General features: G+C 40.6%; 48 protein-coding genes, 2 tRNA genes and 1 riboswitch. Of the genes, 25 read left to right on the plus strand and 25 right to left on the minus strand.

The window, feature by feature from the left end; genetic code table 11:
- From I6E11_RS02750 to I6E11_RS02775, 6 genes are all read left to right on the plus strand, one after another.
- Positions 1-1,222 (plus strand): hypothetical protein (locus tag I6E11_RS02750; protein WP_235336287.1); only part of this gene is annotated, 1,222 nt, incomplete at its 5' end.
- Complete coding sequence (locus I6E11_RS02755) at positions 1,223-1,834, plus strand: hypothetical protein (RefSeq protein WP_087208188.1); 612 nt, start codon at positions 1,223-1,225, stop codon at positions 1,832-1,834.
- A gap of 16 nt (positions 1,835-1,850) precedes the next feature.
- Entirely contained in the window at positions 1,851-2,690 is an 840-nt protein-coding gene (locus tag I6E11_RS02760) for an agmatine deiminase family protein (protein WP_087397108.1), read from the plus strand.
- Positions 2,691-3,085: 395 nt separating this feature from the next.
- Positions 3,086-4,459, plus strand: coding sequence for a TrpB-like pyridoxal phosphate-dependent enzyme (locus I6E11_RS02765; RefSeq protein ID WP_235336290.1), 1,374 nt, complete (start codon positions 3,086-3,088; stop codon positions 4,457-4,459).
- Positions 4,460-4,696: 237 nt separating this feature from the next.
- A tRNA-Glu gene (locus tag I6E11_RS02770) sits at positions 4,697-4,768 on the plus strand.
- A 41-nt stretch (positions 4,769-4,809) separates the two neighbouring features.
- Positions 4,810-4,881: transfer RNA gene (locus I6E11_RS02775), tRNA-Glu, on the plus strand.
- Positions 4,882-4,950: 69 nt separating this feature from the next.
- Here I6E11_RS02775 and I6E11_RS02780 read toward each other — a convergent pair.
- From I6E11_RS02780 to I6E11_RS02790, 3 genes are read right to left on the minus strand one after another with little or no spacing between them, the layout of a single operon-like run.
- Positions 4,951-5,661 carry a 4'-phosphopantetheinyl transferase family protein gene (locus tag I6E11_RS02780; RefSeq protein WP_235336292.1) on the minus strand — a complete coding sequence of 237 codons (711 nt, stop codon included), beginning with the start codon at positions 5,659-5,661 and terminating at the stop codon, positions 4,951-4,953.
- A gap of 17 nt (positions 5,662-5,678) precedes the next feature.
- Positions 5,679-7,031: a gliding motility-associated protein GldE gene (gldE, locus tag I6E11_RS02785; protein ID WP_235336293.1), complete on the minus strand. Its 1,353-nt coding sequence runs from the start codon at positions 7,029-7,031 to the stop codon at positions 5,679-5,681.
- Between the two features lie 30 nt (positions 7,032-7,061).
- On the minus strand, positions 7,062-7,511 hold the full coding sequence (locus I6E11_RS02790; protein WP_235336294.1) for a single-stranded DNA-binding protein: 450 nt from the start codon (positions 7,509-7,511) through the stop codon (positions 7,062-7,064).
- A 342-nt stretch (positions 7,512-7,853) separates the two neighbouring features.
- Here I6E11_RS02790 and I6E11_RS02795 point away from each other — a divergent pair, with 342 nt between their 5' ends.
- The 3 genes from I6E11_RS02795 (at position 7,854) to I6E11_RS02805 (ending at position 11,496) form a co-directional block, all read left to right on the plus strand.
- Positions 7,854-8,138 (plus strand): HU family DNA-binding protein, encoded by a 285-nt coding sequence (locus I6E11_RS02795; RefSeq protein ID WP_294456502.1) that lies wholly within the window; start codon positions 7,854-7,856, stop codon positions 8,136-8,138.
- Positions 8,139-8,386: 248 nt separating this feature from the next.
- Entirely contained in the window at positions 8,387-9,961 is a 1,575-nt protein-coding gene (locus I6E11_RS02800) for an Rne/Rng family ribonuclease (RefSeq protein ID WP_235336295.1), read from the plus strand.
- Between the two features lie 161 nt (positions 9,962-10,122).
- Positions 10,123-11,496 carry a C1 family peptidase gene (locus I6E11_RS02805; protein WP_235336296.1) on the plus strand — a complete coding sequence of 458 codons (1,374 nt, stop codon included), beginning with the start codon at positions 10,123-10,125 and terminating at the stop codon, positions 11,494-11,496.
- A gap of 95 nt (positions 11,497-11,591) precedes the next feature.
- Here I6E11_RS02805 and I6E11_RS02810 read toward each other — a convergent pair whose 3' ends face one another.
- The 10 genes from I6E11_RS02810 to I6E11_RS02855 all read right to left on the minus strand — a co-directional run bounded on the left by I6E11_RS02810 (position 11,592) and on the right by I6E11_RS02855 (position 20,572).
- Positions 11,592-12,848 (minus strand): peptidoglycan DD-metalloendopeptidase family protein, encoded by a 1,257-nt coding sequence (locus tag I6E11_RS02810; RefSeq protein WP_235336297.1) that lies wholly within the window; start codon positions 12,846-12,848, stop codon positions 11,592-11,594.
- Positions 12,841-13,374 (minus strand): nitroreductase family protein, encoded by a 534-nt coding sequence (locus tag I6E11_RS02815; RefSeq protein WP_204404955.1) that lies wholly within the window; start codon positions 13,372-13,374, stop codon positions 12,841-12,843. The genes I6E11_RS02810 and I6E11_RS02815 overlap by 8 nt, the downstream gene beginning before the upstream one ends.
- Before the next feature lie 18 nt (positions 13,375-13,392).
- Positions 13,393-15,027 (minus strand): RluA family pseudouridine synthase, encoded by a 1,635-nt coding sequence (locus I6E11_RS02820; RefSeq protein WP_235336298.1) that lies wholly within the window; start codon positions 15,025-15,027, stop codon positions 13,393-13,395.
- Between the two features lie 35 nt (positions 15,028-15,062).
- Entirely contained in the window at positions 15,063-16,307 is a 1,245-nt protein-coding gene (locus tag I6E11_RS02825) for an alpha/beta hydrolase family protein (RefSeq protein ID WP_235336299.1), read from the minus strand.
- Between the two features lie 45 nt (positions 16,308-16,352).
- On the minus strand, positions 16,353-17,177 hold the full coding sequence (gene ispE, locus I6E11_RS02830; RefSeq protein WP_235327545.1) for a 4-(cytidine 5'-diphospho)-2-C-methyl-D-erythritol kinase: 825 nt from the start codon (positions 17,175-17,177) through the stop codon (positions 16,353-16,355).
- Positions 17,178-17,223: 46 nt separating this feature from the next.
- A complete protein-coding gene (locus tag I6E11_RS02835) occupies positions 17,224-17,700 on the minus strand; it encodes a hypothetical protein (RefSeq protein WP_235336300.1) in 477 nt (158 codons plus the stop codon).
- Positions 17,687-17,887 carry a type II toxin-antitoxin system antitoxin gene (locus tag I6E11_RS02840; protein WP_235336301.1) on the minus strand — a complete coding sequence of 67 codons (201 nt, stop codon included), beginning with the start codon at positions 17,885-17,887 and terminating at the stop codon, positions 17,687-17,689. The genes I6E11_RS02835 and I6E11_RS02840 overlap by 14 nt, the downstream gene beginning before the upstream one ends.
- A 12-nt stretch (positions 17,888-17,899) precedes the next feature.
- The gene (locus I6E11_RS02845) at positions 17,900-18,406 is read right to left on the minus strand and encodes a hypothetical protein (protein WP_235336303.1); all 507 of its coding nucleotides are present in this window, start codon (positions 18,404-18,406) and stop codon (positions 17,900-17,902) included.
- A gap of 16 nt (positions 18,407-18,422) precedes the next feature.
- Positions 18,423-19,376, minus strand: coding sequence for an SPFH domain-containing protein (locus I6E11_RS02850; protein WP_235336304.1), 954 nt, complete (start codon positions 19,374-19,376; stop codon positions 18,423-18,425).
- A 263-nt stretch (positions 19,377-19,639) separates the two neighbouring features.
- Complete coding sequence (locus I6E11_RS02855) at positions 19,640-20,572, minus strand: sirohydrochlorin cobaltochelatase (protein ID WP_394800091.1); 933 nt, start codon at positions 20,570-20,572, stop codon at positions 19,640-19,642.
- 223 nt (positions 20,573-20,795) lie between these two features.
- Between I6E11_RS02855 and I6E11_RS02860 the strand changes: the two genes are divergently transcribed.
- From I6E11_RS02860 to I6E11_RS02870, 3 genes are read left to right on the plus strand one after another with little or no spacing between them, the layout of a single operon-like run.
- Positions 20,796-21,962 (plus strand): ABC transporter substrate-binding protein, encoded by a 1,167-nt coding sequence (locus tag I6E11_RS02860; RefSeq protein WP_235336305.1) that lies wholly within the window; start codon positions 20,796-20,798, stop codon positions 21,960-21,962.
- 15 nt (positions 21,963-21,977) lie between these two features.
- Entirely contained in the window at positions 21,978-23,015 is a 1,038-nt protein-coding gene (locus tag I6E11_RS02865) for an iron chelate uptake ABC transporter family permease subunit (RefSeq protein WP_235336306.1), read from the plus strand.
- Positions 23,015-24,031 (plus strand): ABC transporter ATP-binding protein, encoded by a 1,017-nt coding sequence (locus I6E11_RS02870; RefSeq protein ID WP_235336307.1) that lies wholly within the window; start codon positions 23,015-23,017, stop codon positions 24,029-24,031. Before I6E11_RS02865 ends, I6E11_RS02870 begins: the two co-directional genes overlap by 1 nt.
- Here I6E11_RS02870 and cbiD read toward each other — a convergent pair.
- From cbiD to I6E11_RS02900, 6 genes are all read right to left on the minus strand, one after another.
- Positions 24,008-25,834, minus strand: a complete 1,827-nt coding sequence (gene cbiD, locus I6E11_RS02875) for a cobalt-precorrin-5B (C(1))-methyltransferase CbiD (protein ID WP_235336308.1) — start codon at positions 25,832-25,834, stop codon at positions 24,008-24,010. The genes I6E11_RS02870 and cbiD overlap by 24 nt on opposite strands.
- Positions 25,831-27,651: a precorrin-4 C(11)-methyltransferase gene (gene cobM, locus I6E11_RS02880; protein WP_235336309.1), complete on the minus strand. Its 1,821-nt coding sequence runs from the start codon at positions 27,649-27,651 to the stop codon at positions 25,831-25,833. Before cobM ends, cbiD begins: the two co-directional genes overlap by 4 nt.
- Positions 27,648-28,835: a precorrin-6y C5,15-methyltransferase (decarboxylating) subunit CbiE gene (gene cbiE, locus I6E11_RS02885; protein WP_235336310.1), complete on the minus strand. Its 1,188-nt coding sequence runs from the start codon at positions 28,833-28,835 to the stop codon at positions 27,648-27,650. The genes cobM and cbiE overlap by 4 nt, the downstream gene beginning before the upstream one ends.
- Positions 28,828-30,234: a precorrin-3B C(17)-methyltransferase gene (gene cobJ, locus I6E11_RS02890; protein ID WP_235336311.1), complete on the minus strand. Its 1,407-nt coding sequence runs from the start codon at positions 30,232-30,234 to the stop codon at positions 28,828-28,830. Before cobJ ends, cbiE begins: the two co-directional genes overlap by 8 nt.
- Positions 30,235-30,284: 50 nt before the next feature.
- The gene (locus I6E11_RS02895) at positions 30,285-31,544 is read right to left on the minus strand and encodes a DUF4374 domain-containing protein (protein WP_235336312.1); all 1,260 of its coding nucleotides are present in this window, start codon (positions 31,542-31,544) and stop codon (positions 30,285-30,287) included.
- 72 nt (positions 31,545-31,616) lie between these two features.
- Entirely contained in the window at positions 31,617-33,980 is a 2,364-nt protein-coding gene (locus tag I6E11_RS02900) for a TonB-dependent receptor (RefSeq protein ID WP_235336313.1), read from the minus strand.
- Between the two features lie 140 nt (positions 33,981-34,120).
- Positions 34,121-34,314, minus strand: a riboswitch (cobalamin riboswitch).
- Positions 34,315-34,445: 131 nt separating this feature from the next.
- On the opposite strand from I6E11_RS02900, the gene I6E11_RS02905 reads away from it, so the two are divergent.
- The 5 genes from I6E11_RS02905 to cobC are packed head-to-tail and all read left to right on the plus strand — an operon-like array spanning position 34,446 to position 38,103.
- Positions 34,446-35,162 carry a precorrin-2 C(20)-methyltransferase gene (locus I6E11_RS02905; protein WP_235336314.1) on the plus strand — a complete coding sequence of 239 codons (717 nt, stop codon included), beginning with the start codon at positions 34,446-34,448 and terminating at the stop codon, positions 35,160-35,162.
- On the plus strand, positions 35,159-35,668 hold the full coding sequence (gene cobU / locus I6E11_RS02910) for a bifunctional adenosylcobinamide kinase/adenosylcobinamide-phosphate guanylyltransferase (RefSeq protein ID WP_235336315.1): 510 nt from the start codon (positions 35,159-35,161) through the stop codon (positions 35,666-35,668). Before I6E11_RS02905 ends, cobU begins: the two co-directional genes overlap by 4 nt.
- A 10-nt stretch (positions 35,669-35,678) precedes the next feature.
- Positions 35,679-36,719, plus strand: a complete 1,041-nt coding sequence (cobT, locus tag I6E11_RS02915; RefSeq protein WP_235336317.1) for a nicotinate-nucleotide--dimethylbenzimidazole phosphoribosyltransferase — start codon at positions 35,679-35,681, stop codon at positions 36,717-36,719.
- Between the two features lie 11 nt (positions 36,720-36,730).
- Positions 36,731-37,480 carry an adenosylcobinamide-GDP ribazoletransferase gene (locus tag I6E11_RS02920; RefSeq protein WP_235336318.1) on the plus strand — a complete coding sequence of 250 codons (750 nt, stop codon included), beginning with the start codon at positions 36,731-36,733 and terminating at the stop codon, positions 37,478-37,480.
- Between the two features lie 32 nt (positions 37,481-37,512).
- Positions 37,513-38,103, plus strand: a complete 591-nt coding sequence (gene cobC, locus I6E11_RS02925) for an alpha-ribazole phosphatase (RefSeq protein ID WP_235336319.1) — start codon at positions 37,513-37,515, stop codon at positions 38,101-38,103.
- On the opposite strand, the gene cbiB is transcribed toward cobC, so the two are convergent.
- The 5 genes from cbiB to I6E11_RS02950 are packed head-to-tail and all read right to left on the minus strand — an operon-like array spanning position 38,057 to position 43,447.
- Entirely contained in the window at positions 38,057-39,022 is a 966-nt protein-coding gene (gene cbiB / locus I6E11_RS02930; protein ID WP_235336320.1) for an adenosylcobinamide-phosphate synthase CbiB, read from the minus strand. The two genes, cobC and cbiB, sit on opposite strands and share 47 nt — an antisense overlap.
- Positions 39,004-40,023, minus strand: a complete 1,020-nt coding sequence (locus tag I6E11_RS02935; RefSeq protein WP_235336321.1) for an aminotransferase class I/II-fold pyridoxal phosphate-dependent enzyme — start codon at positions 40,021-40,023, stop codon at positions 39,004-39,006. The genes cbiB and I6E11_RS02935 overlap by 19 nt, the downstream gene beginning before the upstream one ends.
- Positions 40,016-41,515: a cobyric acid synthase gene (locus I6E11_RS02940; protein WP_235336322.1), complete on the minus strand. Its 1,500-nt coding sequence runs from the start codon at positions 41,513-41,515 to the stop codon at positions 40,016-40,018. Before I6E11_RS02940 ends, I6E11_RS02935 begins: the two co-directional genes overlap by 8 nt.
- Before the next feature lie 14 nt (positions 41,516-41,529).
- Positions 41,530-42,117, minus strand: a complete 588-nt coding sequence (locus I6E11_RS02945; protein WP_235336323.1) for a cob(I)yrinic acid a,c-diamide adenosyltransferase — start codon at positions 42,115-42,117, stop codon at positions 41,530-41,532.
- A gap of 13 nt (positions 42,118-42,130) precedes the next feature.
- On the minus strand, positions 42,131-43,447 hold the full coding sequence (locus I6E11_RS02950; protein WP_235336324.1) for a cobyrinic acid a,c-diamide synthase CobB: 1,317 nt from the start codon (positions 43,445-43,447) through the stop codon (positions 42,131-42,133).
- A gap of 335 nt (positions 43,448-43,782) precedes the next feature.
- Here I6E11_RS02950 and I6E11_RS02955 point away from each other — a divergent pair, with 335 nt between their 5' ends.
- The 8 genes from I6E11_RS02955 to I6E11_RS02990 all read left to right on the plus strand — a co-directional run bounded on the left by I6E11_RS02955 (position 43,783) and on the right by I6E11_RS02990 (position 56,932).
- Positions 43,783-45,324, plus strand: coding sequence for a DUF4836 family protein (locus tag I6E11_RS02955; RefSeq protein ID WP_235336325.1), 1,542 nt, complete (start codon positions 43,783-43,785; stop codon positions 45,322-45,324).
- Between the two features lie 131 nt (positions 45,325-45,455).
- Positions 45,456-45,770: an ATP-dependent Clp protease adaptor ClpS gene (locus I6E11_RS02960; RefSeq protein WP_235336326.1), complete on the plus strand. Its 315-nt coding sequence runs from the start codon at positions 45,456-45,458 to the stop codon at positions 45,768-45,770.
- Between the two features lie 19 nt (positions 45,771-45,789).
- Entirely contained in the window at positions 45,790-48,012 is a 2,223-nt protein-coding gene (locus I6E11_RS02965) for an AAA family ATPase (protein ID WP_235336327.1), read from the plus strand.
- Between the two features lie 6 nt (positions 48,013-48,018).
- Entirely contained in the window at positions 48,019-48,660 is a 642-nt protein-coding gene (gene aat / locus I6E11_RS02970) for a leucyl/phenylalanyl-tRNA--protein transferase (RefSeq protein WP_235336328.1), read from the plus strand.
- 267 nt (positions 48,661-48,927) lie between these two features.
- The gene (locus I6E11_RS02975) at positions 48,928-50,070 is read left to right on the plus strand and encodes a serine hydrolase domain-containing protein (RefSeq protein ID WP_235336329.1); all 1,143 of its coding nucleotides are present in this window, start codon (positions 48,928-48,930) and stop codon (positions 50,068-50,070) included.
- A 9-nt stretch (positions 50,071-50,079) separates the two neighbouring features.
- Complete coding sequence (locus I6E11_RS02980; RefSeq protein WP_235336330.1) at positions 50,080-53,328, plus strand: UvrD-helicase domain-containing protein; 3,249 nt, start codon at positions 50,080-50,082, stop codon at positions 53,326-53,328.
- A gap of 18 nt (positions 53,329-53,346) precedes the next feature.
- On the plus strand, positions 53,347-56,220 hold the full coding sequence (locus tag I6E11_RS02985; protein ID WP_235336331.1) for a PD-(D/E)XK nuclease family protein: 2,874 nt from the start codon (positions 53,347-53,349) through the stop codon (positions 56,218-56,220).
- A gap of 265 nt (positions 56,221-56,485) precedes the next feature.
- Entirely contained in the window at positions 56,486-56,932 is a 447-nt protein-coding gene (locus I6E11_RS02990; protein WP_154042851.1) for a hypothetical protein, read from the plus strand.
- Positions 56,933-56,999: 67 nt separating this feature from the next.
- Here I6E11_RS02990 and I6E11_RS02995 read toward each other — a convergent pair whose 3' ends face one another.
- Positions 57,000-57,524, minus strand: a complete 525-nt coding sequence (locus tag I6E11_RS02995) for a nitroreductase family protein (protein WP_154042852.1) — start codon at positions 57,522-57,524, stop codon at positions 57,000-57,002.
- Positions 57,525-57,671 lie beyond the last annotated feature (147 nt).

Below are 57,671 nucleotides of genomic sequence, written 5' to 3' on the forward strand. Positions count from 1 at the left end.
TTCAAGTTCTGATGAGTTCAGTCACTTGACTATAGAAAATAAATTATGTGATTTAGGTTTTGCTGTAACAAGAGGTATAAATTTATATACAGAAATTAAGAAGGATATAAGTGAACATGCAAAAGACGTTCAATATCGAAGTTATGAAGATAATATAAAGAGCTCGTTGTTTTCTTATATAGATTATTTGAGAGAAACGGAAACTCTTTTAACGGAAACCCTTTTAGAGCAGAAAGATATTGATTTAATGCAGCTTGTAGATTTATTGGTTGAAGAAATTTTACTTCGTTATAACGAATATCCGGATGTAAATTCTAACGAATATACTATAATCTTTAGAAGTATTCCATTAGATTATACCGCAATAATAAATCGTTTTAATATAAAGTCCTCAAAAGAAAAACAATCATGTCATAATTATTTATTGACAGCCCAAGAATCAATAAGCAAGGCTGTTATGAACAAGGACTATGTTCTATATCTAAATCGTTGGAAAGAATTATTGCCCAAGTTATCTGGGTATGACCTTTATTTTGCGGATGATTTGGTGTTTCCTGGTGATGAAGAATACGTGTATGCGTATAATGAAAAACAAAAAGATAACCCCACTAGACAGTTGGTTTTATGTGTTCCTCCTGAGCCATGGAGTGGAAATATCCTTAATTCCAAACTTGTAATCCTTTCTTTGAATCCTGGATATGTAGAGCACCTGAATAAGAATCTTGCAAATATGTTCAAACCTCAGATGGCTGAAGAAATCATGGAGGACAAAAGAAAGGTTTTGTCAATGGAAGGAACTAAATTTGACTATTACGAGCCAACAAGAATATTGGGTGACTATTATTGGAGAAAGAAAATACTTCCTTTAGGAACAGCCGTATATGGAGAACAGGAAAAGGAAAATATTTTTAATCATGTTTCCTTATGTCAGTATTTTGCTTACACTTCGCTGGTATCTCCAGCTATTAAGAATTTATTTCCATCTCAGAAATTTACAAAAATGGTGTTGCTCTATTTGGCTACCTCTGCAAAAGAAGTAAAGTTTCTTGTGATGAGGCACGAAGCCCAATGGAAAACATTAATGGGAGAAGGTCTATGGAATTATTTATATGATAACAATAGACTGCTGGTTAGTAAAAATTATGCTAATCAATCCCTTACGGAGAAGAACATCGGCATTGAAAATTATAGGATTATTGTTGAACACTTAAGGAATAATTAAATGAATCACTTAAAAAGATTACAAAATGCTCTTGAACGGTTTGCTCCAGCTAATACTGTTAGTGGACTGACAAAGCAATTTGAGGACATTGCCCAAATTGTATTTAATGGACGTTATGTCGTAAATGGAGAATACGAGATATATCCAATTGATATTGAGTTCTATTTTCATGATGAAGAGAATAAAAGTATAATTGAACCTCAAATGTACCATGTAGGAGATGTTCCCTATTTCCCGGTAGGAGCGATTTGTCCCAATAGGTCTGGTGTTGACATGACTTTTGAGCGTGAAGGAAAATATCGTGCATCATTTCTTATTCGAGGGTATACTTATAAATCCTTGGTTAATAATGATGAAAAGACTTTTACAAATAAGGCTTCTCAAAAATTGAAAGAAGGAGAAATAGATAAATTCAAGCCACAATATTTATGGGAAGATTTGTTTGGTAATGCCTCAATTTTCGAGAAAGGGTTGTCTATTGTCTGGATGGATAATGAAGATTTTAATAAAGTTCGTATTATGTCTTCCGCCAGAATAAATGTAAAAAAAATAAAAGGGGAAGCAACTGACCGTATGTGGCGTTTTACTAATCTTGACGCAGATCAGCAATGAAAATCTTAAAACAACTATGGACTATGTGTTTTTTTCGGAGAATCTGAAAAGATATTATCCGAAAGTGTACAATGAATTGACTGAAATATTGTCAAAGCATGATGTGCATTACGGCGTATTGAAAGGAACAGCCGATTATTGGTGTAGAGATTATATGCCAGTACAAGTAGATGGTAATTCTTTTGTTCAGTTTAAATATCATCCTGACTATCTGGAAGGACTTCGCGATTATGAAACATCAACAGAAACTTCCATTAAGCTGGCTAAAACGATATTACCAAGTTCTTCAATATGTGTTTCTCCCATTGTAGCAGACGGTGGTAACTTTACCTTTGGAAGCATAAAAAAAGGTAGAGGATACACCGCTGTTGTTATAATGACGGAGAAAATATTTATTGAGAACCCTGATATGGATAGAAAATATCTTGTTTCTCTAATGGAAAAGTTATTTCCAAATCATAAGTTCTTATTTTTGCCTTGGGATAGAAGTGACGTTTGTGGTCATACAGATGGAATTTTACATGCTGTTGGCAGTAATAAAGTACTGGTGAATCTGAAAGTTTACCCTGATGATATTGCCGCTAAGATGAGAAGTCGATTAGAATCATACTTTAAAGTCATCGATTTAGAGCTAAGTGATTATCATAATATGAGTTGGGCTTATATAAATATGATTCATACTCAAAATGTAATAATTGTCCCAGGTGTAGGACGTTCTACAGATGAAGAAGCTTTGAAACATATAAAAAAACTGTTTCCAGAGTATGATGGTAGAATTTATCAGGTGCAGATGCAATCTATAGTTAAAAGAGGGGGAGGAGCTTTAAATTGCCTTTCATGGTCTTTTACTATATAAGCAAACTGAAATAATGCGCTAAAATAAGTTTCTCATATCTCTATTTTTTTCTAAATTTGCAAAAGGAAAAGAGTTACTTGAAAAGTAATATAACGCAGACCACAGCAATTGGGACGGTTGCCAAATCGTTACCCCAAAACAAGGTAATTCTTCTAACTCATTTAATTTCAAATAGCTATATTCCTTATACAGATTTTACGAAAAAAATGGTAAAACAGCCAATAACATACAAAAAGTTGAGTTTAGCACTCAATTAGCACAAAACGCAATTATTAAACAGATTTTTCCTTACATTATTCTATCTATATTTAATTTTTAGTATCAAATAATCGAGTATTTCTTTGTTAAATAAACTTTTTTGTCTATTTTTGAGCAGAACTTTAAAATAAATAGCCATGAGCGAGAAACAGAAAAGATTTTTCCTAAAGGAAAACGAGATACCTACACACTGGTATAACATTCAGGCGGACATGAAGAACAAGCCAATGCCGCCACTCAATCCTGCTACAAAAGAACCGTTGAAGGCAGAAGATCTTTACCCTATCTTTGCAAAAGAACTGTGCCATCAGGAGCTGAACCAAACTGACGCATGGATAGAAATTCCGGAAGAAGTTAGAGAAATGTATAAATACTACAGAAGCACCCCACTTGTAAGAGCATACGGTCTGGAAAAAGCTTTGGGAACACCGGCACACATCTATTTCAAAAATGAGAGTGTAAGCCCTATCGGTTCTCACAAACTTAATTCAGCACTTGCACAAGCATATTACTGCAAACAGGAAGGCGTGACAAACATCACTACCGAAACCGGAGCCGGGCAATGGGGAGCCGCACTTTCATACGCGGCACGTGTATTCGGACTTGAAGCTGCGGTTTATCAGGTAAAAATCAGCTACGAACAGAAACCTTACAGACGAAGCATAATGCAGACTTTCGGCGCACAGGTCACTCCTTCGCCATCTATGTCAACACGCGCAGGAAAAGATATCCTTACAAAATATCCAAATCATCAGGGATCACTGGGAACAGCCATCTCAGAGGCTATAGAGCTGGCAAGAACAACTCCTAACTGTAAATACACTCTTGGGTCGGTATTAAGCCACGTAACACTGCATCAGACCGTCATCGGACTTGAAGCCGAAAAACAGATGGAAATGGCAGGAGAATATCCTGATATTATAATAGGATGCTTTGGCGGCGGATCAAACTTCGGAGGTATCAGCTTCCCATTTATGCGCCACACTATTCTGGAAGGCAAAAAGACAAGATATATAGCAGCAGAACCTGCATCCTGCCCTAAACTGACAAGAGGTAAGTTTGAATACGATTTCGGAGACGAAGCCGGATACACTCCTCTCCTGCCAATGTACACTCTGGGACATAACTTCGCACCTGCCAATATTCATGCAGGAGGTTTGAGATATCATGGTGCAGGTGTCATCGTGTCACAACTTCTGAAAGACGGATTAATGGAAGCTGTAGATGTGAAACAACTTGACACATTCGATGCCGGTATCATGTTTGCAAAAGCCGAAGGTATAATTCCTGCTCCGGAATCATGCCACGCAATAGCAGCAACAATCAATGAAGCAAAGAAATGTATCGAAACAGGCGAAGAGAAAGTAATTCTGTTCAATCTGTCAGGACATGGACTTATTGACATGAGTGCATACGACCAATACTTGTCCGGCAACCTTACAAACTACGAGCTTAGTGAAGAGGAAATAGAAAAAAATCTGGAAGAAGTAAAAAATCTTGGACAAAAATAAGGAATAAACACAAAACATATAATAATTAATACAACATCCTTAAAATAAGTATGTTAATTAATAAAGTCTGATGTTATCTTCAATTTCTATAAATGAAATAATATCAGACTTTATCTTTTTTTGAGCTGTTTTTACGCCGGAAAGTTTGCATATTTAAAAAATATTCGTACCTTTGCACCCGCAATCGGAAATCATCACCGAGGCAATAAGAAAACCGGATATTCCGGAACATAGGATGGCCCGTTCGTCTATCGGTTAGGACGCAAGATTTTCATTCTTGAAAGGGGGGTTCGATTCCCCCACGGGCTACAAAAAAAACAAAGCTACCGGATACTCCGGAGCATAAGGATGGCCCGTTCGTCTATCGGTTAGGACGCAAGATTTTCATTCTTGAAAGGGGGGTTCGATTCCCCCACGGGCTACGAAAAAAGAGTTGGACAATGAATATCATTAATAGTGATTCATTGTCCAACTCTTTTTTTATTAGTTTCTCAATCGATGCAGCTGTAAGTACAAACAAACTCCTCTGTCAGATAAAACTCGATATTCATCTCTGTTTTCAGAGAAGTTCTACACTCATACGCATTCATAGTTCCATTAAAAACTTTAGAGTGCGCATCTACAACAGTGCCATTACCGGAATGTTCAGAAAACGAGATAGAGTTTATACAAAGATGTTCCAGAAAATCCACCTCACTGGAATTTAGCATCTTAAACATTGTTTCCTTTGCCGACCAGAACAACAAATACATATTGATTCTGAATTCTTCTACGATATCATTATCCGCAATTTCTGAAACTTTACTTTCTATAAGAGACATTTCATCAGAAGAGACAAACCTGCCAACTACCTTTTTCACCCTATCGGAATGATATTCAATATCAATTCCAATTTCCTTTTCAGGGTGAATAATCACCGCTACAAAACCTTTTGTATGAGATATAGATATCCTGCACAACGAGTTCTCAAGATAAGGCTTGCCGGATTCATGATGAAGAACACGACATTCTTTCCCTAAAAGTTCACGAAGAAGCACCCTTACAGCCAGATATTCCAATTGGCGTGCAGGTGACTTAAAATTGAAAAAATCCTGTGTAAAAGACTTTTCTGTAAGCAAAGAACGGAGCTCATCTGCGGTTTCAGTTACACTCCATATTCCGCAAACAGCTCCGTTATATTCCCATTTCCTAAGTATAGGCATGTTGTAAAATCAAAAAATCAATTATTATTTTCTTCTGTATTATAGTCAGGTTCCACTGTAACCTTGACCTTGAGAATTCTTCTGGCATCCATTTCAAGAATCTTGAAAGTATACTTTCCAAACACTATTTCCTCATTCAGTGACGGGAATTCACCTTTAACTGCAAGAATAAAGCCCGCCAGTGTTTCAGCATCATCCGAAACCTCCTCAAATATTTCAGGGTCAGCCTTCATTATCTTGTAGAAATCGGAAAGAAGAGTTTTTGCTTCAAACACAAACACTCCTTCAGAAAGCTTAACATATGTCCTTTCTTCATCATCATACTCATCGTTAATCTCTCCCACTATTTCCTCTATAATATCTTCCATGGTAACTATACCTGATGTACCTCCAAACTCATCAACAACAATTGCCATGTGAACCTTATTTGTCTGAAAGTCCCTGAGCAAGTCATCTATCATTTTTGTTTCCGGCACAAAGAATGCAGGGCGAATAAGTTTTCTCCAGTCAAAGTCATCACCTTTCTCAAGATATGGCAGAAGATCTTTGATATAAAGTACCCCCTTTACGTTATCCCTTGTATCCTGATAAACCGGAATACGGGAATATCCGTTATCGACCACACATTTCAGGACTTCTGAAAATGTTGAGTCAATATCGAGATCAACCATATCAAGACGGGAAGTCATTACCTCTTTGGCTGTTTCTTCACCAAATCGGATTATACCCTCCAACATATTGCTCTCTTCGGAAATCTCGTTTTTGTCCGTCAGTTCAAGAGCTTGCGAAAGTTCATCCACAGAAAGAGACTGTGGCTTCTTATAAGCTATTTTATTGATGAAAACAGTTGAACGAACCAATAATGAAGACAATGGCCTGAACACAAAACTCAATACATTCAGTACAGGAGCCGCCTTACGGCTAAAAGCCAAAGCGTTCTGTGCCGAATATATTTTCGGCATTATTTCCCCAAAGAGAAGTAATAGAAATGTAAGAATTACAGTTATGACAAGAAACTCAAGCAATCTTGATCCACCAAAATCGACTACAGATGCAAAAAAGAAATTACACAGCATTATTATCATCACATTGACAAAATTGTTTGAGATGAGAATTGTAGCCAAAAGTCTTTCTGAATTAGCCAATAATGACTTTATACGCGTGTCGGCACTATGTTTTTCCTCTTCTATATCGCTTAAATCTGATGGCGTCAAAGAGAAGAACGCTATTTCAGATGCCGATACGAAGCCAGAAGCATAAAGTAATGATAATGCTAAAATCAAAGCAATAAAAGCTCCTGTATCGGGAGCTGTAACGGTCACTCCGTTAAATAAATCCGCCAAGCGGCATAAATACGAATCCGGGTCCAAAGAAATAAATTTTAGTTAGACATAAGTTATTTAGAAAGGCAAATCATCAGATGCCTCATCCTGTACGGGAGCTTGCTGTATCGGTTGAGCCGGTGTAGCTGCAGGCTGCTGCTGCGAAGCAAATTGCTGCCCACCCTGTTGCGCCGAACGAGGTGTAAGCATTTCCATATTATCACCGAAAATTTCGACTATGTATCTCTTCACTCCATTCTGGTCATCATACGAACGCGAACGGATTTTTCCTTCAATATATAGTTTGTCTCCTTTATGAACATACTTTTCTGCAGTTTCGGCCAAACCTCTCCACAAAACTATATTATGCCATTCTGTACGTTCCGGAACCTGAGTACCATTTGCCAAAGTATAAGCACGATCGGTTGTAGCTAAAGTAAAAGTAGCCACAGCCACACCACTATCCAGATATCTCACTTCGGGATCCTTCCCTACATTACCTATTAATTGAACTTTGTTTAAAGACATATTCGAAAGTTTTAATAATTCGCATCAAAAATATAGAAAAAAAATGAGAAACCAACCATTTTGCAATATTTTATTGTTACCCCATTGTATGTTAATCAATTTTTATAGAGATAATGATTTTTCAGACAATAAAATTTGTCTACCATTTCTAAGTAGTATAAATATAATGTGCAAACGTATATTAGAGAAACAATAATGCCACATACATGTCTGTACAGACCCCAAAAACAACGTTTTTCTCAATTTTATTGTAAAAATGTCGCAAATAAATTTCTTAAAGAACGAGAAAAGCTATATATTTGCAGACCAAAAATTTAGATAAAGTATAACACAATAATTTTTATTAGCGAAATGACTAAAGCAGATATTGTAAACGAAATTGCAAAAAAGACAGGTATCGACAAAAACACTGTACTGGTTACTTTGGAAGCGTTCATGGGTTCAGTAAAAGAATCGTTATCTAACGAAGAAAATGTCTACCTGAGAGGTTTCGGCAGTTTCGTAGTTAAGAAGAGAGCACAGAAAACTGCTCGTAATATATCAAAGAACACTACAATAATCATCCCGGAACATAACATACCGGTATTCAAACCAGCCAAGACTTTTACACTTTCAGTGAAGGAATAATTAATTTTTAGTATTAACCCTATAAAAATTTTAAAGCTATGCCAAGCGGAAAGAAAAGAAAAAGACATAAAATGTCTACTCACAAGCGTAAAAAAAGACTAAGAAAGAACAGACATAAAAGCAAAAAATAATTGTTAGTCTGTCCCGACTTCAATAAAGAACAAACTTGCAAAGAACTGTTTCAGTCTTTCGGGTTTGTTCTTTGTCTTAATTAAGAATTTAAACAATTTCCATTAAACCAAGAAAAAGTGACAAGCGAATTAGTTGTTGACGTACAGCCCAAAGAGATTTCTATAGCCCTGCTGGAAGACAAGAATCTGGTAGAGTTTCAGAAAGAAGAAAGAAACCTTTCTTTCTCTGTCGGGAATATGTATGTGGGCAAAGTAAAAAAACTTATGCCCGGACTTAATGCATGCTTCGTGGATGTAGGCTTCGAGAAAGACGCATTCCTTCACTATCTTGATTTGGGACCACAGTTTCATTCTTATCAAAAGTATCTAAAGCAAGTAATCAGTGACCGTAAGAAACTTTTTCCTATATCAAAGGCAAACTCTCTGCCGGATATTGACAAAGACGGTTCAATATCAAATGTCCTCCAGCAAGGTCAGGAAGTAATTGTTCAGATAGTAAAAGAACCTATCTCTACAAAAGGTCCCCGCCTTACATGCGAACTTTCATTTGCAGGAAGATATCTGGTACTCATTCCGTTCAACGACAAAGTTTCTGTTTCGCAGAAAATAAAATCGAGCGAAGAAAGGACACGATTGAAGCAACTGCTTCAGAGCATCAAGCCAAAGAACTTCGGAATCATAGTAAGAACAGTAGCCGAAGGAAAAAGAGTGGCAGAACTGGATGCAGAGCTGAAAGTGTTGCTCAAACATTGGGAAGAAACAATAACTAAGGTGCAGTCCGCTACAAAACTGCCCACACTGGTATACGAGGAAACAAGCCGCACTGTTGCAATGCTGCGCGACCTGTTCAATCCGTCATACGAAAATATTTATGTAAACGATGAAACCGTTTACAACGAAGTAAAAGACTATGTAGCCCTGATAGCTCCCGAACGCGGGAACATTGTAAAGCGCTACACCGGTCAGCTTCCCATTTTCGACAACTTTGCCATCACAAAGCAAATAAAATCATCATTCGGTAAGACTGTCTCATACAAAAGCGGGGCTTACCTCATTATTGAACATACCGAAGCGCTTCACGTGGTAGATGTGAACAGCGGAAACCGCTCAAAGTCAGCCAACGGACAGGAAGCCAATGCCCTCGACGTAAATTTAGGTGCTGCCGACGAACTGGCACGCCAGCTCAGACTCAGGGATATGGGTGGTATAATAGTTGTCGATTTTATTGATATGAACCTTGCCGAGAACCGTCAGAAACTATACGAACGCATGTGTCAGAACATGCAGAAGGACAGGGCAAAGCATAACATCCTGCCGTTGAGCAAATTCGGCCTTATGCAGATTACACGCCAAAGAGTTCGTCCTGCCATGGATGTAACTACCGACGAAGAATGTCCTGTATGTTTCGGTAAAGGTAAAATCAAACCTTCGATACTTTTCACAGATTCTCTGGAAAGCAAACTGGACTATTTGGTCAACAAATTAAAAGTGAAAAAATTCACGTTGCATATACATCCGTACGTTGCTGCTTACGTAAACCAAGGTATGGTTTCACTAAAGCGTAAATGGCAAATGAAATACGGATTTGGTATCAAAGTCATTCCTAATCAGAACCTTGCAATGCTGGAATATAAATTCTATGATTCAAAAGGTGAAGAAATAGACATGAAGGAAGAGTTTGAAATCAAATAAATAAGCAAAAAGAAAGAAATAAAAGCTGCATGGCAGTCCTAAAACGAATAAAGGACTCCATGCAGCTTCTTTTTTTAAATGGCATTATGATATAGATATTTGCATCATCCAACTAAAAATGCCATCTTTGCAGCAGAAATAAAAACAATAACCACAGACACATGAAAAAAACATTATTTACAGCTGCACTAGGAGCAATGGCTATCAGCGCCGGCGCACAACAAATCACAGAATCAGACCTGAAGGATATACAATCATCATTCGTAATGGACGCATCAACTAAAGCACTTCAGAACATAATCACAAACGAATCTAACCTAAGAAAGCTCTCGCTCAACAGAGACATTCAGGGTGAAACTGACCATTACTTCAAATACAAAGTAGATGTGAAAGGTATCACAGACCAGCTACAGTCAGGAAGATGCTGGATGTTTACTTCTATGAACGTTCTCCGCCCTTCAATAATGAAGCAGTTCAACATTAAGGAATTCGATTTCTCACACAATTACAGCTATTTCTGGGATATGTTCGAAAAGAGTAACCTTTTCCTTGAAAATGCAATCGCTACAGCTTATCATGATATGTTGGAACGCGACGTTGAATTCTATTTCAGAACTCCTGTTGGCGACGGTGGTGTATGGAACTTGTTCTATAATATCGCTGAAAAATACGGTGTAGTTCCTCAGACTGTTATGCCGGAAACTGCACACTCAAACAATACTACTCAGATGCGTTCTGTACTTAACGAACGTCTGCGTACAGGTGGATATGAACTCCGTAATTTAGTGAATGGTAAAAAGAGCAAGAAAGAGATAGCAGAAGCAAAGAAAACTATATTGAAAGATGTTTACAGAATTCTTTCACTCTGTCTCGGAAACCCTCCTAGCCAGTTCGAATGGAGATATGAAACAGCCAATGGTGAAATAAAGACTCTGAAAACTACTCCTAAAGAATTCTATAATATGATTAAACCGGAAAACTACAATCCGGAATCATACGTCATGATAATGAACGACCCTACTCGCGAATACTATAAGGTCTACGAGATAGCAAACTATCGTAACACTTACGAAGGTGTGAACTGGGTATATCTTAACTTGCCTAACGATGTCATTAAAAAAGCCGCTATTGCTTCTATCAAGGGTAACGAAGCTATGTACGCATCTGTAGACGTAGCGATGTACAATTCTGCAGACGGTGTATGCCACCCTGAAATGTTCGATTATTCTTCTCTTTTCGGAATAAAACTTGATATGGACAAGAAAGCAAGAATCCTTACAAGAGAAAGTGGTTCTGCTCACGCCATGTCTTTAAGAGCTGTTGACACTGACGAAAACGACAAACCACTAAAATGGCAGTTTGAAAACAGCTGGGGTTCGTCTGCAGGTCATAACGGATTTATGACTTTCACAGATGAATGGTTCGATGAATATCTGTTCCGTATAGTGATAAACAAGAAATATCTTGACGAAAAATCCATTAAAGCTGCAAAACAGAAACCTATAGCACTTCCTGCTTGGGATTATATGTTCTAAGTTATAGTTGACAAGGTATCAGTTACGAGTTGACAAGGTTTGGCTTCGCCGACCTTTGGTTCTGTCCGAATGGAAGCCTTGTCAACTCGTAACTATCACATACCCTGAAGTCTGTTCATAAGCGAGTCACGAAGAACTGTATAAGCAGCCATGTTCTGCTGGCTTACAGGTTTCTTAGGCTGAGACTTGATAGTAAGTGGATTAATAGGCTTCCCATTTTCGAATACACGGAAGTCAAGATGCGGTCCGGTAGAAAGTCCAGTGGAACCTACATAACCTATCACTTCTTTCTGCTTTACAGAAGAACCGACTTTCAAACCTTTGGCGAAACGTGACAGATGCATATATGTAGTGACATATACACTGTTATGCTTGATTTTCACATAGTTTCCTCCCCCATTCGCCTGATAGCCTTTGGCAATGACCTTTCCACTACCTATAGCATAAACCGGAGTTCCAGTAGGAGCAGCATAGTCCACTCCATGATGCGCACGGTAGCGTTTCAGCACCGGATGATAACGGCTGTTAGTAAAGCGTGACGAGATACGGTAGAAATCAAGCGGAGCCTTCAGAAAAGCTCCCTCAAGGCTGTTTCCCTTTTCATTATAGTACAGTTCCTCTCCATCCTGAGTAAACGGAATAGCATAATACGTACTGTCCGAAGCGCGGAACGATGCTGCAAGTACATGAAAGTTCTGCAACGCATTTCCGTCAACATATTCCTGCTCGTATATCACACGGAATTCATCTTCCTTCTGAAGTCCGAAAAAGTCTATTGTCCATCCGAATATATGTGAAAGTACAATCGCAAGCTGCGGCGAAGTATTACAGTCTTGCATAGCCACCCATAATGAAGACTCTATCTTTCCCTTTGCCTCCTTGGTTCTCCATTCCACAGGATTCATTCCGCGCGTAACTTTATATTCACCTCTCAAATCGAAAACCACATACGATTTCGGATCTTCCTCATAGACAAAAAACTTTGGAGCGGCAAGACTGTCCTTCGAAGTAAACATGGCATATGCCCTTCCACTTCGTATCTTCCTAACATCAAAAACTCCTTCTGTCTTAAGATTGAGGTCATGAATATTCTGTGCACTCAGTCCATGATCTGATAATATGAACGACAGGTTCTGGTTGGGTTTCACTATGCCGTACTTCACATTATATTTATCTACAGGGATACCATATTTATAAGTGATTTCTTCAACCTCGGCAGAATCTGTCACTTCTACTTCATCAAGCGACTGCTCTTCACCCTCTATCGAACGATAGTTGTTTACTGTCAAGACTGCTACAAGCACTACTGCTACAGCCACCAGAGCCAATATTATTTTTTTCTGTTTATTCATATTTGTTCCAACTACTCATTGTATCAATGTCTTTTCTTATCTTATTTCTCGTTTCTCCGTCTGGATAGCCCAGTGTTATCAGAAGCGGAACTCTTCTGCTTCCAATGCCAAGCAGTTTCTTCACCTTCTTCTCATCGAACCATCCGAGGATACATGTTCCCAACCCAAGTTCTGCGGCCTGAAGACAAAAATTCTCCACTGCAATGCCCACATCAAGAAGAGAATACTCCTTATCCTTGATTACACTGCCTATGCGTGCCGTAAAGTTCATCTTTTCTAACACAACAGCCACAATTACCGGACACTGGACAGCAAACTTGTTCATTCCCATACCTGCAGCAGCAGACGCCATCTCAGGAAGTAATTGCGAATCGTCAACTACAACAAACTTCCAGGGCTGACTGTTGCATGCCGACGGAGCCAGCCTTGCAGCTTCTATGCATTTAACAATCATGTCTCTATCTACAGGGGTGTTCTTATACTTTCTGTCACTCTGGCGTTTCTTTACTAAATCTAAAAAATCCATATATTATCATTTTAATTATTACAACGTAAATGGACATGGAGAAACTATCTCTATATCCTTATCCGATATCGGGTGTCTAAATACCAGTCTTGATGCATGAAGACACAGTCGTGAGGCAGACTCAGGATTGCCATAAAGTTCGTCTCCAGATATAGGACAGTTCAATCCCGATACATGAGCCGAATGTACACGCAACTGGTGTGTACGCCCGGTGTGAGGCTTAAAAATGACTTTTGCCCGTCCATTCTTCACACATTCCACCTTATATTCTGTTATTGCCGGCTTGCCATTCTCAAAATCAACCATTTGCCGCGGCCTGTCAAGAGGATTCAGGCATATAGGCAAATCTATGATTCCACATTCCTGCAACGGAACGCCATCCAAAATGGCTATATATTCCTTAGAGATACTTCTTGTCTCGAAAAGAGACTGCAATCTGGCATGAACATCCTTATCTTTAGCTGCAAGAAGTATTCCAGATGTAGCCATATCAAGACGATGGACAACCAAAGGCCCTGTAGCATCGGGATACATCAGTCTTAATCTCTGCTGTATAGAATCCAAATCATTCTTTCCTGGAACAGAAAGCATACCAGACGGTTTCTCTACCGCCACTATCCATTCATCCTCATACAGAATATTAAGCGGAGTATCTTTAAACAAATCTTCTGCCAACGGATTAGGTTCCACATCAAGCCCTACGAGCATGTGTTTCAGAATAGGTTCACATTTACCTTTGCAAGAAGGATAGAAATAGCCGTCGTGACGAATCTCATCTTTGGGCGACATTCCACACCAGAATTCTCCCATAGCCAAAGGCTGCAAACCATGCAGATAGGCATACTGCAGGAGTTTAGGCAAAGCGCACTCCCCTGCTCCTGCCGGCGGCAATCCCTGAGGGGTATCTTTGAATATCTCGCATAAATCTTTGCGTTCACCCTTTGCGTTAAGCATATTAAATTGCCTGAACAGCCACAATTGCAATGCAGCCGAACGAGTCTTTCTCTCTTGCTTCAACAGCAATATCTCTGTTTCAAAACCTTTCACCCGCTGCCCTACTTCATTCAGTCTTTCCTTCCACGAGTTTTCCAGTCTCTTGTATTCAGCCTTTTGGAACTGACTCTCACGAATCATGGCATCCAGTTCTTCAGGCGAAAGATTGCCATCAGCACGTTTTTCGTCTCTCTCCTTTTTGCTCTTCTTCAGTTCCTCCTTGGCCAATGCCAAAGAAGAAGATGACTGGAGCTTTGTTTCTTCCAGCTCTTTCTTTGCCAAAATATAAGAATCACTCTTCGATATATCGCAGATACGCCTGTTCAAGGCTGATATTTCCGCTTCCTCTTTTCTGAAATAGCCGTCAGGATTCAGCAGGTCATATACTGGTGGAACGAAGAAATCGTGCATATTGCTGCCGGCGAGATTTCCCGAGAAGGCAGCCAGATAACCGATACTTCCGTCCGCAGTCCTTACTATCAGTACGCCAAACATCTTGCCTTTACCGATTTCATCCTGCCATTCTTGGCGAGTAGATAAATAAGACCGAACCTCACCCGCTGCAATTCGTGTCAGCGGATGAGGTGTATAATGAAAAGGGAATGTAAATTTCTCCGGTAGAGAAACTCCCTCTATATTCTGTTTGAAAAAATGAATCACTTCTATCTATCCTCCAAATTCAAACAAATGGTGAATTATAAATTATTAATCCAATTGGCAATATCCTTCAAAACTTCTTCGGAGCAGGTTTCTTCTATATTATAGTAATCTACCGCAGTCTCAGGCTTACAATGCTGAAACAGGTGATTAAGTCCCGGATATTCCTTTATAAGGTTCTTTGCATTCTTATCATTCAAAAGCCGTCTGATATTACCCAAATTACTTTCCGAAATAACCTGGGCATCATAGCTGCCGTTTATTGCCATTACCGGTATGGTTATCTGCTTCAAATCACTCTCAGGATTGTAATCAACAAAGAACTGCAACCATGGTTTCTGTTGCTGCATGGACATTTCCTTTCTTACAGTATTCACACTGACATTAGCCGGAATCCCCTTCAACTTCAACAAAGCATTCTGCTGTTCTGCCAACAGAGTATCGCCATTAATTCCCGGACCAGCCATACTTACTATAAAATCCGGTTTCTTATCTGCTGCAAGCATAAAAGCTATCATTCCGCCTTCACTATGACCAAGAACTCCAACTTTTCCGAATTTTCCACTTTTCCTAAGCCATTGCAAACCGCAATCCGCATCCTCGGCAAAATCCTCGGAAGTAGCATTCTTTACATCACCACCGACCGACTTTCCTGTTCCCCTGTCATCGTACCGCAAAGAAGCTATACCGCATTTGGCAAGATAATCAGCTATCACGAGAAACGGCTTATGCCCAAAGACCTCTTCATCGCGGTTCTGCGAGCCACTGCCGGTAACCATTATTACCACAGGCACTTTCTTATTCGGATTGTAGCCTACTGGATATGTCAGCGTTCCTGACAGTTTTGCATTAGCGTTCAAATTACTGAAAGTAACCTCTTCTGTACCATAGATATACGTCAAAGTCGGTTCCTGAGGTCTGTTAGGTTTATTTACTTCTCCCGGTCTAAGTTCAAGCGGGAAAGACATACCGAACTGATTGAATTTTCCTTTAATTGCTCCATCAATAAGCTTTCCGTTATAAGTCATGTTTATAGCAGCCACGCTTAACGAGACGGAATCCTCTGTCAAAGTCTGAAGATTAACAGGAATGCCGACAGTGCTTTGCGCCGGAACATCCATCTTACACGATGGCTTGCCGTCTTCTTCATGCTGAAAATGAAAAACGATTTCCAGTTTCTGATTTGCCGCCATCAGCAAACCTTTCCATGTCCCATTTATCACCTGAGCGTATGACACAGATACAGCAGACATAAGCAACGCAAATAGAATAGTCTTTTTCATTATAGAAATTCAATTTTACAGGTTTACCATAATCAAGATTAAAGCTTAGAACATTTCTCTCTGACGACAGAAACATCCGGCAAATTTCTCGTCCACATTTTCTATAGGCTGACGGAAAAGTCCATAGACAGAAGAGCCGGAACCGGACATTGAAGCATACACAGCACCGAGGTCGTACATCTTGTCCTTAATGGCAGCAATCTCAGGATACAGCGCAAAGACACTATCCTCAAAATCGTTTACCATCACGTCTTTCCACTTCTCCACGGGCATCTTGATTATTTCTTTAAGGGACAATTCAGGTCTGTGAGGCTTGATTTTCGAAAAAGCGTCACGCGTTGACACGAAAATATCCGGCTTCACCAATACTATATAGTAATCAGCCAACGAAAGTTTGACAGGCTCGAATATATTACCTATTCCGGTTGCAAATACAGGCTCATTGCGCACAAAGAAAGCACAGTCAGCACCAAGTTTTGCCGCATATTCTTCCATTTTCTCCAGACTCAGTCCCAAAGCGAATTTCTGATTGAGCATCTTAATCATAAAGGCACAATCGGAAGAACCGCCTCCAAGGCCTGCCCCACTCGGTATATGCTTGAAAAGATGAATATCGACAGGAGCAAGATTGAAATCCTGTTTCAGGAGTTTATAAGCCTTGACCACAAGATTGTCATCCGGATTGCAATCAAGAGCATTACCCTTCATACTGATTTTATAATCAACACCCTCCTCTTCCAATGGTTTTACTTCAAGGGCATCCTGAAGATTGATAGGGAAAAACACTGTTTCAAGGTTATGATATCCGTCCGGGCGTTTTTCGACTATATTCAAGCCCAGATTTATTTTGGCATTTGGAAATGTTATCATTGTCGTAGAATTTATAATTTCTTCAAATATAGCACTTATGTTTTAATTATTTGTTCCTGATAGCAAAAATATAATAGACCATTATTGAAAGCAACATTGCCGTTACAGATATTCCTATAGCAGGATTTGCCCAAGGATAATTGATGGACAATGCGTTGAAGACAAGCATCAGACAGATAAGAATATTTACAATTCTCATCAACCGAAGTGCCATTATGTATTGCTTTACAATATTCTGCCGGGATATTCTCACCGGGAAACGTATATATTCCACCGGAGTGTAAGGACATGTAAATACCAGTAGACAGACAAGAAGATTTACCAGGAAACCTGCCAGCATATCATTGTTCTCAAAGCCATCTTTCACCACAAAATATATACATCCAGCTATTACCATCAGTGCCGAAATCACCTCAAACACCCTGTCAATCAAAGAAGGATGATATTTGATATTTATATCCTGATCTTGAGCAGAATATGGCCCAAGGTTTATATTAAAGAAATGTATTCTAATCTTTTTCATCGTCTGTCACCATTTCTTTTCGTGTTTTCTTCAGTCGGCCACTTTTTCGTAAAGCCTCGTTGATTATCCACTGAAGCTGACCGTTGGTACTGCGGAATTCATCTGCAGCCCATTGCTCAATGGCTTCCATAGTTTCAGAATCAACACGAAGCACAAAACTCTTTATAGAACTTTCCTTCTTGGCCATTGTAAAAATATATTACTGTTTGCTTTTAAAATATGAATAATAATCATTAAATGCAAGTGCTGTAAAAGATAATCCTAAAAGACAAGCTTCAACTATCCAATCTTTAATTATATCAACTAAAGATGAGAAGAATCTTACCGTTCCGTAATCTATCCAGTCAAAAACAAGACGCAGCAACAATATCAGCACTAAATGAGCTATAAATACCAATAATGCAAAAAGCACCCTGCTTCTTAAATATAATCTACTCAGAAGATTATTCAAGACAACAACCTTTTGAACATCAACAGGTTTTTTATAACGATAAGCATTGTACACTGTAAACGATAAAACAAGGACTATTGCACACAGCAAAATGGAGAAAAAGAGTGTTTGTTCCGCAAGCTCTATATCATCCATACTATACTTTACCAAACCAAATACAACCAATAGCACTGTCGCCACTGCATTCAAAACCATAGGAATGAAAGACGACACTTTGGTCGAGCACTTATACCTGACAATCTTCTTTAGTCCCATAGCTTTCACATATTAATCAATGATGTAATGTTCCTGTATTAACAACCGGTTGTGCAGCTTCATCCGCACAAAGAACGACCAGCAGATTGCTTACCATTGCTGCTTTACGTTCCTCATCAAGTTCTACAACTTCTTCTTCAGAAAGTTTATCAAGTGCCATCTTAACCATCGAGACCGCACCTTCAACAATCTTTTCTCTTGCACTTATGATTGCAGTTGACTGCTGGCGACGCAACATCACAGCCGCAATTTCAGGAGCATATGCCAGATAGTTTATCCTTGCCTCAACGATTTCAATACCAGCCATAGCCAAACGTTCATTCAGTTTCTGTTCCAACTGGTCGTTTATCTCCTCACCTCCGGAACGCAAAGTCAATTCGTCTGTTTCAGATTCATTATTATCATAAGCATACTGCCCTGCCACCTGACGCAAAGCAGCATCACTCTGTATACGGACAAAGTTCTCGAAAGCATTCATACGGCTACCTACTGTACTTCCCACCGTCACTTCCTTACTATTGGCTGTTGATGTGTCAGCCATAGTCTGCGAATCTATTTCAAACATAGCTTTGTAAGTATCCTTTACCTTCCACACTAACACAAGGCCTATCAACACCGGATTACCTATCTTGTCGTTTACCTTTATAGGCTCTACATCAAGATTTCTTGCACGCAAAGAAAGTTTCTTCTTATCCATAAAAGGATTAACCCAAAAGAAACCTGTTTCCTTGAATGTCCCTTTATATTTTCCAAAGAAAACCATCACTCTTGCCTCATTAGGTTCAAGTTGCATATATCCGCCAAATAGTATCAGCCATTTCAGAATACATAACCCACCAATCACATACCCAAGAACATGACCTGTAAAAAAACATGCCACCGTAACTCCGGTAAGTACAACCAGATGTAAAAACAAGGCTAAAAAGCCATTCATCTTGAAACCTTTGAAAACTAATTCTTTTGTGTCCATAACTATAAGATTAAGTGATATTATTTTGATATCACAAATATATGGATTTAATTTTACTTTCAAAAGAAATTAGAGATTATTTTCTATATTACAACCATGCAATTGTTTCCTTAATTTTAATACCATAAAAGCCAATAAAAAAAACGCGGGCAAATTCGACTTAAAACTTGCTCGCGTTCTATACTAAATTTGCCCGCGTTTTTATGACGTTTAAAACTAAAAAAATGTACATTCCTATAAGGAGAATTTATACCTAAGCACAATCAATCCTTAGAATTGGCATACCCCTTCTTCTTATCCACAATATCAATCTGTTTGTGTTTGATTATAAAATTGATATGGTCAATATAAATCTGCTGTATAGCCGGATTTTCACCCAACCCTTCCATGTGTACAGACACCTTATATCCTTTTTTCTCAAGAACCTCTTTCATATCTCCGGCAATATCATTCTTGGCATGATCGCCAGCTACAAACATGAAAGGAATAAGTTGTACTTGTTTGATTTTCTTTTTTGTCTGTGCCTTACTGATTGCATTATCGAAAGTAGGATAACCCTCAACCGTTCCTACAGCAAAGTCAGCATACCCTTCGGCCTGCAACATATAATCCAGCATGGCATACTGGGCAGTAGCCGGTGTATACGTGCCGTGTCCTACCAATATTGTAAAAGTTTTTTCCTGGCCTTTCTCTGCCAGACAGTCTATTACCTGTTTGTAATCCTCAGGAGTATAAAGCAAAGGCATACCAAGACGAATTTCCTTGAACAGCGGTTTCATCTGGGCTATATCCTTACGAAGAGACTCCATTTCTATTCCGTCAATGATATTTGTCGACTGAACCACAACGTGTGTATATCCTTCTGCCTTAAGCTGTGCCAATACCTCAACTGGATTAAGTTTCCGGACACCACGCTTATTCAATATTCTCATTATAATGCGTGAAGTATAAGCTTCGCGAATTTCCATCTGTGGGAACTGTTCCTTGGCTTTCTGATTGATTGCATCAATCGTAAGAGCACGTGTATCTTCATGTGTAGTACCAAAGTGTACCATAAGCAATGCTATCTTGTCGCCACTCTCCAAGTTCTGCATTATATCGTTATGTACAAAATTTCCTTCAGAATGTGCAAAAACAGGCATACACAAACCGCCCAAAGCGATAAAACAATAAACTAAAAATGATTTTACTTTCATATTTTCTACAAGTTATTGAATGATTATAATATTGATTTAAGTCACAAAGATAGTATTTGCATCCGTTTTCATATAAACAGATAATACTATAGTTTGTTATAGTATGACAAAAAGTAATTATATAGAGCCCGATTTTAATTATATTCTTTAACTTTGCAGTATAGTTGTTCAACAGAGGCTTTATTTTGTATAGCCTGAAAACAGTAATAGAAAAAGATAAAGCATGAAACATACCATTTGGATAATATGCCTGATAATACCATTATTATTATTTAGTTGTAAAATAAGAAACAATCCAAAAACAACCGAAAATAGCACTACTGACAGCACTTTTACCCACCAAAACAAGAATGTACAAATCATCCCGAAATATGCCAAGGGATTTAATGTCACATACACGGACAAAGGTTATTGTCTCCTCGATATCAGAGACCCTCAAAAAGAAGAAGGCGTAGAAACTTTTCATTACGCATTAAAGCCTAAAGGTGTAAAAGTTTCGGATATTCCTAAAGGTTATACAGTAATAGAAACACCCGTAAAGAGCACTATCTGTATGACTTCTCTACAGCTTTCCAATTTTATCAAACTTGCAGAACTTGATGCCGTAGTAGGCATTACAAGTACACGCCATCTGTTCAACCAGGATATGCAGAAAAGACTGGATGAAGGAAAAACTCACAAGATTGGTATTGAAGGCAATTTTGACAATGAGATTATTATGGGTATAAACCCTGATATTATATTAATTTCTCCATTCAAGCGCGGCGGATATGATGCACTGACAGAGGTTGGTATACCGCTGATTCCACATTTGGGATATAAGGAAATGACTCCGCTAGGACAGGCCGAATGGATCAAATTCATCGGATTGCTGATAGGTGAAGAAGAGAAGGCTAATAAAGTTTTCTCGGAAATAGAGAACCGTTATCTAGAACTGACAAAACTCACATCACAGGTGAAAAAACGACCTGTAGTATTCAGCGGCGAACTCAGAGGAGGCAACTGGTATGCTGTAGGCGGAAAGAGTTTTCTGGCACAGCTTTTCAAGGATGCCGGTGCCGATTACTTCCTTAAAGATGATGTACGCTCAGGAGGAGTGTCTCTCGATTTTGAAACAATTTACAGCCAGGCTGCGTATGCCGACTACTGGAGGATAGTGAACAGCTACAAAGGTGATTTTTCATATAACACCCTGCAAGCCGAAGACATCAGATATGCCGACTTTCAGGCATTCAAGAAAAAACAGGTGATATATTGCAATATGAGTGAAAAACCCTTCTACGAAAGTATGCCTGTTGAACCGGAAACAGTTCTAGCCGACCTGATAGCTGTTTTCCATCCACAGTTACTGCCAAATCACACTCCACGCTATTATGAACTTTTAAAATAACAACTATAATAAAGAATGAAACGTCCGGTTGCACTATACATGTTATTCATTATAATTCTGATTTTCATATTCTTCCTGTTGAATATCGTTTTAGGCTCTGTACAGATTCCTTTTAAGGATGTATGGTATATCCTGTGGGGAGACTATAATGGAAATGAGATATGGCAGAATATAATATGGAAGTCCAGAGTCCCTCAGGCATTGACAGCTTTGGTGGCAGGAGCCGGACTGTCCGTCAGCGGACTTCAGATGCAGACTGTGTTCCGCAACCCGTTGGCAGGACCTTCAGTATTAGGTATCAGTTCCGGAGCCAGTATGGGTGTGGCATTCGTAGTATTGCTGTCAGGTACTTTAGGAGGAGTGGCACTGAGCAAGGTAGGTATTATGGGCGAAATAGCACTGACCATATCGGCTATCATCGGTTCACTGTCCATCATGGCACTCATCATATTCGTATCGCAGAAAGTAAAAGGAAACGTGACATTGCTGATTATAGGTGTCATGATAGGCTATGTGGCAAATGCCGTAATCGGGGTTCTGAAATATTTCAGTGTAGAAGAAGATATTCGTGCTTACGTCATTTGGGGATTAGGCAGTTTTGCCAGAGTTTCTGGCAATCAGATGACCCTGTTTGTTTCCATAATGCTTGTGCTGCTACCTGTTTCTTTCCTGTTGGTAAAGACTTTAAACCTATTGTTACTTGGCGACGCATATGCACGCAATCTCGGACTTAATATACGAAGAGCAAGACTACAGGTAATAACCTGCTCTGGGGTATTGGTTGCAATTGTCACAGCATATTGCGGACCAATCATATTCCTTGGACTGGCAGTTCCACATCTGTGCCGTACAATGTTCCGCACATCAGACCACCGTATCCTGATGCCGGCATCCTTGCTTATGGGAGGAGCTATGGCTTTGGTATGTAACCTTATCGCACGAATGCCAGGCTTCGAAGGTGCACTTCCTGTAAATTCAGTTACAGCCCTTGTAGGAGCACCGGTAGTCATTTCTGTATTGTTCAACAAACGACGTAACGACATTAACGAGTAATGGGAAATAATCATATACATATCAATCATCTCACTATCGGATACAAGGAAAGAGGAAACAAAAATACTGTTGCCTCCGACATAAATGCCACCATAAGAAGCGGAGAGCTGACATGTCTGCTTGGTGCAAACGGTATCGGAAAATCCACACTACTACGTACTCTATCCGGATTTCAGGCTCCGCTGGGAGGAGAAATCATTATCAGGGAAAGACCTCTTTCAGATTATACAGACAAAGAGCTTGCGGGTATTATAGGTGTGGTACTGACAGAGAAATGTGAGCTGAGAAACATGACTGTAGAAGAGCTCGTAGGCATGGGACGAAGCCCTTACACAGGGTTTTGGGGCCGATTGAGCAAACACGACAAAGAGGTGATTGACAATTCCATAAAGTTTGTCAATATAGAACATCTGAGATACCAGATGGTACATCAGCTTAGTGACGGTGAAAGACAGAAAGCCATGATTGCAAAGGCCCTTGCACAGGAAACAGACATTATCTTCCTGGATGAGCCTACTGCATTTCTTGACTTTCCTAGCAAGGTAGAGATTATGCAATTACTGCACCGACTGTCACATTCTGGCAACCGTACCATTTTCCTTTCAACACACGATTTGGAACTGGCACTGCAAATTGCTGATAAAGTTTGGCTTATGAACCGTGAAACAGGTGTCAGTACAGGAACACCAGAAGACTTGTCGCTAAACGGAAGCCTAAGCCATTTTTTCCTTAGAAAAGGTATTAGATTTGATATGGAAAGTGGCTTGTTCCGTATATCAAAACAGGCAACTGTATCAACACGACTAACTGGTGAAGGTAACAGATATACTATGGCACAGAAAGCTCTTGCCAGACACGGCATAGATGCATCAAGAGAAAACAGTTCAGACTGGTATATCGAAGTGACTGATGAATATTTCAATGTGCACCATGCCAATGGAGAAACAGAACAGACATCAAGTATAGAAGATTTGCTACAGTCTGTACAAAACCTACTTGCTGCCTTGTCTCGTTAGGCGACAGGCAATGTTTCCATCCTCATCAATAAGCATCAGTGTAAGTTCCGTATAGGTAAGTAATGCAGAACAATGTTTCATACATTCATCCAAGAGTGCCGGGAAAAAGAGAGAAGCATCCGAATCCGACAGATTGGTCCATAGTTCTCTTGCCAATGTCATATCGGAAATCACATTAAAGGCTTCCTGGGAACAGCCACATTTCTTAGCCAACTCAATAAGGAATTGTTTGTTCATAACAACCTGCTTGCTGTATGTATTCAAGTGACCTTCTGCAAGTTTCACGGCCTTACCAAGCATTATTCCCATAATCACCTTGCTTATTTTCAAGTCCTCGGCTATCTTGAGTGTGTCACCGATATAATTGCCATAATGGACAAAAGCCTGTGGCGGTAAATCAGAGTATTCACGTTTGACATATTTCTCACTCTTGGCTCCGGAGTTTATAACAAGGCGCTCCGCTCCTATTGCCTGACAAACTTCTATTTCACGACGGATAGCATCAACAAACGCTTCCGACGAGAAAGGTCGTACAATTCCTGAAGTACCTATAATGGATATGCCTCCAACTATTCCTAGTTTAGGATTGAATGTCTTGAGGGCAAGTTCCTCTCCTCCGGGTACAGATATAATAACGTCAAGTCCACCACCATACAACTCCGACAACTCTCGGATTATCATCTGTCGTGGAGTGTTATTTATGGCAGGTTCGCCCACAGGAAGTCCCAAACCGGGAAGAGTTACTACTCCTACCCCTTTTCCCTGAAGGAAATGTATTCCCGGTTTTTCTGAGTAAGAAACTTTTACTTCTATAACCCTGTTGTTTGTTACATCAGGGTCATCTCCTGCATCTTTTACTACAGTAGCAGTAACTGATGAAACATCATTCTGACAGACAGATTCAACCGGCAAGAACAATTCCTCTCCGTCTGGAATATGAAAACTCACTTCGGAAAGTGATTCACCGGTAAGCAACTTTACCAGTGCTGCCTTGGATGCTGCTGTTGCACATGCTCCTGTTGTGTAACCGCTACGCAAAGGGAAGAAATCCGGCAACAGACGTTCCACCGCCTTACGAAGTCCGTGTACACCGGTAACAGTAATAAAACTGTCAGGCAACGAAGGACGACATACGGCATAAACCTGAATTTTCATACTACAGGCAGCTTCCAACTTCTCTACAAAGCCCCCGCTTTCTCCGCTTTCTTTGGTCAATACAGCCTGCGGTTTTATCTTCTCCATAAGCTGCTCTTCAGGTTCACCTTCGTGATAATAGACCAATCGGCTTGCATCAAATCCCTGTCTGACGGCTAATGACAATGATTCCTCCCTGTCAAGGATACGAAACCAGCACTCAGGTTTCAAGTTTTCATCAGACCAGAAATCACGCAATTTACCGATAGTCTGCACTCCCGTAAGAGCAAGAAGACGAGAGATACCGTCCTTCTTCATACGAAGGACAGCATCATTATAATCTTTACACCAAATTACATCGTCAGTTCGTGGAGGATATTTACGTTCGAAACGAACGACACTCAGATTAAGTTTTCTACTTACTTGCTCTACAGTTTTATGCAGTTGAACAGCAAATGGATGGGCAGCATCTATCAATAACCGTATTCCGTTGGAACGACAGAAATCTTCCATCTTCTGTTCGTCCATTCCACCGGTCACACGCTCACCGTTGCGGCAATTCACCTGCTGCAACTCTCCGCGAGTAGAATAAAAATAAAACTTGCCGGCCTCATCAAGCACTTTCACGGCAAGTCTGCCTTCTGTTGTCCCACCCAATACCAGTATCATGGTCTGAACAAATGTTTAAAGTCCGAAGCATACAAACGGGAAAGTCCCTTACGGTTGTCTATAGCATCACCTACGACAAGCAGAGTTGTCAGTGTAAGGTTATTCTCACGTACTATACGTGCCAAATCTTTCAGCACTCCTCTGTAAATCTTTTCTTCCTTCCATGTAAGTTTATAGCAAGCTGCTACAGGTGTTTCAGGCGGATATGCCTGCAAGAGTTCTCTCTGTACATCTTCTACTATAGATGCACTGAGGTATATACACATGGTACTCTGCGACTGTGCAAGTTTGTGCAACTGTTCTTTTTCCGGCATAGGTGTTCTACCTTCGCCGCGTGTAAGTATGATACTTTGAACTTTTTCAGGTATGGTGAACTGCGAACGCAAAGCAGCTGCGGCAGCCTGGAATGAAGATATACCCGGAGTAATATGATAACTCATACCATATTCATCGAAAAATGCCATCTGTTCCTGTATGGCACCGTATATACATGGGTCACCTGTGTGAAGACGTACCACAAACAGACCTTTATCATAGAATTCCTTCATCAAGGCAAACTGTTCCTGAAGATCCATATTAGCCGAGCTTCGTACTACCGCACCTTCCTTGGCATAATATGTCAGTTCGCGAGGTACAAGACTTCCGGCATACAACACCAAATCAGCCTTTTCAAGCATGTGCTTTCCTCTCACGGAAATCAGTTCAGGGTCACCAGGACCGGCACCGACTATCTCTATATGTCCACCTCGGACAGCATTGGCATCAAGAGTCACAGCAAAAGTAAAGTTGGAATCAGGTGTAAGCTCTCCTTTCTGCTTTTCAATCAGCCACTTTCCGTGTTCACTGCTCTTGAAAGCAGCACTCTCGGCCACTCCATAAACTCCTGTCACATCGTGTACTTTCTGTGACGGATTTGGAACTTCAATACCGCTCAGTTCTTCCTGAGAGTATATGCGGACATTTGCATATTTCCATTTTTCATGCAATGCAGCAATCAAGGGTTCGTCCTTTTTCAATTCTATTGTACTGATAGTTGCAAGTGACAAAGGAGAAAGATGCTGTGATTTCAGGTAATCTTCAATATATTCAGGTATTCCGTCAGGCACACACTGTTTCCTGCAGCCAACACCTAAATGCAAAACCTGAGGGCGATAGTACAATGCCTGCACCGGGCATTCATATTCGTACGGAGTGACAGCTATCAGAAGTTCTGTTTCATCGAAAGGAATATCATTATAATGGTAATAAACACTTACATAAGGAGGCAATGTACGCTCCATCCATGCTGTACCATTGTCCTTAATATCAAACAAGAGTGCTACTTTACCCTGGTTTACAAAACATGCAATTGCCTTGTTTAGCTCATCATGCGAGAAATCTGTCTGCCATCCGAACTTTGAAGCCAACAAGTCCAAAGCCCAGACACCATTACAGTCGCTCTGAGTAGTAATAACAGCCTGCGCACCGAGAATGGACGAAATCTGTTTAGCCCATTCATTTGCTCCTCCTACATGACCGGATAGCACGGGAATGGCAAACTGACCTGTGCTGTCAACACATACCACAGCAGGGTCGTCATACTTATTGGAAACGCAAGGCGCTATGCAACGGACACATATTCCCATCGCACCAATAAACAAGAACCTGTCGTATTCAGTAAACGAAGTCGCCACGAAATCACTGTATGACTGTACCTTAGTGCATCCGTCCAGCTCTTTCTGTGAAAAAATGGTACAATTACCAAACTCCTTCTGCAACAACTGCGCCATGGGCAATGCTTGAGAAGATATCAATATAATAGCTGTCTTTTCTTTCATTCTGCTTTCAATATTTCGATTGGATTATGGGTATCGACAACAAGTCTTATACGTTCTGTCACCCTACGTCCGATATTAGAAACTCCTTCATAAAACTGCTGCAAGCTGTCATCGCTCACAGAATTAAAAACGATAATTCCGCCGGGAAGCAATACCTCGTCTATACGCTGAAGCAACTCCTGCAATCTGCCTCCGTGACCGCCGATAAATACCGCATCAGGACGAGGCAGATCCGATAAATCCTGCTCCATAAAATCACCTCCGATGAAACGTATTCCGGGAACTCCCCACAGGATACTGTTCCGCCTCAACAGTTCTTCACCTTCAGGACGGCGTTCGAATGCTATCACCTCAATGTCTGGATAAGCGCTTTTAGCCTCTATTGACACTGAACCGGTACAACTGCCTACGTCCCACAATACGGTGCGGTTCTGCAAATCAAGCATGCTTAATGTCTGCAGACGTACAGGCCTCTTGGTAATCATATTTACACGACCGTTAAGAAGATAGAATTCCGATTCATCAATTCCGAGCGGACGACGACGCAACTCTATACGCACAAGAATCATACAGTTAGGTGATGTGAATTCTGCTTTTGATGCTCCCTCTACAGTAAATCCCCTTACTCTTTCTGAAGTGGAATTACCCAGCGCCTCTCCTACATATATGCGGTAATTGTCATATCCGTATTCGTGCATACGTGCAGCAATTGTCGCAGGAGTCTTGACCTTATCTGTCAATACGCCAAGCATCTTCTCTCCACGTATCAGTGCGGCATCAAAAGCCTTCCAAGGGCGACCGGTAAGCGATACCATCCTCATATCATGGTAAGGCAACAGCAAGCGGTGAGCCAACATTTGCAATGAATTGAATGTAGGATAAACGCAAATGCAGCTGTCAGGCAATAAACGCTGCACAGTATTGGAAAAACCGAAGAACAACGGATCGCCTGAGGCAAATACCACAATCTCACTGTATTCGGCATACTTCTCGAAAACCTTATCCAAAGGAACGGTTATATCTATCCACAAAGCACCTTTGGGAAGAAATTTTTCCACCAGCTGATGATGACGCAAACCACCGGAAAACACTTTTCCCCTGGAAATGACATCCATCACCTTTGGAGGAAAGTATATCTCGTCACTGTCGCTTATTCCTATAATATGAAATGACTGTTTACACATCACGTCCCGGTTTTAACAATTCTGCATCATCAAAAGTCATTATGGCATTTACCAGTGTGGCTGCAAGATTGCTTCCGCCTTTACGACCTTCTACAATCAATTTAGGAACATCACTGAAAGTCTTGACCATATACTTGCTTTCGCACACATGTACAAAGCCTACAGGAGCAGCTATAATACCACCCGGACAGGCCTTATGTTTTCGCATCAGAGAACATAGTTCCATTAAGGCTGTAGGAGCATTTCCAAACACAAACAATGCATCAGGATGTTCTTCTACCGCCAGACGTATTCCAGCCTGAGTGCGAGTAATATTTTTTTCGGATGCCATCTGTGCCACTCTTTCATCATTCAGATAACATTTCACCTCAAGACCAAGTCGTTCAAGAGCGCGTTTTCTGATACCTGACGCAGCCATTGTAACATCAGTTACTATTGTACGGATTTTTCCTGAGACAATAAGAGAATGTAATGTCTCCACTGCTTTTTCATCAGAGTAAAGCAGATTCTCCATCTCAAAATCAGCTGTTGTGTGAATGGCATGCAGCAAAGCCCATTTGTGTCCGAGAGGAAGATTCTGGTTTCTTAATTCCTTAGAGATCGTAGAGAAACTGTTCATCATTATTTCCTGGCCTATTCCTGCCGCATCCTGTTTCTCTTTCTGATAATATCCACGCGGAGTTATCATTCTGCCTGACCACTCATACGATTGTGAGTTACCGATAAGGATTACAGTAAACATATCCACATCTTCAGGGTCAAAGTCTGCCAAAGTAGTGATTTTAACAATCTCTTCATCACGTCCAACCTGACGGACATATCCCACAGGAGTCTTTGCATCGCGTTCCTGCATGAAAATCTCTTTCAGACGATGCAACTGCCAGTATCTGCCTTCGCTCTTGGGATTGTAAACAGCAGTTACAAAATCGGCCATAGCAGCCGCATGTATACGTTTTTCAATCTTCTCCCACGGTGTCAGAAGGTCAGATAAGGAAATGACACAGAAATCATGTCCTACAGGAGCACCAAGTTTGGCTGCAGCTTTCTGAAAAGCACTTATTCCAGGTAAAACCTCAATATCCACATCACTATTACGTTCGCGTTTCATCTCATAGATAAGCGGTGCCATTCCGTAAATGCCGGAATCGCCAGAACTGATAACACACACGCACTTGCCCTGTTCTGCCAGTTCAAAAGCCTGACGGGCTCGGTCGCGCTCACGTTTCATTCCCGTATCTACACACTCAGCCCCTTCTTTCAGATATTGACGTACGAATTGGAAATAATAATTATATCCGACTACCACATCCGAACACATTAAAGCCCGGACTACCGCCGGAGTGATATCTTCTGCGGAGCCCGGGCCTATGCCTGCTACTATTATTTTATTTTTATCCATTTTTACTTCGGTACTATAATCATCTAATAGTTGCAAAGTTAATGAATTTATCAGTTTTCCACTACTCTTAATACATCAAAATAATAACCTTGAGCAATATCAGCACCTTTTTCTGTAGTTCCTGTAGCTATATCATAGATATAGATGCAAGTGCTTGTCTCTGTATTGACACCGATATATGCCTTTCCGCCTACTACAACAGAACGCTGAGAGAAACGGCCACTGCTGTAACCTACTTCCTCGCCGTTATATGTTAGTGGAGTTCTTTCACCTGTCTTCAGGTCAACTATAGAATATTTCATATAGTATGCAGCACCTTGACTGTAAAGAGATGCATTTTCTGAATATATCAGAGCCTTGCCGTTACCAAGATATTGAAGTGTACAAATCTTTCCTTCATTATTAAGGATATTATAAGAAGCATCAAAATCAGACTCACCATTGTTTATACGCAACAACTGTCCTTGTTCCAAATCATCATCTACTTCAGTAAATGCTGCCAAATAAAGATTACCTTCCTCATCGTATGTCACACATTCCTGCATAAGCTGACCGTATGAGCTACCTGCCATTTCACCTGCAAGGCTATTAACAATAGGATTATCTTCTACTTTCATGTCTGATGGATTGATTACTGCGGTAAGGAAGTTTGATGTAGGTACACCTTTTCTTCCTGATTTATCCTTTCCATAATAGAAATAGTAGAGTTTCCCTACTTTGTCATTGTATGTAAGGATACCTGTTGTAGTAAACACAACCGCACCTTCTGGAAGAGGAAGATCCAATGTTCCTTCCGCAAGGATAGTCATATCTTCTGCGTTAAGTTTTGTCCAAATGATTTTATCTGCATCCCCATTGGCAGCCATGATAAGCAAAGTCTTATCATCCAGCCATGCATGAGTATATTTTCTTTCTGTATATGTATTCTTTACAAAAGGCTGTTCTTGAACAATTTCTATCTTATTGTTTACAATCCGGAATTTTGTAAATTGCGTTTTACCACTTGGAACCTGATAATAATACTTTCCTTTCGATATCAGTTCTATTGTATAAGGATTAAGTTCTACTCCTGAACCTTGTATATCTATCAAAGGCTGATTGGAAGTAAGAGAGTCCACGCTCTTAACAATAGTGTTCTCTCCTTTACTCATACCTCCATGTTCGCCTACAGACATAAATATATCAAAATGAACTTTTCCGGTAAGATTAGAACTTCCATCGCCTCCATCACCACCATTAGGTGTATCATTACTACATGCTACAAAAGAAAAAAGAACAGTAGCTAACATTCCCGTTTTTAGGAATCTCATAAATGAAAATGTTTTCGTTTTCATAAGAATAACTTTTAAATGAATGAATTATAATATCGTATTGTTTTATTATTAGTTTAAAAACATCCTGAACTTCAGGAAAAACGATCTTCCCGGTTTCTGAAGTTTGTAATGGTCATATACCAACTTGTCAAAAATATTGTCACAACTTACAGAAATATTGTATTTCCCATTCTCCAGAGAATATGTTATATCAGCATTTATAACATGCTGTGCCGGAATACGAGCCTTACTCTCTATTGCTCCGTATGCCTCCCAGGTAAGAAAATACCAATGTACCCACTGATAGGAAGTACCAAGGCGAAGAGTGCTATTTTTAAGCAATACATCGTAGAACGTATAATTCGCTTCTGCAGCACCAAAAAGCCAAGGACGATTCGGTACACGGTTGAGATAAGTAGCCGAAAGCTTTCCGTCATCCTTATATTTGCGCTGATCGCGTGCATCCTGCCAGCTTACGTTTGCCATACACTGCAGATTTCTTTTCCAGCTATAGCGCACTTCTCCTTCTACACCCTTTATATGTACTGCAGGCACATTTTCATACTGCATCATACCTTCCTTTTCCGCAACCACAGCCTGGATATAATCATCAACAAAACGTATGAAACCATTTACTTCATAATACAATGAATGTCCTGCGGCAGGATGCCATGTTCCGAAAGCACCAACATTTACATTATCACTCCTTTCAGGGTCCAAAGCCGTATTGGCATATATGGTGGAACCGTTACCCAACAATTCACGAGCTAAAGGGAGACGGACACTATGTTCGAAAGAAGCCTTCAATGCCACGGGTTCCAGAAATTTTACACGTGTTCCCACACCGTAACCCCAATAATTGTTTGTATTGCTTCCCATGACCTCATCAGAACCTGTCTGCCAGTATAAATCCGTCTGCCGGATATTGAGATGATTGATATAATCCTTGACGAAAAAGGTGTTTTCAATCTTATTCTGTAAAAACTGCTGGTTATATGAAAGCCCAATAATATGTTTACAAACTATATCATTTGACGGTACAAAACTATCATCTACATCATCATATCTGTCATTCCCTGTTCTGTTTACCAGATAGTTAAGATTGACAGAATGATGTTGGTTTATACGATAATCCCAATTGGAACGGAACATCGTAGTAGGGCGCTTGTAATGACGCAAAGACTTTTCACGACCGGTTATCTCGTTTCGTGAACTCTCTATATAGTCCCCATTCCAGTCGTAAACTCTGTATGCAGTATCAACAGTCAATGAATGATCCCACGTATGCGAAAGAATACTCTGCATCTGCAGGCCCTTAAGGATAAAATCTTTTTTGCGGTACTGTGCAGAAATATTATATGCATCACCTTGACGTTCAGCCATACCGTAAACTTTAGTCTGTATAGAACCTGTCTGCAGTTCCTTGTTAATCTTTGAATATGACGCGGTAACAAAAAAATCATCCGCCCAAGACTTTCCCTTAACACCAACTTCAACCTGTGCCAATAATGAAAAGTAATCATCATGGAAACGTTTGCGGTCAGACGGAACATACTTTCTTACACTTTCATCCCATACCTCTACCCCCTTCATCATATAGTCGTTTTTAGAGTAATTGACTCCCACCGTAGGGCGTACTATAAGTCCGCTTTTTGGGAATACTATTTGTGCATTCATATCAACCTTATGAGTATGAAAAGAACCTATACCATATGACACATCAAGATAGTTCTTTTTCTCCTTCTTTGTGACTATATTTATCGCGCCACCAAGAGCATCTGAACCTAGATATGAGGGCACAACACCTTTATACATTTCTATATGGTCTATGATATTTACCGGAATATTGGCAAGAGACACTTCGGAACCTTTTGTCTCGAGAGGGACACCATCAATAAAATAACGCACTGAGTTACCCGACATCCCATTTATAGACAAATCGAAATCGGAACCAACACCGCCTTCCTGACGCACCTTTATACCCGATGCACGATTAACAAGTTCATTCAGATTGTTTAAAGAATTTACTATAGGTTTTACATCCAGCGCATTTACGGCAAACGAACTTTCACGGAGTTTCTGTGATTTGCTCTTGGCATATATCTCTACATCCTTCAAGCCTACTGCATCTTCCTGCAAAACAAAATTTACAACTTTATTCCCGTCGAGTTCAATATTCTTTTTCTGACTTTTGAAACCTACGAAAGAAGCTGATACAGTATATTTACCTTCGGAAAGAGAAAGCGTATAATTACCATTGTTATCAGAATAAGTGCCACAGGAAGTACCCTCAACGGCAAGCGTTGCCTGCGCCACAGGACTGCCGTCGGAAGATGTGACTTTTCCGGAAAGTGTCACAACGACCTGTGCCATTCCTTCCGTTAAACTGAGAATGATAAATAAGACAAATAAGATAAACGTAAGACGTTTCATAAATACCTCTAATTCTTCGTATAACTTACTCTATGCTCACGAAAAACATATATACAAAGAGAAAGAGGATTCTATAAATCCCGAACGGATAAAGAAAATTCAACTCGATGTTTTCATACTTTATTTCCCGAAAGCATAAAAAACTATGTAAGATACTGGCAGGTCTTCTGACTCGTTTCCTTTCAGGAGCCTTCCCATCCGTTCAATAGACAGTGGCATATAAATTCCTAAAAAATATATGAAACTTACAGCAGCGGGTCTGTTCAGGATTTTCACCTGATTCCCTTTTCATCATGCTTTTTTCAAGCAATGAACCAATACCGTCGCAAAGGTAAAAAATATTTTCTTACATGCTATACAACTGTCAGTTTTTCTCGGTAAATTTAAAACACTTGTCTCAATGTTTATTCTTTATAACAGAAAAAGATATTATCTTAGCATCCACAAAAATATTATATCATCAATATGGAACAACCTCAAAAAGAAATTCAGTTTGTGTCTTTAGGCCCTGGTGATCCTGAGCTTATCACTGTGAAAGGACTGAAAGCATTACAGGATGCATCATATATATATTGTCCGGCTACACTAAGTTCTAACGGCATCAGGTCATCACACGCATCGAACACACTGCAGGCATTAGGGATAGGAAATGACAAAATCAGAACATTTACATTACCTATGAACAAAAACAGAGAAGCTGCACTAAAAGCGTATAACGATTTGGCAGACGAAATCGAAGTATGCTATAAGAGCAATCAGCATATATCCGTAGCAGCCGAAGGAGATGCAGGTTTCTATGCTTCTATACAATATTTATACGAACTGTTGAAAAACAAAGGTTTACAGGTAAAAAGAATAGCTGGTGTGCCTGCATTCATTGCAGCAGGACCAGTGGCAGGCATTCACCTCGTAAAACAGGAAGAAAGGTTATTGGTAGTGCCAGGAACAATCACAGCCGAGGAACTGACCGAGAAGATACATTCCGGATATGTAGTGGTAATTATGAAACTCCCTCTTTGCGGAGAGGCTATAATAGAAGTCATGGACAAAAATCCCGATGCTGAATTCCATTACTTTGAAAACATAAGCAGAGATAATGAATTTTATACAACAGACATTGACATCATAAAGGAGAGAAAGCTACCATATTTCTCTCTCATGATTATTTCCCCAAAACAATGAAAAGAATTATTTTAGTTACAGGAGGACAGCGTTCTGGCAAAAGTTCCTATGCAGAAGGTTTAGCACACCAACTTACTGACCAACCAGTATATCTTGCTACTGCCAAAATATGGGATGAAGAATTCCGCCAGCGTGTTTTGCGTCATCAGCAGAACCGTGGTCCAGAATGGACTAACCTGGAAGAAGAGACTGAGTTGAGCAAATATGACTTAAAAGATAGAGTTATTGTAATAGACTGCGTTACACTTTGGTGTACAAACTTTTTCTTTAAATACCAGGATGTACAAAAAACGTTGGATTCTATAAAAACCGAGTTCGACAAATTCACTGCACAAGACGCAACATTCATTTTCGTGACAAATGAGATTGGTTTAGGCGGTGTTTCTGAAAATGAATTACAACGTAAGTTTACAGACATTCAAGGATTCATTAATCAATATATCGCAGCCAAAGCTGATGAAGTTATACTTATGGTAAGCGGTATTCCAGTAAAAATCAAACAATAAACATCAGAATATGAAAAACTTTAATATCAAATCAATACAAGACTCACAGTTTGAACAGGCTGTTATCGACAAAATAGACAATCTCACTAAGCCAAAAGGTTCGTTAGGAAGACTTGAAGAACTGGCAAAACAGATTTGTATGATACAGCATACACTCTCACCTAAACTAAGTAATCCATACAATATTCTATATGCAAGCGACCACGGTATAGTAGAAGAAGGAGTCAGCGTATCTCCAAAAGAAATTACCTGGCAGCAGTTATATAATTTTCTGGATGGTGGTGCAGGTATAAACTTTCTGTGCAGACAACATGGATTTGAGCTGATGCTGGTAGATGCAGGAGTAGACTATGACTTGCCTTATGAACGTGGAATAATCAACATGAAAGTAAGAAAAAGTACACGTAATTACCTCCACGAGGCAGCAATGACCAAAGAAGAGATGGAGTTGTGCATTGAACGAGGAGCGGAATGTGTAGAAATGGCATACAATAAAGGATGCAATATAGTAAGCTTCGGTGAAATGGGTATTGCAAACACCTCAGCTTCATCGCTTTGGATGTCATGTTTCGCAAACATTCCATTAAGACAATGTATAGGTGCAGGAGCAGGGTTGCAGGCAGAAGGCATTGAGCACAAATATCAGGTTCTGAAACAGGCTCAAGACAATTTCAAGGGAGAACATACAGCCGAAGAAATAATTTGCCAGTTTGGAGGATACGAAATGGTAATGGCTATAGGGGGAATGCTTAAAGCAGCCGAACTGCGTATGATAATCCTTGTAGACGGATTTATAATGAGCAGCTGTATACTTGCAGCATCACAACTTTATCCTGAGGTATTGCAATATGCTATTTTTGGTCATCAGGGAGATGAAGCCGGTCACCGTCTTTTGTTGGAACATCTCAATGCATCACCATTACTTCATCTTAACCTCAGATTAGGCGAAGGTAGCGGTGCCGTTTGTGCCTACCCTATTGTAGATTCTGCCGTGAGAATGCTGAACGAAATGGATACTTTCAAAAAAGCATCTATAACCAAATATTTTTAAAGACTATCGTAATGAATCAGATTCTTGCAGCTTTTATATTCTTTACACGTCTGCCTTTCTGGAGAATCAAAAGCGTACCGGACGAATGTTTTAAGCATGTAGTCAGCTATTGGAGTTATAGCGGATGGCTCACAGGTGGTATAATGGCAATTAGTTTCTGGGCTGTCAGTCAGATACTGCCAGTCTCAATTGCCATCATCACAGCCTTAACTATCCGTCTTCTTATCACCGGAGCATTGCATGAAGACGGATTGGCCGATTTCTTCGACGGTTTCGGAGGAGGAAGAGACAGAGAGAGTACTCTCAGAATAATGAAAGACTCGCATATCGGCACATATGGCGTACTGGGATTAATAATATATTATCTTTTGGGATACAACCTTCTGAGTTCCATTAACCCTATACACACACCATACATACTGCTATGCTGTGATTCTTTCTGCAAGTTCGTATGCAGTCACATTTTGTGGCTTTTACCATATGCCAGAAAAGAAGAAGAAAGTAAAGCCAAGGTTATATATTCCAGACAAAACTACAAAGAAGAAACGGCATCTGCCATCGGAGGATTATTACCACTTATAGTCCTGCCGCACAAATTCTTTGCCACACTGATAGTTCCGATACTTGTCTTTGTTTATTTACAACAACTTTTGAGGAAACGACTCGGAGGATACACGGGCGACTGTTGTGGTGCCATATTTCTGATATGCGAACTCGCCATGTGGTTTTCTATTGCTGTAGCATCCATAGTAATCATGTAATAAAATTTCAATACAAAAAAGTATCTTGCAAAATGAATACACGAACAAAAAAAAGAATAGTATGGGTGAGACACACAAGTACAGATGTACAGCCGGGTACATGCTACGGACAAACCGACGTTCCGTTAAAGGCTTCATTTGAAGAGGAAGCATTGGAGTGTGTAAAACATCTGAACAGATATTCGTTCGAGAAAGCCTATACCAGCCCTTTGTCCCGCTGTATGAAACTTGCAAGGTTCTGTGGATTCGAAAAGGCTGTTATTGATGAGCGGCTTATGGAGATGAATTTTGGCGATTGGGAAATGCAACGGTATGATGAAATAAAAGACCCATATCTGCAAGAGTGGTTCAGCGACTACATTCATCTGCCTGCTCCCAATGGCGAGTCGTTCGAAATGCAATATGCAAGAGTTTCCTCTTTTATAGAGGATATTCTACAGAAAGAGGAAAACGAGGTAGTAGTATTCTCCCACGGTGGAAGTATTATATGTGCACAGATTTATGCAGGCCTTGCAACATTCGAGAATGGTTTCAGCAAACAACCGTCCTATGGAGGTATAGTAGAACTTGAGTTTTCTATACAAAGTTCACTAACGGAAGATGACCGCATGAAATATAAATAGCCACCACCATAATAACAAGCATAATAAACTCAGATAATTTATTTATACGGATAGCAACATCGGCATCCCTACGTTCCAGTGTGCGGTCGTTACTACCAATAAAAGGCTTATACACAAGTTCACCAAAATAATTATGAGGTCCTCCGAAACGGCAATTCAATATACCTGCAAGCGCAGCTTCAGGATAACCGGAGTTTGGACTGGCATGTTCCCTGCCGTAGCGGAGAACGAAACGTAATAAGGACATTCGTCCAGACGCAATCACCATCAGAAGTGCTGTTATACGTGCAGGTATAAAATTGGCAGCATCGTCTATTTTTGCAGCACAACATCCAAACAGTCTATAACGTTCGTTTTTATAACCGATCATAGAATCGAGTGTATTTACCATCTTATACGTCAACATACCAGGCACACCCAAAATCATAAACCAGAACAATGGAGCTATCACCCCGTCACTCAGATTTTCAGCCAGCGTCTCCAAAGCAGCAGCCCTAACCTCCTGACCACTCAATTCTTTGGTGTCTCTGCCTACAATACGCGACACCTGATTTCTGCCTTTTTCGAGCGATACTTCCATAGCATCAAAAACCATACGCACTTCATCTATCAGAGTTTTGCCTGCAAGACAGTAGAACACAGCTATTGTTGTCAGAATATATCCCAACCATACGTTGTATTCTGATACATACTTCAGCAAGAGATACGATAAAGTAAAAATACCGGCTATCAACAACAAAGCAGTAAATGCTCCTTTGATGCGACGATATCCCCCATAATTCAGTCTATGTTCAAAAAAACTGATAATCCTGCCAAAGCCAACCACAGGATGCGGCAGCCAGAGAGGATCTCCAAATAATTTGTCCAACACTACTCCTGCCAATAAAGGCAATACAACAATCAACGCTTGCAAATCCATTCTTTAATACAATTTATCAGTTCATCATTCTCCTCAGATTGCTGTACAGCAATCCTGAAATAGCGTTCGTCCAATCCTTCAAAATTCGAGGCATCGCGAATCAATATTCCTTTTTCCTCGGCAAGAAAAGTTTTCAGTTCGGAAGCCTTTCCTCTTTTCAAGCACACTAACATATAATGAGTATCCGATTTCATGACATCCATACATTCTGTTGCTTCTAAAGCAGCAGCCACACGTTCTTTCTCAACGAGCAATGCAGACAAGTCAAACTCAAATTCTTCCTTATGATTTAAAAGATAATGCCCAGCCTGTATAGCCAGTGCATTCACCGACCACGGCATCTTACATTCTTTGAGTCGTGATATAAGTTCTACACTCCCTGTCACTCCACCCAAGCGAAGTCCGGGAATGGCAAAATGTTTGGTCATTGAATGCAGCAGAAAGACATTTGGCAAAAGGACAGTCTCCTGTACAGATAAGAGAGGCTTGGTGGTAAAAGCCTCATACGACTGGTCTATTACAAACAAACAGCACGGATTGTCCATAATCATCTTACGCAGTTTATCCAAGTCAACCGCCTGCCCTGTAGGATTGTTAGGATTACATATCCAGCATAATCCTTTCTCCGGGACAGCGATCTCATCTACAGAATATGCATAATCTATTTTATGCGAATGCAATCGGCATGCATCGGCATACTCGCTGAATGTAGACATCAATATCACCGAATGGCTTTCTCTGAAAGCTTGAGCTATAAGGTAAATAGCTTCAGTTGCACCGTTTGTGACACATATACATGAATCTTCAATACCAAGCCCATCAGCCCACAACTTCTCCAGAGAATATGGTTCCGGTTCGGGATAAGAACGTATGCATGATATCATATCACACAAATATGCATTCAGCCCATCATGCGAAACCTTACCGTACACGTTCGAACTGAAATTCATACGAATTCCATTCCTGTACTGAAAAATATCATCACCGTGTCCCTTAATCATTATCTGTAAGTATTTTATATAATAAAGACATATTTAAATGAGAACGCACATGAGCCGCCAATCTGTCATACTGTTCTTCCTTGAAAGAATGATAGTCGGAAATATTTCCCTTATCGGCTTTTACGTAAGGAGCCAGCAGATAATCCACAACAGACTCATTGTCCAGAATTCCGTGCATATATGTACCGAAACACTTCTCCCCCACTTTCCATCCTTCTGTAGTTCCGTCGTGCAGATAATTTAAAGGAACGGCAGAATCTTCGGCAGCAATTGTGCTTTGTCCCATATGAATTTCATACCCCTTGCACAAATTACCGTCCGAATTTAAGAATATGAACTCCGTCTGGCGAGTGACCTTATCAGCCTGCATGACTGTTGATACAGGCAACAGCCCAAGCCCCGGCAATCGGTTTATACCTCCTTCCACCCCGTCAGGGTCTTCTACCGACAAGCCCATCATCTGGTAGCCACCGCATATACCGAACACAGTAGCACCGTTTCGTGCAGCTCTTATAACAGCCTCTGCTACTCCATTACGGCGAAGTTCCAGCAAATCATCAAGAGTGCTTTTTGTTCCCGGCATGATTACTATATCAGCCTTACTTATCTCTTCTGTATTATTGGTATAATAGAGATTGACACGTTCATCACGCTCCAAACGATTGAAGTCGGTAAAATTTGACAAATGGCGCAACAGTACAACCGCAACATTCACCTTTCCGTTTACAGCCGAACGCTGTTTTTGCTGCAATTCGAGAGAATCTTCCTCTTCTATATAGATATCCTTATAATACGGGATCACACCAAGCACAGGCACACCACAAGTTTCCTCCATCATTTTCACACCGGATTCAAACAGGCGTAAATCACCACGGAACTTGTTGACGATTATTCCTTTTATGCGTTTACGGTCTTCAGGCAATTGCAGCGCAATAGAACCGTATACACTGGCAAACACACCACCACGGTCGATATCCGCCACAAGAATAACATCCGCATCGGCATATCTAGCCATCGGCATATTGACCAGATCCGTATCTCTAAGATTTATTTCAGATATACTTCCTGCACCCTCCATCACTATAGGATTATAACGCGCTGCCAACCTGTCGAAAGCTTCACATACCTCACGGCGCAACTCTTCCCTTCCCTCTTTGCGGAAATATTCGTAAGCACTTCGGTTACCTATAGGCTTACCGTTAAGAACCACCTGCGATGTATGGTCGGAACTAGGTTTCAGCAATAGAGGATTCATATCCGTATGACACGGCACACATGCAGCCTCAGCCTGTACCGCCTGAGCCCTTCCTATCTCCAGACCTTCTGGAGTGGCATACGAATTGAGAGCCATATTCTGTGCCTTGAAAGGAACCGGATGATAACCGTCCTGCAGGAAGATTCTGCACAAAGCAGTAGCCAGAATACTCTTGCCTACATCACTGCCAGTTCCAGCAAGCATCAAAGGATGTAATCGTTGAATATTTTTAGTCATTGATGTAATGTTTTTTACTGTTGATTATCGTTTCTCTTCTTCCTTTTGTAAGAAAATTTCATCCATTTTTCTTCCGGCCACTGTTGCCTTTGCATCTCAAATCTGGCCATGACAAAAAGTAAATCCGACAATCTGTTTATAAATCGAAGTATCTCTCCCGGCACTTCGTCCGTACGATTAAGAGTCCACAGTCTCCGTTCTGCCCTACGTGCCACAGCCCTTGCATTCTGAAGTTGGGCAGCCAGTGGCGTTCCACCCGGCAGAATGAAATAACCGTTATCCTCAAGCTGCGACATCATCTCGTCCATCCAGTCCTCACAAAACTTATCCAAGTCCTGAGGCAGTTCATTCGGATTCCTGTCTCTGATAGCAGAAGGAGTGGCCACATGACTCATTACTATCATCATGCTGTGCTGTATGAAATAAAGTTTTTCCTGCCATTCATCCGTTTCCGGCAACATGCTCCTTATTATTCCAAACAGAGTATTCAGTTCGTCAAGACAACCGTTTGCCTCTATACGGATATCATCCTTAGGCACACGTTCTCCACCGTGAATACCTGTCATTCCTTCATCTCCCGTACGTGTATATATCTTTCTCATAATCCTGTTCTTATCAATCCCACAATTTAAAGAAATCGTTCTCGCCCCAATACCAGTGTGTATATCCTGCTATCACATTCTTATAGCGGTACAGAGGAGTATCCACTGCCAATCCCTTGGCATTAAGTTGACACACTTCGGAAGGCAACAATTCCGGCTGAACGACTGATGAATAATGAAACTCATGCCCTTTAAGCTGCATCCCGCGATACTGTGCCGTGCGATATCCCAAATGAAGACGCATCTTCTCCAAAGTACACTCTAAAGGTAATACCCCTGCCATAGGATAGGAATCGCCCTCGCGTGTAATCATCTTCCTGCAGAGATACATCATACCTCCACACTCGGCAAACAAACGTCCGCCATTTTCGGCAAACTCCCTTAACTGTTCTCCCAACTTTATATTCCCGCTCAATTCTCCGACAAAGAACTCAGGATAGCCCCCGGGCAGATATACATAATCAGCCTGTGGCAGTTCGTCACCGGCCAACGGACTGAAAGTAACCACATCAGCCTGACACGAAAGAACATCGAGGTTTTCCTTATAGATAAAGTTAAATGCGGCATCCTGCGCTATAGCTATTCTTCGTCGATTAAGTCTATCCGCAGACCTGACAGAAGCCTTAAATTCTTCATTAACCTCAAGCGGACATGCAGAAATCTCTAACAGACGGTCCACATCCACATACTGTTCTATAATGTCAGCCACCCTGTCCGAAAGAGTATCTATTTCATTTTTCTTGCCGATTGTCAGTCCCAGATGTCTGGACGGAATTTCTATGTCCGATACTTTAGGCAAGTATCCCAAGCAAGCCACACCTACATCAGCGCACGCCTCTTTCAGATAAGAATAGTGCGATGCCGACCCCACCTGATTGAACACAACTCCCGCAACATTTACCTCAGGGATGAAATTTTTCAGTCCATACAGTATGGCTGCCACTGTGTAAGCCGAAGAGCGTGCATTAAGAACTACCACTACAGGCAGACGTAGCATTGCAGCAATCTCCGCGCTACTTCCACGCATTCTGTCATAACCGTCGAACAGTCCCATGACTCCTTCCACCACACAAGCCGACGCATCCTTTGCATAATGCGAATACACCTCACGCACATGAATGTCCGAAGCCATCCATGTATCCAGATTTACGGATTCTTTTTCTGCTGCTATGGCATGAAACTTACCGTCAATATAATCCGGTCCACACTTGAACGGCTGTACACGTATTCCTCTCCTTTTCAGCACACGCAACAACCCCATAGTGAAAGTGGTTTTTCCGCTTCCCGACGCAGCTGCTCCAATCAAAAACTGAGGTTTAACTACCGACATAAATCTCTTATCTATTTTTATTCTCGGGCGCAAAAATACGAATAAAAAGTGACAATGAGAAAATCTCTATTTGTTTTGATATCTTCTTTAAATTACGCTTGTGTTTTTATAAACTACAGTGTTATTTGTAAAAACACCAGTGCGATTTATATAAATACAACATGTATTTAGAGAATATATAAAGACATTTGAACAAATATTCTTTCATACATTATGTTACTCAACCAGCAAAAAACAATACAAAAAATTATCAATTTATCAGAATAAATTATATTTTTGCATATAGAGTACTAAATTTTAATTATCACGAATGTATAACTCTTAATTTTTTCATTATGAAAAGCATTTATTTATCTGTAGCACTACTACTGACGGTAGTATCTTTCATGGCTTCATGTTCCAAGTCTGATGATTATCTGAACGCAATTCCTAAGGATACACCAATGGTGGCATCGATTAACCTGAAAGCTTTAGGCGAAAAAGCCGGAATAAACGACAGTGAGAACAAAGAAGCATTAGGCAAACTGACCGATATGCTGAAAAAAGAAATGAATGCGGCCAGTTTCGAAAAACTGCAAAGTATAATAGAAAATCCAAAGGAATGCGGAATTGACCTGAACAAGCCGGTTTATGCATTCACGTCTGACGAAAAGTCCTTGATTCTCACAGCTAAAATATTGGACAAGGAAGCACTTGCTAACAGTATAAAAATATTAAGTAATGACACCGAAGCAAATGCAGTAACCGAAGAAGAGGGTTATAGCTTCTCACAAATGGATAACCAAAGCTATCTTGCATTCAACGAAAACACTTTAATTGCAGTAAAAAGCAATATATCGGCTGATACAGACAAAATGAAGTTGAATGCCATTGAAATCCTTAACAGAAAAGGCGAAGAGAGTATGGCGTCCGACAAAGGTTTCATAAAGATGCAGGACGAAAAAGCCGACATAGCAATATACAACAATTTCGAGATACTAGACGACAGTTACAAGAATATCCTTGCAATGGGACTTGGCGTGGAAGATGCAGCTAAAAAATGTAAACTTATTTCAGGAATATTCTTTGAAGAAGGTAAACTTGTCATAAATTCGGAATTATATACCGAAGATGAAAAGATAAAGGAATTGCAGAAAAAACAGAACGAATATTTGTCGCACATCAATAACTCACTACTGAAATTCTTCCCTAAATCATCATTATGTCTGATGAGTTTAAGTATGGAGAATGATAAAATATTCGAAATGCTGAAAGAGAACAAAGATTTCCAGAAAAACATATCATTGGAAGATGCCGAAACAATAGAAAAGATACTTAAATCTATTGGCAAGGAAATTACTTTCGGCGTTACAGACTTCAATATGACAGAAAAACCTGCCATAGTAGTTTATGCAGAAGCAAAGAACGGTGACATTCTTAAAGAACTGTACAACAACAAAGACAGTAACTCTTTCACAAGAAATTCAAGATTTACAGAACTGAAAGAAAATGAATATTTAATACAGTCAGGAAGAGACAATATATTCATCGGTTATAAAAACGATATGATTTATGCAACAAACAATGAGACTTTGTATAAAAATGTAGATAAAAAGCTGGAAGATTCTGCCGAAGACAATACATATGCCAAGGATATAAAAGGTAAAAGACTGGCATATGTTGTTGATTTCAATGCGTTGAGCCAACTTCCTATCATGCAAATGGTATTAAAATCAGGTAATGCAAAAATGACAGCCGTAGGAAGTGTACTGAAGAATGCCGACAATATGACTATCACTTATGATGATGAATTTACAATGACGGTACAACTGAAAGACACAAAAGCCAACTTCCTGAAACAAATGATAAAGCTCACTAAAGAATTGGCCGGAATCTAAAAAAATAAAATACTGATTTTTAAAGTCCCATAATAGGTTTATGACAAATAGACTAATTATGGGACTTTATTCTTTTATTTGAAATGAAGTTTATTGAGATATAAAGTTTTTTTATTAAGTTTGTTCTCATTATGGGAAAACAACAGACAAACATAAAGGAAAAAGGACGTGTCAGCCTGAAAGAGCCGAGACGTTATAAAGTAGTTATCTATAATGATGATTTCACTACTATGGATTTCGTGGTTAAAATTCTTACTACAGTATTCTTCAAATCGATAATTGAAGCCGAAACATTAATGATGAGTGTACACAAAAGTGGCTCGGCTGTTGTAGGTATCTACAGTTATGACATTGCGCTGTCTAAGGTGAGAAAAGCTACGGACATGGCACGCGAGGAAGGATTTCCACTAAAACTCACAGTTCTGCCTGAAGATAAGCAGGCTTAAAAAAATCACGACATATAATATGGACTTGAAATATACTAAACACGTAAATAAAGCATTGGAAGTTGCACATACGGAAGCCAAGTTCAGGAGGCATGAGTTTGTCACTCCCGAACATCTTCTGTATGCCCTATTGCAACAGGATGAATTCGTTTATGCACTGGAAGATATGGCTTGCAGTATCACCAAATTGGAAAAGAGCATAAAGGAAGTGTTGAATACCAAATTCGAGGTTCTGCCCGAAGGTACACAATATGAACCCGAAAACTCTACACAGATGGCAGAGATTTTCATCAAGGCACACATGATTGTTTCTTTCTCAGGAGCGAACGAGATAGATGTTCCCCATCTGGTACAGGGAATGCTTGAGCTGACAGATTCATGGGCTGCATATATTCTTAAAAATGCATTGAAGGATGATATTGCAGAGTTTACCAGCATGCTGATTGATGAATACAGTTTCGACTATGATGACCTTCTGGATCATGAACACGGATATGAGAAAAACGAGACTTGGAAAAACTATGTCACCTGCATAAACGACAATCTGGAAAGCCATAATCCGCTTATAGGAAGAGAAGAGGAGCTTGAAAAGACTATCAGAGTTCTGTGCCGCAAGGAAAAGAACAATCCTCTGCATATAGGCGAATCGGGTGTGGGAAAGACTTCTCTTATCTATGGTCTGGCAGAAAGAATAGAGAAAGGCAACGTGCCCGAAAAACTGCAAGGCTATCGCATATACGAACTCGATCTTGGTGGCATCATTGCCGGGACACAGTACCGCGGAGAATTTGAAAAAAGGCTGAAGGGTATTATGCTTGGAGCAGAGAAAGAGGGCAAAGCCATCATCTACATTGACGAAATCCATAATCTTATAGGTGCAGGAAGGACCAGCGACGGCTCGCTTGACGCATCGAACATGCTTAAACCGTACCTTGAAGGAGGAAACATAAAATTCATTGGGTCAACCACTTATGAAGAATACAATAAATACTTTGCCGGAAGCAAGGGTATGGTAAGACGCTTCCAGCAAATAGACATACTGGAGCCAAGCATAGACGATACCATAAAGATTATAAAGGGACTTATTAAGGGATACGAAACATTCCACAACGTGAAGTACCGTAAAGGAGTGATAGAGTATGCCGTAAGCATGAGCGACAAATATATCAAGGACAAGTTCCTGCCAGACAAGGCTATCGACCTGATAGACGAGGCCGGTGCATACAGGGAAATCCACAACGACGGAAAAGATAAAAATATCGTTACAAAAGAGCTTATTTCGGATATCCTTGCCAGAATGTGCAAGATAGAATCCATCACTGCCAAGGAAGACAATACGGAACTGGAACATCTGCCGGCCAAAATGAAAGCACTTATCTACGGTCAGGACCAGGCCATCACTCAGGTGACGGAAGCTGTAATGATGTCGAAAGCCGGACTGAATGACGACAACAAGCCTATAGCGAGCCTTCTGTTTGTGGGTCCTACCGGCGTGGGTAAGACTGAAATAGCAAAGGTTCTTGCCGCTGAACTCGGTATCGGTCTGGTACGGTTCGACATGAGTGAGTATTCGGAGAAACATACTGTTGCGAAGCTTATCGGCTCGCCTGCGGGATATGTGGGCTACGAAGAAGGAGGACTCCTGACAGACGCCATACGCAAAACTCCGAACTGCGTTCTGCTGCTAGACGAGATAGAAAAGGCTCATCCGGATATATTCAACATACTGCTGCAGGTGATGGACTATGCCGTGCTGACCGACAACAAGGGACGCAAATCAGACTGCCGTCATCTTATACTGATCATGACATCGAATGCGGGAGCACAATATGCACATCAGGCTTCGATAGGATTCAAGGGACAGGCCACAGCCGGCGATTCGATGCTGAAACAGGTTAAGAAGACATTCAAGCCGGAGTTCCTGAACAGACTCTCTGCCACTGTGGTGTTCAACGATATGGACAGCAACATGGCTCAACTAATCCTAGAAAAGAAACTGAGGGAATTCAGTGCGAAACTTGAGGCAAACAAGGTTACTATGGAAATGGGTGCCGATGCCAAGGAATGGCTGCTAAAAAAGAGTATAACAAAGGAATACGGTGCCCGCGAAATGGACAGAGTGATAGGCCATCACCTGAAACCGCTGTTCGTAAAGGAAATGCTTTTCGGCAAACTTAAGAACGGGGGTCATGCCATAGTAAACATAGAGAATAACATCCCTGCCATAACCCTGAAAAAGTGATAAGGCATGGTATTCAAGTTAAGTAAAAGACTAGCCTTTCCGGATCCTCATTTGGGGGAGCCGGACGGGTTACTTGCCATAGGTGGTGATTTGTCCATAGACAGACTGCTGCTGGCATACTCTTACGGGATTTTCCCGTGGTATGCCTTCAAGAGACAGGTCATAGAATGGTGGTGTCCGATGCAAAGATTCGTAATCTTTCCTTCGGAGATACATGTGTCGCACTCCATGCGTACATTGATAAACAAAGACAAATACAGAATAAGCATCAACGAAGCATTTGAGGATGTGATACGCCACTGCGGAAAGTTGCGCGAGGACGAGGAAGGTGCATGGCTTGGTCCGGAGATGACGGAAGCCTATATCAGACTGCACGAACAGCAGTTTGCCGCAAGTGTAGAAGTATGGGAGGATGATAAACTGGTGGGTGGACTTTATGGTGTAGCTTTGGGAAGATGTTTCTTCGGCGAAAGTATGTTCTCGCTCGTACCAAATGCTTCGAAGCTTGCACTTATATATCTGGCACGGTTTCTTGAAGAACGAGGCGGACTGATGATAGACTGCCAGTTTGAGACTCCGCATCTGAAATCAATGGGAGGAAGATATATATCGTACGAGGAGTATATGGATATTCTTTCGCAGGAATAGATTTTATTGCGAAGAGTTACACAATCATGGAGTTTAAATATCATTTAAACAGTATTTAAATACCGTTTAAACACCATTTAAAATTAATGCATAACCAAAAAGAAAATCCGTCAGCATTTTCACAAACACTGACGGACTTTTAATCAATGAGGAATTAAAAACATAACTCCAACATAAAACCAAACAAGAATATTAAGCTTTTGTATAACTTTCAAAATATATAACAGAGGAACTATAGCTTTTGTTCGATCATAAACAAAAAAAATTATGAAAACAGGGAAAAAAATTCTCATAGCGATACCTATTGCCATAATTATAGCGTATCTGTGCCTGCCTTTCTATGCCAAAAAGGCACTGATCCACTGGTTTCCCACTATTGACGACCTAGGTATTTTCGAACATGCCACTGTTCATGCGCCCGATTCCTGTTGGGAATGGGCTGTCTCGGAGGATTACAATTCTTTCCAGCTCTCAAAGGAGGATTCGGCGTACATAGACGATATGAAAACGGTATCTTTCTTGGTAATAAAAAATGACAGTATTCTGTACGAGACTTATCGCGGAGGATGGAACGACACTCTGACTTCAAACCTGTTTTCTGCCACTAAAAGCATAGTGGGACTACTTGTGGGAATAGCCATAGACGAGGGTAAAATAGGCAGTGTGGACGATAAGGTAGTGAAATATATCCCTGAATATAACCGTGGAAGGCAAAAGGACATCACAATCAGAAACCTGCTTACAATGAGCGCCGGAATGGACTGGGACGAAGCCTACGCTTCACTTTTCTCTGTAACCACGCACGGATATTACGGCAACGACCTCTACGAACTAATCATGGGCCTTGATATAGTAGATACTCCGGGAGTTCAGTATTCCTACAGAAGCGGTGAGACACAGCTGCTGTCATTTGTTCTTGAAGCGGCAACTGGCGAAACCATCAGCCAATATGCAGAGAAGAAGCTCTGGCAACCGATGATGGCAGGACAGGATGCTTTCTGGCTACTCGACAAGAAGAACGGTGATGAAAAATCATTCTGCTGCTTCCATACTACAGCAAGGGATGCCGCAAGATTCGGACGTCTGATGCTGAACAAAGGAAACTGGAACGGAAGGCAACTTGTCAGCAAGGAATATATTGAAGAGGCCATGACACCGGCATCATATCTGAAAGACCAGTGGGGCAAAGACCCGCTTTCATATTATGGCTACCAGACATGGATTATGGACTACAAAGGAGAGAAATGTCCGTACTTCAGAGGTATGCTGGGACAATATATCATAGCCATACCTTCGAAGAATGCCATAGTGGTTCGCCTCGGACATAAACGTTCGAGAGAGTATGTCAAGGAACTCACTACGGACATAATAAGATATATGGAAATAGCTGAAAAAATTTTACAACAATAACCATTCTATATGGAACAGGACCCAAGACTATTAGTATATAAGGCTTCGGCAGGCTCGGGAAAGACTTTCACCCTGGCTGTGCAATATATCAGGCAACTGATAGAAGATCCCTACTCATACAGACGTATTCTGGCAGTTACTTTCACCAACAAGGCTACTACAGAGATGAAGGAAAGAATCCTCAGTCAGCTGTACGGTATCGCCACTTCACTTAAATCCTCGGACGGCTATCTGAAAGAGATAATGAAGACCTCAAATAAAAGCGTTGACGAAATAAGGAAAGCTGCTGACACTGCACTGAAGAATATAATCCACGACTACAGCCGTTTCAGAATAGAGACTATCGACTCATTCTTCCAGTCGGTGATGAGGAATCTTGCACGCGAGCTTGAGCTCGGCGCCAATATGACCATAGAACTGAATAACGGCGATGTGTTGAGTGATGCCGTAGATAGTATGATTGAGAAACTGGACCGCATGTCGCCTACCCTCTACTGGCTGCTTGAATATATAGAAGAAAGAATAGCCGACGACAAAAGATGGAATGTATCTTCCGAAATTAAAGGTTTCGGTCGCAATATCTTTGACGAGGCATATATAGAAAAAGGCGTGGCATTACGTGAGAAGCTGAAGGACACTAAGTTTATTCCGCAATACAGGAAAAAACTCCAGGAAAAACGCGAATCCATACTTGACACAATGAAAGGATTCAACGAACACTTTCAGGAAATTCTGAATGCCAACGGGCTTACACCTGCCGACTTGAAAAACGGTGCTCGCGGCATAGGAAGCTATTTCAACAAGATAGCATCGGGGAAACTGAGTAATGATGTACGAAATTCCACAGTAGAAAAATGCCTGGAAGGTGCGGAAAACTGGACTACCAAGACTTCGCCATACAAGGATACCATTATCTCACTTGCAAACCAAGTGCTGATACAGGTACTTAATGACGCGGAGAACACAAGGATGTCAAGCAACAAGGTGCTGAACTCGTGCGACATGTCGCTCCGATATCTCAACAATCTGCAATTGCTCATGCGTATAGACAGCGAGGTAAGGGAACAGAACCTTAATCATAACCGTTTCCTCCTTTCGGATACCAATGCGCTGCTCCACAGTATCATCAGAGAAGGTGACGCCTCTTTCGTATATGAGAAAATAGGTACTACAATAGACACCGTGATGATAGACGAGTTTCAGGACACATCACGTATGCAATGGGAAAACTTCCATCTTCTGCTTGAAGAGAGTCTCTCACAGAAGGAAGGCAGTATGATAGTGGGCGATATAAAGCAAAGTATCTACCGCTGGAGAAACGGCGACTGGAAGATTCTAGCCGGACTGGACAAGGACAGAAGTTTCCGCCTGAATTCGAAAACGCTGGATACAAACTGGCGAAGTGAGGCTAACATCATAGCATTCAACAATGATATATTTACATCTGCCTGTAAGGTTCTGAACGAAAGATACAAGGCTGATGAGGGCGAAGACTGTACACAACTGCTTGACGCGTACAACGATGTCCGCCAGAAAACATCAAAGGATACTAAGAAAGGATATATCAAACTATCATTCCTGAAAAACAGCGAGGAATATCCATACACAGATACCACTATGGAACTGCTGGCAGAGGAGGTTGACTCACTAGTCAAGAAAGGTGTCAGAGTGAATGACATTGCCATCCTGGTGAGAAAGAACAAAAGCATACCTGCCATAGCCGATTACTTCGACAAGAATACTCCATACCGCGTTGTTTCGGACGAGGCTTTCCGGCTTGACGCTTCGCTTGCGGTGTGTATGCTCATCGACGGACTGAGGTATATATCCGAACCTACTGACAGAATAGCCTGTGCAAGACTGGCTGTAGCTTATCAGAAGGAAATCCTCAAAAAGGACGTGGATTACAACACTGTACTTCTGAATAGCGTTGAGGATTATCTACCTGCCGAGTTCCGTCTTATGCTGCCGGAGATGAGTCTTATGCCGTTGTATGAGCTTCTTGAGAAACTGTTCGTGATTTTCCGTATGGATATGATAGAAGAACAGGATGCCTATCTCTGTGCCTTCTATGATGCGGTGACTGAATATATGCAGAACAACTCTTCGGAACTGACCTCATTCCTGACATACTGGAACGATACTCTTTACGCAAAGACTATCCCGTCGGGCGAAATATCAGGTATCAGAATCCTTTCAATCCACAAATCGAAAGGCCTGGAATATCACACCGTGTTACTACCGTTCTGTGACTGGAAGATGGAGAATGAGACATATAACCACATGTTGTGGTGCCGGATAAACGAAGCGGATGCCGACAAGGAACCGTTCTGCGAACTTGACCTTACTCCTGTGAACTATTCATCTGCCATGGCAGAATCATATTTCAGCGACAGCTACAGAGAAGAACGTCTGCAACTGTGGGTAGATAATCTGAACCTGCTCTATGTTGCATTCACACGTGCATGCAAGAACCTGATAGTGTGGTGCAAGGACGAGCAGAAAGATACCGTATCAAAATTGCTGAGAGAATCAATGGACTGCATGAAAGAAATAAAAATGACATGCAACATGCCTGAACTTGATGAGGAAGACGAAGAGAATAAGGAAGAAAACGACGAACCTATCGTATATGAATACGGAGAAATCTGTATTAGCGGCGAAAAGAAAAAATCAGATTCCACAAACAGACTTGTAGCCATACCTGACGCTGTAAACGTAAAGATTGAATCACTTGAAACGGAGATTGACTTTAAGCAGTCCAACCGTTCTGCCGATTTCATCAGAGGCGATGAGGATGAGGAAGAAAATCTTCGTTCGCAATATATCAGACAGGGACAGCTGCTACATACTCTTTTTGCATCTATCGATACGAAGGAAGATTTGACTGCCGCCATAGAAAGACTTCTGTTTGAAGGTGTAATAGAATCGGCAGAGAAAGCCCAAGAGATATATGAGATAGCAGAAAAAGCATTAAACCTTGATGAAGTGAAGGACTGGTATAGTGGAGAATGGACATTGTATAACGAATGTTCCATAATCTATAATGATGAACAGGGAAAGATGCAGACCAGACGACCGGACCGCGTTATGATGAAGGGAAAAGATGTAGTTGTGGTAGATTTCAAGTTCGGAAAGAAAAAGCCGGAATACTCCACACAAGTCAGAGAGTATATGTCCCTGCTATCGGAAATGGGATATACTGACATAAAAGGATATATATGGTATGTCTATTCCGGAGAACTTGAGAATGTGTAACGATTTATTTAAAAAGAAATGGAAACTTTTCTAAAGCTTGTAGCTCACGATTTATATACGAAGACAAACGGCGACTTTGCCCGTACGGCCATTGTCTTCCCGAACAAGAGAGCAGGACTGTTCTTCAATGAATATCTGGCATCGGAAACTGACAGACCTATATGGTCGCCCGCATATATAAGTATAGGCGAACTGTTCCGCAAGGTATCAGACCTACAGATTGGTGACCCCGTAAAACTTGTATGTGAACTCTATAAGGTGTTTGTAAACATAACCGGCAGCAAGGAATCGCTAGACGACTTCTACTTCTGGGGTGAACTTCTTATAAGCGACTTTGACGATGCGGACAAGAATATGGTGGACACTGAAGCCATGTTCCGCAATATCAAGGATCTGAACGAACTTAACGACAATGGGTACGAATTTCTGGAAGAAGGACAGAAAGAAGCATTGAGCCAGTTCTTCAAGAATTTCTCCATCGACAAGGTTACAGAATTGAAACAACGATTTATCAACATATGGGACGTACTAGGAGAAATATATACCGAATTCAAGGCCGTACTTTGCGAACAGGGCATAGCTTACGAGGGTATGATGTACAGAGAAGTAACAGAATCTATGGATATTGACAAACTCCCTTACGATAGATATGTCTTCGTGGGATTCAACGTGCTGAATAAGGTGGAACATACTCTGTTCAAGAAACTTGATAAGGCTGGAAAGGCTATGTTCTATTGGGATTACGACAATTTCTATCTCAACAAGCACCCTCACGAGGCAGGTGAATTCATAAAGCGCAACCTAAGGGATTTTCCATCGGAACTTCCACCATCTGTATTCAACAATCTGAACTCCCATAAAGATATTACATATATTGAATCGCCTACCGAAAATGGTCAGGCAAGGTATCTTCCGCAATGGATAAGAACAAACCTTACGGAAGAAGAAAAGGAGACAGCCGTAGTATTATGTAACGAATCTTTACTACAACCTGTACTGCATTCTCTGCCAGAAAATATACGTCATATCAATATAACAATGGGATTTCCATTGTCGCAGACTCCTGCTTGCAGCTTTATCAACTCGCTTATTGAACTTCACACTTCAGGTTACAATCCGTCAAACGGCAGGTTCCTGTTTGCCGAAGTCTTGAGTGTTCTTAAACATCCATACACACAACTCCTGAGCGAGGAAGCAGAGAAGTTGGAGAAATCTCTTATCCACGACAACCGCTTCTACCCTCTTCCTTCGGAACTGAAAAAGGACGAAACTACAGAAACCATATTCACGCCTTGCAACAGCAACCATGCTATCTGTCAGATGATTTCTACAATACTGAAACAGGTAGCAGCCATATATCAGAAGAAATCAGCTACTATGGATACAGCTCTTGACCAACTGTATCGCGAAGCGTTGTTCAAAGCATATACCATGGTAAACCGATTCAGTTCTCTGATTGATGAAGGCGACCTTGATGTGAGCCAAAGTACATTCAAGCGCCTACTCTCACGCGTCATACAGTCGGCCAACATTCCGTTCCACGGTGAGCCGGCAATAGGTATGCAGGTGATGGGAGTACTCGAAACCCGAAATCTTGACTTCAGAAACATAGTAATGCTTTCCGTAAACGAAGGACAACTGCCTAAAAGTGGAAGCGATGCCTCGTTTATCCCATACAATATCAGAAAGGCATTCGGCATGACTACTATAGACCATAAGATAGCCGTTTTTGCATATTACTTCTACAGACTGCTGCAAAGAGCCGAAAAGGTAACCCTTCTTTTCAACACATCAAGCGACGGAATAAACCGGGGAGAGATGTCACGCTTCATGCTTCAGTTCCTAATTGAATGGGGATTCGACATCAAACGTGAAAGACTGGAGGCCGCCCAATCACCACAGGGTACCGAAAAGATTGAAATCAAGAAGACTCCGGAGATAATGAAGCGAATGCAAAGTGTTTTCGATACGAGAGTAAACAAAAAGGCTATTCTGTCACCTTCTGCACTCAATACATACATAGACTGCAATCTGAAATTTTATTACAAATATGTAGCATTGCTGACCGCACCTGACGAAGTAAGTGCAGAGATAGATTCAGCCAAATTCGGAAGTATATTCCATTACGCCGCCGAACATATCTACAAGGACCTTACCGCACACGGAAAAGTGATAGATTGCAACTCTCTTGAAAAGCTTTTGCAAAACGATGTAAAACTCCAGGAATATGTTGACAACGGTTTCAAGGAACTGTTCTTCAATATACCTCTGACAGAACGCCCCGAGTACAACGGATTGCAGCTCATAAACTCTGCAGTAATTCTGAGATACATAAAACAGCTGTTAAGAAATGACCTGAGATATGCTCCTTTCACATTTACTGCTTCAGAGAAATTCGTAGATGAAGAAATTGATATCAAAACTCCGAAAGGCGTAATCAAATCCAGAATTGGTGGTATAATAGACCGTATGGATACTAAAGACAATACTTTGCGAATAGTGGACTACAAAACTGGCGGTGACGCACAGTGTCCACCTGACGTAAAGTCACTGTTCATCCAAGACAAGAAAAGATCTAACTACATATTCCAGACATTTATGTACGCATCAATCGTCTGCAAGAAACTGAGAGAGAAAAACAATCCGTTAAAGGTTGCTCCTTCTCTGCTATATATACACAAGGCGGCATCGGAAAGCTACTCACCAGTAGTACAGATGGGAGAGGCCAGAAAAAGAGAAGACGTAGATGATTTCAGCATCCATGAAGATGAATTCCGTGAAGATCTTAACATTCTTTTAGAGGAAATTTTCAATCCTGAAACAAGTTTCTCTCAAACAGAAATTGAAGAAAAATGTCAGTACTGTGATTATAAAGATTTGTGTAAGAAATAACATTTTGATATAATTACTGTTAATTTAAGGCAGTTTTCCGAGCTTTTATAATGCATATATCACGGAATATGGTTATATTCGCATGTTTTTCATAGTAATAGATTTATATATCCTGACTTCAAGCTTGTGAAAGTAAGTAAGTCAGAGAGACAAAAGAGTTTGTCCCTAAAGAACAAGAGACTGCAATTTTCCCCGGCAGTCTCTTTTTTTGTTCATATATATAACTTAATTTTGTATCATGATAACAGTTAAAAACACAAATCTTATGAAAACAAGAACATTAATCGAATCAATCAAAAGCAGAGCTTTTTATTTAGTGTTATGTTTGGCCATGGCAGCAGGCTTTGTAGGTTGTAGCACAGAAGAAGTAACAGAAGACGATGATATAACAGGTTTATATATCGGTGGTTCAGAAGATACAGGAGAAACAAAAATAACAATATCAAAGAATAGTTCCGGATATACCTTTAATTGTACGTATGAAGATTGGGCAGCAGCAAATTCAAGATTAAATGTTCCAATCGTAGAATGGAACGGAACATTCACTAAAATTCCATCAGATGTTATAAAAAATAGCAAAGGAGAAAAAATTGGTGAAATTGAATTCACGAAGACCAGTGAATATATACAAGTTGAGTTTACATCATTTATAGAACCTAAAGATACATACAGAGCGAAAAAAGGAGGCGAGATGGCTGACGTTAATTTATAAAAACAACAAAGCCATGGCATAATCAGACATTGATTCAGCCATGGCTTTTATTATATCTTATAGTGTATCACTTTATAACCCTGTAGTAATCCACTTTACGGGGCTTAGGAGCATCAGCCGATTTTGCAGGATATCCTAAGGCAAGAGCTCCAATTCCAACAAGTCCTTCAGGCAATCCGAAACTTTCCATCAGTTTCTTTCCTTCATCCGTAGAAAACATTTCCCTTTCCCTATGAATCCAACAACTTGCAAGCCCTATTGCGTGGGCAGCAAGCATCATATTCTCCAATACGCAACTACCATCCTGTATAGGATTATTGGCATTTGCAGGAGTAAATACTAGGACGTATGTAGGTGCATCATAATATGGGTTAGTGGTAACCCCCATCACACGGGCATTCATTCCAGCCAATTTCTTTCTTATATCATCATTCTGCACAGCTACAATGTAAGGCGACTGCATGCCTCTTGATGTAGGCGCGTATGTACCGGCTTCCAACACTGCTTTCAATTCTTCGTCAGTAATCTGCTCAGCCTTATACTGACGGCAACTGCGACGAGTCTTTATAATCTCCAAAAATTCGTTATTCATATCCGTATAATTTTTATGTTAATACCAAGATTGAAATCATCGTCAACAAAATTAGTCAAAAGCACGACATATTATACATTCAGACAATAATAAAATTTATTTTCTATAAAAAATCCTCTCCATGACGGAAAAACCGCAACAGAGAGG

The sequence above is a fragment of the Bacteroides caecigallinarum genome (genome assembly GCF_021531075.1).
GTDB classification, from domain to species: domain Bacteria; phylum Bacteroidota; class Bacteroidia; order Bacteroidales; family Bacteroidaceae; genus Phocaeicola; species Phocaeicola caecigallinarum_B.

What these genes read in the sequence shown, in the direction of transcription:
- I6E11_RS02755 (WP_087208188.1), top strand. Translation starts at nt 1,223, where the DNA reads ATGAATCACTTAAAAAGATTACAAAATGCTCTTGAACGGTTTGCTCCA.
- I6E11_RS02760 (WP_087397108.1), top strand. Translation starts at nt 1,851, where the DNA reads ATGGACTATGTGTTTTTTTCGGAGAATCTGAAAAGATATTATCCGAAA.
- I6E11_RS02765 (WP_235336290.1), top strand. Translation starts at nt 3,086, where the DNA reads ATGAGCGAGAAACAGAAAAGATTTTTCCTAAAGGAAAACGAGATACCT.
- I6E11_RS02780 (WP_235336292.1), bottom strand. Translation starts at nt 5,661, where the DNA reads ATGCCTATACTTAGGAAATGGGAATATAACGGAGCTGTTTGCGGAATA.
- I6E11_RS02790 (WP_235336294.1), bottom strand. Translation starts at nt 7,511, where the DNA reads ATGTCTTTAAACAAAGTTCAATTAATAGGTAATGTAGGGAAGGATCCC.
- I6E11_RS02805 (WP_235336296.1), top strand. Translation starts at nt 10,123, where the DNA reads ATGAAAAAAACATTATTTACAGCTGCACTAGGAGCAATGGCTATCAGC.
- I6E11_RS02810 (WP_235336297.1), bottom strand. Translation starts at nt 12,848, where the DNA reads ATGAATAAACAGAAAAAAATAATATTGGCTCTGGTGGCTGTAGCAGTA.
- I6E11_RS02815 (WP_204404955.1), bottom strand. Translation starts at nt 13,374, where the DNA reads ATGGATTTTTTAGATTTAGTAAAGAAACGCCAGAGTGACAGAAAGTAT.
- I6E11_RS02825 (WP_235336299.1), bottom strand. Translation starts at nt 16,307, where the DNA reads ATGAAAAAGACTATTCTATTTGCGTTGCTTATGTCTGCTGTATCTGTG.
- ispE (WP_235327545.1), bottom strand. Translation starts at nt 17,177, where the DNA reads ATGATAACATTTCCAAATGCCAAAATAAATCTGGGCTTGAATATAGTC.
- I6E11_RS02835 (WP_235336300.1), bottom strand. Translation starts at nt 17,700, where the DNA reads ATGAAAAAGATTAGAATACATTTCTTTAATATAAACCTTGGGCCATAT.
- I6E11_RS02840 (WP_235336301.1), bottom strand. Translation starts at nt 17,887, where the DNA reads ATGGCCAAGAAGGAAAGTTCTATAAAGAGTTTTGTGCTTCGTGTTGAT.
- I6E11_RS02845 (WP_235336303.1), bottom strand. Translation starts at nt 18,406, where the DNA reads ATGGGACTAAAGAAGATTGTCAGGTATAAGTGCTCGACCAAAGTGTCG.
- I6E11_RS02850 (WP_235336304.1), bottom strand. Translation starts at nt 19,376, where the DNA reads ATGGACACAAAAGAATTAGTTTTCAAAGGTTTCAAGATGAATGGCTTT.
- I6E11_RS02855 (WP_394800091.1), bottom strand. Translation starts at nt 20,572, where the DNA reads ATGAAAGTAAAATCATTTTTAGTTTATTGTTTTATCGCTTTGGGCGGT.
- I6E11_RS02860 (WP_235336305.1), top strand. Translation starts at nt 20,796, where the DNA reads ATGAAACATACCATTTGGATAATATGCCTGATAATACCATTATTATTA.
- I6E11_RS02865 (WP_235336306.1), top strand. Translation starts at nt 21,978, where the DNA reads ATGAAACGTCCGGTTGCACTATACATGTTATTCATTATAATTCTGATT.
- I6E11_RS02870 (WP_235336307.1), top strand. Translation starts at nt 23,015, where the DNA reads ATGGGAAATAATCATATACATATCAATCATCTCACTATCGGATACAAG.
- cbiD (WP_235336308.1), bottom strand. Translation starts at nt 25,834, where the DNA reads ATGATACTGGTATTGGGTGGGACAACAGAAGGCAGACTTGCCGTGAAA.
- cobM (WP_235336309.1), bottom strand. Translation starts at nt 27,651, where the DNA reads ATGAAAGAAAAGACAGCTATTATATTGATATCTTCTCAAGCATTGCCC.
- cbiE (WP_235336310.1), bottom strand. Translation starts at nt 28,835, where the DNA reads ATGTGTAAACAGTCATTTCATATTATAGGAATAAGCGACAGTGACGAG.
- cobJ (WP_235336311.1), bottom strand. Translation starts at nt 30,234, where the DNA reads ATGGATAAAAATAAAATAATAGTAGCAGGCATAGGCCCGGGCTCCGCA.
- I6E11_RS02895 (WP_235336312.1), bottom strand. Translation starts at nt 31,544, where the DNA reads ATGAGATTCCTAAAAACGGGAATGTTAGCTACTGTTCTTTTTTCTTTT.
- I6E11_RS02900 (WP_235336313.1), bottom strand. Translation starts at nt 33,980, where the DNA reads ATGAAACGTCTTACGTTTATCTTATTTGTCTTATTTATCATTCTCAGT.
- I6E11_RS02905 (WP_235336314.1), top strand. Translation starts at nt 34,446, where the DNA reads ATGGAACAACCTCAAAAAGAAATTCAGTTTGTGTCTTTAGGCCCTGGT.
- cobU (WP_235336315.1), top strand. Translation starts at nt 35,159, where the DNA reads ATGAAAAGAATTATTTTAGTTACAGGAGGACAGCGTTCTGGCAAAAGT.
- cobT (WP_235336317.1), top strand. Translation starts at nt 35,679, where the DNA reads ATGAAAAACTTTAATATCAAATCAATACAAGACTCACAGTTTGAACAG.
- I6E11_RS02920 (WP_235336318.1), top strand. Translation starts at nt 36,731, where the DNA reads ATGAATCAGATTCTTGCAGCTTTTATATTCTTTACACGTCTGCCTTTC.
- cobC (WP_235336319.1), top strand. Translation starts at nt 37,513, where the DNA reads ATGAATACACGAACAAAAAAAAGAATAGTATGGGTGAGACACACAAGT.
- cbiB (WP_235336320.1), bottom strand. Translation starts at nt 39,022, where the DNA reads ATGGATTTGCAAGCGTTGATTGTTGTATTGCCTTTATTGGCAGGAGTA.
- I6E11_RS02935 (WP_235336321.1), bottom strand. Translation starts at nt 40,023, where the DNA reads ATGATTAAGGGACACGGTGATGATATTTTTCAGTACAGGAATGGAATT.
- I6E11_RS02940 (WP_235336322.1), bottom strand. Translation starts at nt 41,515, where the DNA reads ATGACTAAAAATATTCAACGATTACATCCTTTGATGCTTGCTGGAACT.
- I6E11_RS02945 (WP_235336323.1), bottom strand. Translation starts at nt 42,117, where the DNA reads ATGAGAAAGATATATACACGTACGGGAGATGAAGGAATGACAGGTATT.
- I6E11_RS02950 (WP_235336324.1), bottom strand. Translation starts at nt 43,447, where the DNA reads ATGTCGGTAGTTAAACCTCAGTTTTTGATTGGAGCAGCTGCGTCGGGA.
- I6E11_RS02955 (WP_235336325.1), top strand. Translation starts at nt 43,783, where the DNA reads ATGAAAAGCATTTATTTATCTGTAGCACTACTACTGACGGTAGTATCT.
- I6E11_RS02960 (WP_235336326.1), top strand. Translation starts at nt 45,456, where the DNA reads ATGGGAAAACAACAGACAAACATAAAGGAAAAAGGACGTGTCAGCCTG.
- I6E11_RS02965 (WP_235336327.1), top strand. Translation starts at nt 45,790, where the DNA reads ATGGACTTGAAATATACTAAACACGTAAATAAAGCATTGGAAGTTGCA.
- aat (WP_235336328.1), top strand. Translation starts at nt 48,019, where the DNA reads ATGGTATTCAAGTTAAGTAAAAGACTAGCCTTTCCGGATCCTCATTTG.
- I6E11_RS02975 (WP_235336329.1), top strand. Translation starts at nt 48,928, where the DNA reads ATGAAAACAGGGAAAAAAATTCTCATAGCGATACCTATTGCCATAATT.
- I6E11_RS02980 (WP_235336330.1), top strand. Translation starts at nt 50,080, where the DNA reads ATGGAACAGGACCCAAGACTATTAGTATATAAGGCTTCGGCAGGCTCG.
- I6E11_RS02985 (WP_235336331.1), top strand. Translation starts at nt 53,347, where the DNA reads ATGGAAACTTTTCTAAAGCTTGTAGCTCACGATTTATATACGAAGACA.
- I6E11_RS02990 (WP_154042851.1), top strand. Translation starts at nt 56,486, where the DNA reads ATGAAAACAAGAACATTAATCGAATCAATCAAAAGCAGAGCTTTTTAT.
- I6E11_RS02995 (WP_154042852.1), bottom strand. Translation starts at nt 57,524, where the DNA reads ATGAATAACGAATTTTTGGAGATTATAAAGACTCGTCGCAGTTGCCGT.